This window comes from Pseudomonas fluorescens, from assembly GCF_902497775.2.
GTDB lineage: Bacteria > Pseudomonadota > Gammaproteobacteria > Pseudomonadales > Pseudomonadaceae > Aquipseudomonas > Aquipseudomonas putida_F.
Genome location: NZ_OZ024668.1, coordinates 4,575,116 through 4,631,128, shown reverse-complemented (window position 1 = coordinate 4,631,128; position 56,013 = coordinate 4,575,116). Strand labels below are relative to the sequence as shown.

At 62.7% G+C, this 56,013-nt stretch carries 53 protein-coding genes (2 of these 53 only partly in view); 32 read left to right on the top strand and 21 right to left on the bottom strand.

What is annotated here, in order from left to right; all coding sequences use genetic code 11:
* Together cydB and F8N82_RS21405 are read left to right on the top strand one after the other, a co-directional pair.
* Window positions 1–174, top strand: partial view of a cytochrome d ubiquinol oxidase subunit II gene (cydB, locus tag F8N82_RS21410; protein ID WP_038997258.1) — the 3' portion only. The gene continues 834 nt to the left of window position 1, outside the view; 174 of the gene's 1,008 nt are visible here — the last part of the coding sequence; its start codon lies off the left edge, out of view; it ends in the stop codon at window positions 172–174.
* Window positions 175–186: 12 nt separating this feature from the next.
* Complete coding sequence (locus F8N82_RS21405) at window positions 187–342, top strand: DUF2474 domain-containing protein (RefSeq protein ID WP_038997257.1); 156 nt, start codon at window positions 187–189, stop codon at window positions 340–342.
* Window positions 343–463: 121 nt separating this feature from the next.
* Here the strand turns inward: F8N82_RS21405 and F8N82_RS21400 are convergent, their stop codons facing one another.
* Window positions 464–1,588 (bottom strand): methyltransferase, encoded by a 1,125-nt coding sequence (locus F8N82_RS21400; protein ID WP_038997256.1) that lies wholly within the window; start codon window positions 1,586–1,588, stop codon window positions 464–466.
* Between the two features lie 92 nt (window positions 1,589–1,680).
* Entirely contained in the window at window positions 1,681–2,385 is a 705-nt protein-coding gene (locus F8N82_RS21395; RefSeq protein WP_038997255.1) for an autoinducer binding domain-containing protein, read from the bottom strand.
* A 277-nt stretch (window positions 2,386–2,662) separates the two neighbouring features.
* On the opposite strand from F8N82_RS21395, the gene F8N82_RS21390 reads away from it, so the two are divergent.
* Window positions 2,663–3,439: a ferredoxin--NADP reductase gene (locus F8N82_RS21390; RefSeq protein ID WP_038997254.1), complete on the top strand. Its 777-nt coding sequence runs from the start codon at window positions 2,663–2,665 to the stop codon at window positions 3,437–3,439.
* Window positions 3,440–3,487: 48 nt separating this feature from the next.
* Here the strand turns inward: F8N82_RS21390 and mscL are convergent, their stop codons facing one another.
* Entirely contained in the window at window positions 3,488–3,901 is a 414-nt protein-coding gene (gene mscL, locus F8N82_RS21385) for a large-conductance mechanosensitive channel protein MscL (RefSeq protein ID WP_038997252.1), read from the bottom strand.
* A 174-nt stretch (window positions 3,902–4,075) separates the two neighbouring features.
* Between mscL and radA the strand changes: the two genes are divergently transcribed.
* From radA to F8N82_RS21340, 9 genes are all read left to right on the top strand, one after another.
* Window positions 4,076–5,443: a DNA repair protein RadA gene (gene radA, locus F8N82_RS21380; protein ID WP_038997250.1), complete on the top strand. Its 1,368-nt coding sequence runs from the start codon at window positions 4,076–4,078 to the stop codon at window positions 5,441–5,443.
* A 105-nt stretch (window positions 5,444–5,548) separates the two neighbouring features.
* Window positions 5,549–6,052, top strand: a complete 504-nt coding sequence (locus tag F8N82_RS21375) for an RNA polymerase sigma factor (protein ID WP_038997249.1) — start codon at window positions 5,549–5,551, stop codon at window positions 6,050–6,052.
* A gap of 68 nt (window positions 6,053–6,120) precedes the next feature.
* A complete protein-coding gene (locus tag F8N82_RS21370) occupies window positions 6,121–6,894 on the top strand; it encodes a FecR family protein (protein WP_338918863.1) in 774 nt (257 codons plus the stop codon).
* Between the two features lie 75 nt (window positions 6,895–6,969).
* On the top strand, window positions 6,970–7,428 hold the full coding sequence (locus F8N82_RS21365; RefSeq protein ID WP_038997246.1) for a hypothetical protein: 459 nt from the start codon (window positions 6,970–6,972) through the stop codon (window positions 7,426–7,428).
* Window positions 7,429–7,606: 178 nt separating this feature from the next.
* A complete protein-coding gene (locus F8N82_RS21360) occupies window positions 7,607–10,297 on the top strand; it encodes a TonB-dependent receptor (RefSeq protein WP_080764807.1) in 2,691 nt (896 codons plus the stop codon).
* An 82-nt stretch (window positions 10,298–10,379) separates the two neighbouring features.
* A complete protein-coding gene (locus tag F8N82_RS21355; RefSeq protein ID WP_038997244.1) occupies window positions 10,380–10,997 on the top strand; it encodes a heme acquisition protein HasA in 618 nt (205 codons plus the stop codon).
* Between the two features lie 160 nt (window positions 10,998–11,157).
* Window positions 11,158–12,939 carry a type I secretion system permease/ATPase gene (locus F8N82_RS21350; protein WP_038997243.1) on the top strand — a complete coding sequence of 594 codons (1,782 nt, stop codon included), beginning with the start codon at window positions 11,158–11,160 and terminating at the stop codon, window positions 12,937–12,939.
* Between the two features lie 2 nt (window positions 12,940–12,941).
* A complete protein-coding gene (locus F8N82_RS21345; protein WP_038997241.1) occupies window positions 12,942–14,276 on the top strand; it encodes an HlyD family type I secretion periplasmic adaptor subunit in 1,335 nt (444 codons plus the stop codon).
* 5 nt (window positions 14,277–14,281) lie between these two features.
* Window positions 14,282–15,607 (top strand): TolC family outer membrane protein, encoded by a 1,326-nt coding sequence (locus tag F8N82_RS21340; protein ID WP_038997240.1) that lies wholly within the window; start codon window positions 14,282–14,284, stop codon window positions 15,605–15,607.
* A gap of 53 nt (window positions 15,608–15,660) precedes the next feature.
* Here the strand turns inward: F8N82_RS21340 and F8N82_RS21335 are convergent, their stop codons facing one another.
* Window positions 15,661–17,181, bottom strand: a complete 1,521-nt coding sequence (locus F8N82_RS21335) for a nucleobase:cation symporter-2 family protein (RefSeq protein ID WP_038997238.1) — start codon at window positions 17,179–17,181, stop codon at window positions 15,661–15,663.
* A gap of 263 nt (window positions 17,182–17,444) precedes the next feature.
* Window positions 17,445–17,810 (bottom strand): PilZ domain-containing protein, encoded by a 366-nt coding sequence (locus F8N82_RS21330; RefSeq protein ID WP_038997236.1) that lies wholly within the window; start codon window positions 17,808–17,810, stop codon window positions 17,445–17,447.
* A gap of 183 nt (window positions 17,811–17,993) precedes the next feature.
* Between F8N82_RS21330 and F8N82_RS21325 the strand changes: the two genes are divergently transcribed.
* The 3 genes from F8N82_RS21325 (at window position 17,994) to yjiA (ending at window position 21,332) form a co-directional block, all read left to right on the top strand.
* Window positions 17,994–20,060 carry a carbon starvation CstA family protein gene (locus F8N82_RS21325; RefSeq protein WP_038997235.1) on the top strand — a complete coding sequence of 689 codons (2,067 nt, stop codon included), beginning with the start codon at window positions 17,994–17,996 and terminating at the stop codon, window positions 20,058–20,060.
* An 18-nt stretch (window positions 20,061–20,078) separates the two neighbouring features.
* Window positions 20,079–20,276, top strand: a complete 198-nt coding sequence (locus tag F8N82_RS21320) for a YbdD/YjiX family protein (RefSeq protein WP_010226397.1) — start codon at window positions 20,079–20,081, stop codon at window positions 20,274–20,276.
* A gap of 90 nt (window positions 20,277–20,366) precedes the next feature.
* A complete protein-coding gene (gene yjiA / locus F8N82_RS21315; protein WP_038997234.1) occupies window positions 20,367–21,332 on the top strand; it encodes a GTPase in 966 nt (321 codons plus the stop codon).
* A gap of 37 nt (window positions 21,333–21,369) precedes the next feature.
* Here yjiA and F8N82_RS21310 read toward each other — a convergent pair whose 3' ends face one another.
* The 3 genes from F8N82_RS21310 to F8N82_RS21300 form a co-directional block, all read right to left on the bottom strand.
* The gene (locus F8N82_RS21310; protein ID WP_052251590.1) at window positions 21,370–21,939 is read right to left on the bottom strand and encodes a hypothetical protein; all 570 of its coding nucleotides are present in this window, start codon (window positions 21,937–21,939) and stop codon (window positions 21,370–21,372) included.
* 162 nt (window positions 21,940–22,101) lie between these two features.
* The gene (gene glyA / locus F8N82_RS21305; protein ID WP_038997233.1) at window positions 22,102–23,355 is read right to left on the bottom strand and encodes a serine hydroxymethyltransferase; all 1,254 of its coding nucleotides are present in this window, start codon (window positions 23,353–23,355) and stop codon (window positions 22,102–22,104) included.
* A gap of 190 nt (window positions 23,356–23,545) precedes the next feature.
* Window positions 23,546–27,376 carry a sensor domain-containing protein gene (locus F8N82_RS21300; RefSeq protein WP_038997232.1) on the bottom strand — a complete coding sequence of 1,277 codons (3,831 nt, stop codon included), beginning with the start codon at window positions 27,374–27,376 and terminating at the stop codon, window positions 23,546–23,548.
* A gap of 267 nt (window positions 27,377–27,643) precedes the next feature.
* Between F8N82_RS21300 and ettA the strand changes: the two genes are divergently transcribed.
* The gene (gene ettA / locus F8N82_RS21295) at window positions 27,644–29,308 is read left to right on the top strand and encodes an energy-dependent translational throttle protein EttA (RefSeq protein WP_038997231.1); all 1,665 of its coding nucleotides are present in this window, start codon (window positions 27,644–27,646) and stop codon (window positions 29,306–29,308) included.
* Window positions 29,309–29,540: 232 nt separating this feature from the next.
* The gene (gdhA, locus tag F8N82_RS21290) at window positions 29,541–30,878 is read left to right on the top strand and encodes an NADP-specific glutamate dehydrogenase (protein WP_038997230.1); all 1,338 of its coding nucleotides are present in this window, start codon (window positions 29,541–29,543) and stop codon (window positions 30,876–30,878) included.
* Here gdhA and F8N82_RS21285 read toward each other — a convergent pair.
* The 4 genes from F8N82_RS21285 to F8N82_RS21270 form a co-directional block, all read right to left on the bottom strand.
* A complete protein-coding gene (locus tag F8N82_RS21285) occupies window positions 30,875–31,372 on the bottom strand; it encodes a GreA/GreB family elongation factor (RefSeq protein WP_038997229.1) in 498 nt (165 codons plus the stop codon). The genes gdhA and F8N82_RS21285 overlap by 4 nt on opposite strands.
* Window positions 31,373–31,438: 66 nt before the next feature.
* Window positions 31,439–31,795, bottom strand: coding sequence for a lipoprotein (locus F8N82_RS21280; RefSeq protein ID WP_038997228.1), 357 nt, complete (start codon window positions 31,793–31,795; stop codon window positions 31,439–31,441).
* 153 nt (window positions 31,796–31,948) lie between these two features.
* Window positions 31,949–33,802, bottom strand: coding sequence for a DUF4105 domain-containing protein (locus tag F8N82_RS21275; RefSeq protein WP_038997226.1), 1,854 nt, complete (start codon window positions 33,800–33,802; stop codon window positions 31,949–31,951).
* 77 nt (window positions 33,803–33,879) lie between these two features.
* Window positions 33,880–34,368, bottom strand: coding sequence for a DUF3015 domain-containing protein (locus F8N82_RS21270; RefSeq protein WP_095162334.1), 489 nt, complete (start codon window positions 34,366–34,368; stop codon window positions 33,880–33,882).
* Between the two features lie 277 nt (window positions 34,369–34,645).
* Here F8N82_RS21270 and F8N82_RS21265 point away from each other — a divergent pair, with 277 nt between their 5' ends.
* The 5 genes from F8N82_RS21265 (at window position 34,646) to F8N82_RS21245 (ending at window position 39,331) form a co-directional block, all read left to right on the top strand.
* On the top strand, window positions 34,646–37,084 hold the full coding sequence (locus F8N82_RS21265; protein WP_038997224.1) for a Lon protease family protein: 2,439 nt from the start codon (window positions 34,646–34,648) through the stop codon (window positions 37,082–37,084).
* 174 nt (window positions 37,085–37,258) lie between these two features.
* On the top strand, window positions 37,259–37,600 hold the full coding sequence (locus F8N82_RS21260) for a hypothetical protein (protein WP_010226382.1): 342 nt from the start codon (window positions 37,259–37,261) through the stop codon (window positions 37,598–37,600).
* Between the two features lie 99 nt (window positions 37,601–37,699).
* On the top strand, window positions 37,700–38,188 hold the full coding sequence (locus F8N82_RS21255) for a TIGR00645 family protein (protein WP_038997223.1): 489 nt from the start codon (window positions 37,700–37,702) through the stop codon (window positions 38,186–38,188).
* A 133-nt stretch (window positions 38,189–38,321) separates the two neighbouring features.
* Window positions 38,322–38,627, top strand: a complete 306-nt coding sequence (locus tag F8N82_RS21250; RefSeq protein WP_038997222.1) for a DUF6482 family protein — start codon at window positions 38,322–38,324, stop codon at window positions 38,625–38,627.
* Between the two features lie 86 nt (window positions 38,628–38,713).
* Window positions 38,714–39,331, top strand: a complete 618-nt coding sequence (locus tag F8N82_RS21245; RefSeq protein WP_038997220.1) for an FKBP-type peptidyl-prolyl cis-trans isomerase — start codon at window positions 38,714–38,716, stop codon at window positions 39,329–39,331.
* Between the two features lie 67 nt (window positions 39,332–39,398).
* Here the strand turns inward: F8N82_RS21245 and F8N82_RS21240 are convergent, their stop codons facing one another.
* From F8N82_RS21240 to F8N82_RS21230, 3 genes are all read right to left on the bottom strand, one after another.
* Window positions 39,399–39,647 (bottom strand): hypothetical protein, encoded by a 249-nt coding sequence (locus F8N82_RS21240; protein ID WP_038997219.1) that lies wholly within the window; start codon window positions 39,645–39,647, stop codon window positions 39,399–39,401.
* A gap of 125 nt (window positions 39,648–39,772) precedes the next feature.
* The gene (locus F8N82_RS21235) at window positions 39,773–40,114 is read right to left on the bottom strand and encodes a zinc ribbon domain-containing protein YjdM (protein WP_038997218.1); all 342 of its coding nucleotides are present in this window, start codon (window positions 40,112–40,114) and stop codon (window positions 39,773–39,775) included.
* A 100-nt stretch (window positions 40,115–40,214) separates the two neighbouring features.
* Complete coding sequence (locus F8N82_RS21230) at window positions 40,215–41,183, bottom strand: polyprenyl synthetase family protein (RefSeq protein WP_038997216.1); 969 nt, start codon at window positions 41,181–41,183, stop codon at window positions 40,215–40,217.
* Window positions 41,184–41,435: 252 nt separating this feature from the next.
* Between F8N82_RS21230 and rplU the strand changes: the two genes are divergently transcribed.
* The 5 genes from rplU to F8N82_RS21205 all read left to right on the top strand — a co-directional run bounded on the left by rplU (window position 41,436) and on the right by F8N82_RS21205 (window position 45,116).
* Entirely contained in the window at window positions 41,436–41,747 is a 312-nt protein-coding gene (rplU, locus tag F8N82_RS21225) for a 50S ribosomal protein L21 (protein WP_010225695.1), read from the top strand.
* A gap of 32 nt (window positions 41,748–41,779) precedes the next feature.
* On the top strand, window positions 41,780–42,037 hold the full coding sequence (rpmA, locus tag F8N82_RS21220) for a 50S ribosomal protein L27 (protein ID WP_010225698.1): 258 nt from the start codon (window positions 41,780–41,782) through the stop codon (window positions 42,035–42,037).
* 192 nt (window positions 42,038–42,229) lie between these two features.
* Window positions 42,230–43,453, top strand: a complete 1,224-nt coding sequence (cgtA, locus tag F8N82_RS21215; protein ID WP_038997214.1) for an Obg family GTPase CgtA — start codon at window positions 42,230–42,232, stop codon at window positions 43,451–43,453.
* Between the two features lie 75 nt (window positions 43,454–43,528).
* Entirely contained in the window at window positions 43,529–44,647 is a 1,119-nt protein-coding gene (gene proB / locus F8N82_RS21210; protein ID WP_038997213.1) for a glutamate 5-kinase, read from the top strand.
* Between the two features lie 10 nt (window positions 44,648–44,657).
* A complete protein-coding gene (locus F8N82_RS21205; protein WP_176470439.1) occupies window positions 44,658–45,116 on the top strand; it encodes a CreA family protein in 459 nt (152 codons plus the stop codon).
* A gap of 75 nt (window positions 45,117–45,191) precedes the next feature.
* On the opposite strand, the gene mksF is transcribed toward F8N82_RS21205, so the two are convergent.
* From mksF to mksB, 3 genes are read right to left on the bottom strand one after another with little or no spacing between them, the layout of a single operon-like run.
* Window positions 45,192–48,023 carry an Mks condensin complex protein MksF gene (gene mksF / locus F8N82_RS21200; RefSeq protein WP_038997210.1) on the bottom strand — a complete coding sequence of 944 codons (2,832 nt, stop codon included), beginning with the start codon at window positions 48,021–48,023 and terminating at the stop codon, window positions 45,192–45,194.
* Entirely contained in the window at window positions 48,020–48,721 is a 702-nt protein-coding gene (gene mksE / locus F8N82_RS21195) for an Mks condensin complex protein MksE (RefSeq protein WP_010225708.1), read from the bottom strand. Before mksE ends, mksF begins: the two co-directional genes overlap by 4 nt.
* On the bottom strand, window positions 48,711–49,988 hold the full coding sequence (gene mksB, locus F8N82_RS21190; protein WP_095162340.1) for an Mks condensin complex protein MksB: 1,278 nt from the start codon (window positions 49,986–49,988) through the stop codon (window positions 48,711–48,713). Before mksB ends, mksE begins: the two co-directional genes overlap by 11 nt.
* A gap of 181 nt (window positions 49,989–50,169) precedes the next feature.
* Between mksB and F8N82_RS21185 the strand changes: the two genes are divergently transcribed.
* Together F8N82_RS21185 and rimI are read left to right on the top strand one after the other, a co-directional pair.
* Window positions 50,170–50,964: a hypothetical protein gene (locus F8N82_RS21185; protein WP_038997209.1), complete on the top strand. Its 795-nt coding sequence runs from the start codon at window positions 50,170–50,172 to the stop codon at window positions 50,962–50,964.
* Window positions 50,957–51,409, top strand: a complete 453-nt coding sequence (gene rimI / locus F8N82_RS21180; RefSeq protein WP_038997208.1) for a ribosomal protein S18-alanine N-acetyltransferase — start codon at window positions 50,957–50,959, stop codon at window positions 51,407–51,409. Before F8N82_RS21185 ends, rimI begins: the two co-directional genes overlap by 8 nt.
* Before the next feature lie 4 nt (window positions 51,410–51,413).
* On the opposite strand, the gene F8N82_RS21175 is transcribed toward rimI, so the two are convergent.
* Window positions 51,414–51,737 (bottom strand): hypothetical protein, encoded by a 324-nt coding sequence (locus F8N82_RS21175; protein WP_038997207.1) that lies wholly within the window; start codon window positions 51,735–51,737, stop codon window positions 51,414–51,416.
* Between the two features lie 120 nt (window positions 51,738–51,857).
* Between F8N82_RS21175 and can the strand changes: the two genes are divergently transcribed.
* Window positions 51,858–52,496 carry a carbonate dehydratase gene (gene can, locus F8N82_RS21170; RefSeq protein WP_038997206.1) on the top strand — a complete coding sequence of 213 codons (639 nt, stop codon included), beginning with the start codon at window positions 51,858–51,860 and terminating at the stop codon, window positions 52,494–52,496.
* Between the two features lie 71 nt (window positions 52,497–52,567).
* On the opposite strand, the gene F8N82_RS21165 is transcribed toward can, so the two are convergent.
* Window positions 52,568–53,707, bottom strand: a complete 1,140-nt coding sequence (locus tag F8N82_RS21165) for a hypothetical protein (protein ID WP_038997205.1) — start codon at window positions 53,705–53,707, stop codon at window positions 52,568–52,570.
* 87 nt (window positions 53,708–53,794) lie between these two features.
* On the opposite strand from F8N82_RS21165, the gene F8N82_RS21160 reads away from it, so the two are divergent.
* The gene (locus F8N82_RS21160; protein WP_052251589.1) at window positions 53,795–54,412 is read left to right on the top strand and encodes a D-Ala-D-Ala carboxypeptidase family metallohydrolase; all 618 of its coding nucleotides are present in this window, start codon (window positions 53,795–53,797) and stop codon (window positions 54,410–54,412) included.
* Here F8N82_RS21160 and F8N82_RS21155 read toward each other — a convergent pair.
* Window positions 54,400–55,278: a LysR substrate-binding domain-containing protein gene (locus F8N82_RS21155; RefSeq protein WP_038997204.1), complete on the bottom strand. Its 879-nt coding sequence runs from the start codon at window positions 55,276–55,278 to the stop codon at window positions 54,400–54,402. The genes F8N82_RS21160 and F8N82_RS21155 overlap by 13 nt on opposite strands.
* Before the next feature lie 123 nt (window positions 55,279–55,401).
* Between F8N82_RS21155 and F8N82_RS21150 the strand changes: the two genes are divergently transcribed.
* Window positions 55,402–56,013 carry the 5' portion of a LysE family translocator gene (locus tag F8N82_RS21150; protein ID WP_038997202.1) on the top strand. It continues 3 nt past the right edge of the window, so only the first 612 of its 615 coding nucleotides appear in the window; it begins with the start codon at window positions 55,402–55,404; the stop codon falls past the right edge of the window.

Below are 56,013 nucleotides of genomic sequence, written 5' to 3'. Positions count from 1 at the left end.
TGGCCGAACATCATCCCGCCGTCGATCTCGATCTGGGACGCTGCCGCGCCACCGCAAAGCCAGGGCTTCATGCTGGTCGGGACCTTGTTCATCATCCCGTTCATCCTCGGTTACACCTTCTGGAGCTACTACGTGTTCCGCGGCAAGGTGACCCACGAAGATGGCTACCACTAGGGGAGCATGGCAATGACTGGCAAAGGCACGATTGACGAAGAGAAGAAACCGCTCTGGCAACGCCTGGGCTGGTTGGTGCTGATCTGGGTGGGCAGCGTGGTCAGCCTGGCCCTGGTCGCCTGGCTGATGCGCTTGTTCATGAGTGCGGCTGGACTGAGCACGCACTAAAACGCTATTTCCCATCCCGCCTTGCGGCGGATTTACAGCCCTGCGCAGCGTTAGCTGCGGAGGGTTTTTTTTGCTCTGTGGGAGCGGGCTTGACCCGCGATGCAGGCGACGCGCTACTGGCCTATTTACGCGCCTTGAGCACCACGAACTTCGGCGTCGCCGCCACCTGCTCGACGCCACGGAACAACCGCGCCAGCTTGCTGTGATAACCCAGGTGACGATTGCCGACGATATACAGCGCTCCCCCTACCACCAGCGCCTCACGCGCTTGCTGGAACATCCGCCAGGCGAGAAAGTCACCGACCACCTGCTGCTGGTGGAACGGCGGATTGCACAGCACTACATCCAGCGACTGTGCAGGCTGCCCGGCCAGGCCATCGTCGGCACGTACCGTGACTTCACGCTGGCCCAGCGCTGCCTGCCAGTTCTCCAGCGCCGACTGCACGGCCATGTACGACTCATCGACCAGGGTGTACTGCGCCTGCGGATTGGCCAGGGCACTGGCAATGGCCAGCACGCCATTGCCGCAACCCAGGTCGGCGACCCGAGCGGTGCCGAGGTCTTTGGGCAGGTGCGGCAGGAACGCCCGGGTGCCGATATCCAGGCCTTCACGACAGAACACGTTGGCGTGATTGAGTAGCTCAAGGCGTGGCGCATCGAGCTGATAGCGGGTGGGGTAGGGCGAGAGGAAAACCGGCTTTGCCTCGAAAGAGGCAATCAACAGTCGGGCCTTTTTCTTCGCCAGGGACGCCTGCACCGGGCCAATGTATTTCTCCATCAGATCGCCGGCAGCCCGTGGCAGGTGCTTGATCATGGCGCCGGCAACGACCTGCGCGCCGGGCGCCAGCTGGCCCTGCAGGCGAATCAGCTGCTCTTCGAGCAAGGCCAGGGTCTTGGGCACGCGTATCAGTACGCGGTCGAACGGGCCTTGCCAGGGGGTGCTGGCCGCCACGAACGGCACCGCGTCGAAGGCCAGGCCGTTGCGCACCAGGTTCTTTTCCAGGGCCAGATGGGCCAGGTGCGAATCGCCGCTGCTGAGCACTGAGACATGAGGCGCCAGGCTGATGGCCAGCGCGCCGAAGCTGTCGTTGAGCACCAGCACCCGGGTATTTGCCGCAGGTGCCTGTTCGGCCAGGTGCTCCAGCAAATACTCGTCGGCAGCATCGAAGGCTTGCAGGGGATCGTTGGCTTGCTCGGGCTGGCGAAGCAGGTCGAGTTCGGCGAAGGGGCTGGTCAGCAGGGGCATGGTGTAAGGCTCTGGGGCATTGATGTGCGCGCGCGGCGCGCTCTACAGGGCCGTGATTCTACCGTGCTTTGCAGGGGGGCGGGGGCGTTGGCTCAGATCAGGCCACTCATCGCCGCAATGGCGATTGCGCCGGCTTTATTGCTGGCGTTGGTTTTACTGATAATGCTGCGGATGTGGAAGTTCACTGTGCTCTGCGACAGCGATAGGATGCAGGCGATATCGGCAGCGGTCTTGCCGGCGGCCGACCACTTGAGCACTTCGGTTTCCCGCTCGGACAGGTTATAGGTCGGTGTTGCGTGCCCGGGTTGCCGGTCAATCATCAGCGTATGCAGCAGGTTGCACAGCCAGATGGTCTGGCCGGCCTTGTCGTAGAGTTCTTCGAGGCCAATTGCGCCGTGGCTGCGGGCGACGCTGAGCATGCTTTCGTTGTGACGCATATCATGTGCCGACTGGCTCCAGCCGTGACACAGCCCATGGTACTTGGCTTGCTCACGGAACTCGGGCGTCTCTCGGAACACCTCGTCGCTCCACAGCAATGGCATCAACGAGCGGTGGCAATGGGCGATAGTGGGATCGATGTCCAGGTAGTTGCAGCGTTGGTAGCGTTCGTTCCAGGCGGCGGGATAGTTGTTGAAGAATCTCATGTGAGGGGCGAAGGTCGCGATTTGCACACGCATGCCGAAAGCCAGATATTCCATGTCCAGTTGCTGGGCCAGGGAAACCGCGATGTCAAACATCCGTTGTTCATCGGTTTCGGCAAGCAACTGCTCCAGTTGCTGTTCTTTCCAGTGCGGCATGGGAGCTTTCTCTTGATGGATGGATCCAACAACTCGCAAGGTGCAACGTAGTGTAGGAAATGTCCCACTGTTGTGTTGGGTTTTTTGGCTATAGAAATGTGAAGTTTTCGACAGGGCTGTTCTTTAGAGCACCGTGTCGTAAATGTTTGATATCAGTTCGAAATCATTGAGCTATCAGTGCCCGTCACAGCAACCGCGCGCGATGCCACTACAAACCGACGGTGTTTATCTCTCGGCGTTTGCGCGACACTGGGGCATCTGTTTTTTGGAGCAAGTCATGACTGCCAGTGCTGAAAAGTTCACCCGCCAGACGCTGCTCGACGTCCAGCCGCTGACCCCCAGCCTGTTCAGCCTGCGTACCAGCCGCGACCAGGGCTTTCGTTTCCGCGCCGGGCAGTTCGCCCGCCTGGGGGTGACCAAGGCCGACGGCAGTGTGGTCTGGCGCGCTTATTCGATGGTGTCTTCGCCATTCGACGAGCACCTGGATTTCTTTTCCATCGTGGTGCCGGGCGGCGAATTCACCAGTGAGCTGAGCCGCCTGGGCGAGGGCGACAGCTTGCTGATCGATCGTCAGGCCTTCGGCTACCTGACCCTTGACCGCTTTGTCGACGGCCGCGACCTGTGGCTACTGGCAACCGGCACCGGCATTGCGCCGTTCCTGTCGATCCTCCAGGACTTCGAGGTATGGGAGCGTTTCGAGTCGATCAAGCTGGTCTATTCGGTGCGCGAAGCCCGGGAGCTTGCGTATCTGGACCTGATCGCCGGGCTGGAGCAGCGCGACTACCTGGCGGAATATGCCGGCAAGCTGCAGTTCATTCCGATCGTCACCCGCGAGCAACATCCGGGAGCATTGAATCAACGCATCACCACCCTGATCGAGAATGGCGAGCTGGAGCGTGCGGCAGGCCTGGCTCTGACACCGGAACACTCGCGGGTGATGCTCTGCGGCAACCCGCAGATGATCGATGACACCCGCAAGGTCCTCAAGCAACGCGACATGAACCTCAGCCTCAGCCGGCGACCCGGCCAGGTCGCGGTCGAGACCTACTGGTAAGCAGCAACAAGAACGGCGCCCGCAGGCGCCGTTTTTTTATCCCTGTGTTCAGGGTTGCCGATTCTGCGCCTTGAGCAGGTCGCGGATCTCGGTGAGCAGCTCTTCTTCCTTGGTCGGTACTGGCGGCAGGGTTGGCGCTGCGGCTTCTTCGCGTTTCAGGCGGTTGATGACCTTGATGCCCATGAAGATCGCAAAGGCGACGATGATGAAGTCGAGGATGGTCTGGATGAATTTGCCATACGCCAGCATCACTGCCGGTACGTCACCCTCTGCGGCTTTCAAAGTAACCGCCAGGTCACTGAAATCGACCCCGCCGATCAGCAAGCCAATCGGTGGCATGATCACGTCGCCGACAAAAGATGAAACGATTTTGCCAAAGGCGGCGCCGATAATGATACCGACGGCCATATCGACGACATTGCCTTTGACCGCGAAGGCCTTGAATTCACTGAGCACGCCCATGGTTTATTCCTTGTAACAGATGAGGTTGGTAAACGCAGTGTAAATCAGCTATGCGCTTCATGCTCCGCGCTGCTGCAACAGACTGCGGTTATACCGAATAGTTTTGTCGTTTTCTGTGCCCGCCCAGGTGCCCGAGGTCGGCTATGATGGTGCCTTTTTCCAGAGGACCGTCCCATGGCCAAGGCCAAGCGCATGTACGGCTGCACCGAGTGCGGCGCGACCTTCCCGAAATGGGCCGGGCAATGCGGTGAATGCGGCGCCTGGAACACCCTGGTCGAGACCGTGCTGGAAAGCGGCGCCGCCGCAGCCCCCAGCGGGCGTACCGGCTGGGCCGGGCAGCAGGCGCAGATCAAGACCCTGGCCGAAGTCAGTGTCGAGGAAATCCCGCGCTTCACCACCGCCAGTGCCGAACTCGACCGGGTGCTCGGCGGCGGTCTGGTCGACGGCTCGGTGGTGCTGATCGGTGGCGACCCGGGCATTGGCAAGTCGACCATCCTCCTGCAGACCCTGTGCAACATCGCCACGCGCATGCCGGCACTCTACGTCACCGGCGAGGAATCCCAGCAGCAGGTGGCCATGCGCGCCCGGCGCCTGGGCTTGCCCCAGGACAAGCTGCGGGTGATGACCGAAACCTGCATCGAGACCATCATCGCCACCGCGCGGGTCGAAAAGCCCAAGGTGATGGTCATCGACTCGATCCAGACCATCTTCACCGAGCAACTGCAGTCAGCACCGGGTGGCGTTTCCCAGGTGCGCGAAAGCGCCGCCTTGCTGGTGCGTTATGCCAAGCAGAGCGGCACGGCGATCTTCCTGGTCGGTCACGTGACCAAGGAAGGTGCGCTGGCCGGGCCACGGGTGCTCGAGCACATGGTCGATACCGTGCTGTATTTCGAAGGGGAGTCCGACGGCCGTCTGCGTTTGCTGCGAGCGGTGAAAAACCGTTTCGGCGCGGTCAACGAGCTGGGCGTATTTGGCATGACCGACCGCGGCCTGAAGGAAGTTTCCAACCCTTCTGCGATCTTTCTCACACGAGCCCAGGAAGAAGTTCCGGGCAGTGTGGTCATGGCCACCTGGGAAGGCACCCGGCCGATGCTGGTGGAAGTCCAGGCGCTGGTCGACGACAGTCACCTCTCCAACCCGCGGCGGGTCACCCTGGGCCTGGACCAGAACCGCCTGGCCATGCTGCTGGCGGTGCTGCATCGCCATGGCGGCATCCCGACCCACGACCAGGACGTGTTCCTCAACGTGGTCGGCGGGGTCAAGGTACTGGAAACGGCATCCGACCTGGCGTTGATGGCGGCGATCATGTCCAGCCTGCGCAACCGCCCGCTGGACAACGGCCTGCTGGTGTTTGGCGAGGTAGGCCTGTCCGGTGAGGTGCGGCCTGTGCCCAGCGGTCAGGAGCGCTTGAAGGAAGCGGCCAAGCATGGCTTCAAGCGTGCCATCGTGCCCAAGGGCAATGCGCCGAAAGAGGCGCCACCCGGGTTGCAGGTGATTGCCGTGACCCGTCTTGAGCAGGCGCTGGATGCGTTGTTCGAGTGACCTGAAAGCCCCGGCAAGTGCAAGGCTTGCCGGGTTGAAGTTGCAACTGATTCTCACTAACGAGTAGCATGCCGTCTTCTTTCCGGCCATCCACAGGGAGTTCGCGTGGCGGAGTCCGACTTGAAGCGGCTGTTCCTCAAGCACGCGAAAACCTTGCAGGGGTTGCTGACGCGCAAGGTGCGCGACCCGCAACTGGCCGCCGACCTGGTACAGGAAAGCTTCCTGCGCCTGGCCGAGCAACAGGGCCGTGAACGGATCGACAACACCCCGGCCTACCTCTATCGCACTGCGCACAACCTGATGATCGATCACGTTCGCCAGCAGCAACGGCGCAAGACCGATTCGGTGCCCCATGAAGCACTGGAGTCCATTGTCGAAGACAGCCCCGGCCTGGACGAAAACGCCGCCACCGAACAGCACATGCGCCGCTTGCGCAGGGCTCTGGCCGACTTGCCGCCACGTACCCAGGAAGTGTTCCGTCTCAATCGGCTTGAGGGCATGACCCACGCCGAGGTGGCGCGGGCGCTGGATATTTCCGACAGCTCGGTACAGAAGCATCTGGCCAAGGCCCTGGCCTATGTGATGCAGTGTCTGCAGGAACCAGGATGACGAACGGTTTACTGGGAAATGCGCCTTCAGACGTCAGCACTCACATAACCAGAATTCGAGAGAACCGTGTGACCAGCCAGAACTCGCCAGAGCAAGCCATTCGCGAGCAGGCCGCCGAGTGGGCGGTGCTGCGCAGCGCCGGCCCGTTGAACCCCGAGCAGGAGCAGGCGCCCAGCCTTTCACTGGCATTGCGCGCTGACTACGCCACGGCCAAAGGTGAGGTTCGCCAGGTGTCCTTGCCCGATGGCAGTAAAGTCGACCTCGACAGTCACAGTGGCATCGAACTGGTCTATAGCGACAGCGAACGTCGTGTACGCCTGTTGGCCGGTGAGGCGGTGTTTACCGTTGCGCCGGTCTCCGGCAATGAGCAACGGCCGTTCGTGGTCGAGCGGGCAGGGGGCAGCAGCCGTGCCCTGGGCACGCGTTTCGTGGTGGGCCCCGAGCCTGATGGCGGCACTTGGGTCGGCATGCTTGAACACAGTGTTGCAGTCACCTTGCAGGGCACCCCGCAAGCGGGCAGCGCCGAGCAGGTGCTCAAGGAAGGTCAGAGCCTGCGCTACGACACGACCCACGGGATTCGTCCCTGGCCCGAGCACGATGTACGTCGCGCTACCGCCTGGCAGCGTGGTGTGCTGGTGTTCGAGCGCGAGCCGCTGGGCGAGGTTGCCGCGCAACTCAATCGCTATCGTGGCGGGCACGTGCTGATCACCGACCAGGCCCTGGCCCGGCGTGAAGTCAGCGGCATGTTTCGCCTGGACAACCTTGATGCCGCGCTGGGCATGCTGACCGACGAGCTCAAGGCCAGCCGCCTCGACCTGCCTGGGCTGACCCTGATCTATTGAGTGCCGCATGGCCGATTGTCGGTAGCGCTGTTTTCCACGAAACTGGCGTTTTGACGACGATCTGAAGGCAGGGATATGGCCAGTGGTTTTTTCGCGTGTATTGCTTCATCCATCTCCGGCGCCTTGCTGCTCGGACTGTCCAGCACCCAAGTACTGGCGGCCGACGACCTGGTGCAGTTCAACCCCGCCACGTGCGAGTTCGGCGCAAAGCTTGAGCCGTACTTCGATCAGGCTATCGCCAAACGTCAGGCGCTGCCTGTAGAAGCGCAGGAAGAGGAGGTGAGCTCTCCGGTCAATCAGCCCTTCCATGGCATCAAGGTCACTGGTGTATTCATCGGCTATGAATGGCACGGGATCTATTTTGATGCACCGCCGGATCAGGTGCGTTCGCTGTTTCGCAAGCTGGGCTACCGCGTGGCTGAAGACGGTGACATGTCGGCCAGTGGCGATGAGGTTGCGGTGACGGCATCGATCATCGAAACCAGCGGCAAGGCCCGCGAACAAGGGCAGTCGGCGCTCACCTGCGGCGTCTGATGTTCGCCGGGTAAATTTCTTTTGGATTTTCTTTACTGACTTTCCCCGCGTTGCACGTCTTTTTGTTGAGATTGATTTTCATTACTAGAAAACGCCAACACAGCGAGCAACAGACGTGAGCAATCAACAACAACGACGCACCCGACCGTTCGGTCGGGTAGCCCTTGCCAGCAGCCTGATGCTGGGTGCCTGGACCTTGCCGATGGGGATCGGCAGCGTGCAGGCAGCCGAACCCGCCAACCCGAGCCAGCGCACCGCACTGATCCACTTCGACATTCCCGCCCAGGCCCTGGACAGCGCCGTGCTGGCCTTCGCCGAACAGGCCGGGGTGCAGGTGTTTTTCGACAGCCGCAAGCTGGCTGGCCTGCGCAGTGACGGCTTGCGTGGCGAGCACTCGGCACAGGAAGGGCTCGGCCTGTTGTTGCGCGGCTCGCCCGTGCGCTATCGCTTCAGCGGCACTGACCGGGTCGGCCTGGAGCGCGTGCGGGACGACGGTCAGGCGCTGGAGCTGGGCGCAACTCATGTCGATTCGAACAGCGATGCCGATTGGGTCTATCAGACGCCCCGGTCGGTCAGCGTCATCACCCGCGAGCAGATCGACAAGCGCCCGCCACGCCATGCCGCCGACATGCTCGAAGAAACCGCCGGCGTCTACACCGCCGTCAACCAGCGTGACCCGGGGCTGTCGGTGAACATTCGCGGCGTGCAGGACTATGGCCGGGTCAACATGAATATCGACGGCATGCGCCAGAACTTCAACGTCAACGGCCACCAGCAGCGCAACGGGGTGATGTTCATCGACCCGGAGTTCATCAGCTCCATCGAGATCGAAAAAGGCACCCAGGCGGGCATGGGTGGTGCCGGCGTTATTGGCGGTATCGCCAGCTTCAATACAGTGCAGGCCAGTGATTTTCTCGGCCCCGACAAGGAATACGGTGGCCGCCTGCGCGCAGGCAACGGCATCGGCGAGCTGGGCAATGGCACCAACTTCAACGGCAGTGCATTGTTTGCCTTCGGCAATGAGCTAGGCGATGTACTGCTGGGCGTCAGTGAGCGGCACTTCGGTGATTACCGCGCCGGCACCAACAACGCCGATAACCTCGGCACCCAGATCCGCGGCAAGACCAGCTACCCCGAAGCCTGGAAGGACTGGCTGCACTCCGAAGTCGGCGAGACCGGCAGCGTCACCCGTTCGCAACTGCTCAAGCTGGGCCTGAACCTGCCCAACGACCAGCGCCTGCAGCTCAACTACATGGAAACCGACACCGACAGCAAGGACGCCTGGACCTACTACGACACCCAGACCCGGCAGTTCTATTACAAGCGTACCGGCAGCAGTGATTTCAACGCCAGGAATGCCTCGCTCGATTACAGCTACAGCCCGGACAACGACCTGGTCGATCTGAAGGCCAAGCTGTATTTCGTCTCGACCCGGCAGGATCGCTGGAATGCCGGTAACGATGCCTCCGCCAGCAGCAACAACCGCGTCGAGGCGTACGACGATCGTTTTCAGACCGATACTTGGGGCCTGCAGCTGCAAAACACTTCGCGCTTCTACCTGGGCGATGCCGACAAGATCACCTTCAACTACGGTACCGAGCTGTTCCAGGATAGCTTCACGCCGAACACCGAGCGGGTCCCGGCCCCTAATGAACAGGCATTGCCTTACGTTCAGGGCAGCACGCCTGAAGGCAAGCGCATCATGGCCAGCCTGTTCGGCGATGTGCAGTACGAGCATGGCGACTGGCTGACGGTCGATGCCGGATTACGCTATGACCGTTATCGCCTGACGGGCGAAACCGGTATCACCACCTGGATGTACCCAAGGGGTGTCACTGGTGAGAACCTTCAACGTGTTCAGACCCACCTGATCTTTGACGAAGAACAGGAGCAGGGCCGCTTCTCGCCCACCTTCGGTATTGCAGTAAAGCCGGGGGTCGACTGGATGCAGGTCTATACCCGTTGGGGGCGTGGCTGGCGTCCGCCATCAGTGACTGAAGTATTCATGAGCGGCCGCCCCCATGGTGGAGGCAGCGAGATGCTCTATCCCAACCCCTTCCTCAAGGCCGAGGAGTCGCACAACTGGGAACTGGGGGTGAACCTGTTCAAGGAGTCGCTGTTGCAGGAAGGAGATCGTTTTGGCGCCAAGGTCGCCTATTTCGATACCCGCATCGACAATTTCTCGTTCATGGATGTCAACGCCGATCTCCCCGGGGCAACTGCGCTGGGTACTTCGCTCGGGCGCTCGGCCTACCAGAACAATCTTGAGCAGACGCGTTTTCGCGGGGTTGAGTACAGCCTCGACTACGACGCTGGGCGCTATTACAGCCAGCTCAGTTACACCCACATGATCGGCAGCAATGATTTCTGCTCGAAGCAGTTGTACATGGGGGGCGGACAGCGCCTGGCCAACGCTGGAACGGTGATGCGCCCGGTACGGGTCGGCAGCCGCGTCATCATGTTGCCGGTACGCGTCTCGCGTGCCGAGGACGCCGCCGACCTCGACCAGGCCGTCAGTTGCGGCCACATCATGGGTAACGCCAGCTACATGCCGGCTGACCGTGGCTCGCTGACGGTCGGCATGCGCTTTCTTGATCGTACCCTCGATGTCGGCGCCCGCCTGCGTTACAGCAAGGGCAACGGTGAGAACCTCAACGACCACGGCTACCGCCTGATCGACCAGGCGCAATGGCCCAAATACAAGGTCTACGACCTGTACGCCAGCTACTGGATGACGCCGAGCCTGAACCTGGCGCTGTCGCTGGAGAACGCCACCGACGAAGCCTACTTCGTGGCCATGGGCGACACCGACAACCTGTCGCTGGCCCGCGGCCGGACCTTGAGCGGAATGCTCGAATACAAATTCTGATCCACACCGGGTTTGCCCATGTCGGGCGACACGAAGGCAGGGAATACGCCTTCGCAATCATGCAATGCAACGAGGAACCGTTATGACTCTTTCCGTTACTTACGATGCCGCCTTCTCCAGCTCGTCGATCGATGACTACCTGGCGTTCTGGACCGCGGGTTTCGCCACTGCAGGTCATGGCGAAAGCAATACCGGCGGCTTCAGCAACGGCAGCCTGAGCGGCGACCAGTACGCCACCCATGGTGCTCTGAACTCCGATTACGCATTCATCGCCGACAGCAACACTGCCAATGGTCTGCACTATGTGTTCGACCGCGGCCTGCCAGCCGGTGACAACCTCAACCACTACCTGTGGGGCGAGCTGGACAACGTTTCCCTGGGGCAGGTGCTGGGCGGTGGTAGCGGTAGCGACTTCACCCTGAGCAACTACGTGGTCAGCTTCAACGGCCTGGACCTGGATGCGGCGCTGGGTGCCGGTCGCGTCGGCAACGAAGTGCAGAGCGTGATCTACGGCCTGATGCAGGGCAACACCTCGGCCCTGGAAGGCGTGCTGGACAACCTGCTGGCCGGTTACGGCGTGTCTACCGACGACAGCTTCGACGTGGTCAGCGCCGCGCTGGCTGCCGGTCCGCTGAGCGTGGCTTCGGCCGATGTGGTGGGTGTCCAGGCCCTGGCCGAGGACTTCGCCCTGGCCGCCTGACCCCAGGCAAAAAAAAGCGAATGGAAGATCACTCCTCCATTCGCTGCTTGCTTACCCCGCCGCCTGCGTCTTTGCCGGGCCCAGGCTGCGGTGGTGCGAATTCTGCGAGCCTGCGCCGGCGAGGTCAATCGCCCGTGGGCTTGCCCTGTTGAGGTCCTTCATGAAAGCAACCCGCTCCCGCCCTGCGAACGAGGTGTTGCAGGCGCTCAAGGCCTGCCGCGCCGGCTTTGCCAACATTGGCCTGTTCACCGCGGTGATCAACCTGCTGATGCTGGCGCCGGCGCTGTACATGCTGCAGGTCTATGACCGGGTTCTGTCTTCGGGCAACGAGATGACCCTGCTGATGCTCAGCCTGATGGTCCTCGGCCTGTTCGCCTTCATGGGGGTGCTGGAGTGGGTGCGCAGCCTGGTGGTGATCCGCCTCGGCACGCAGATGGACATGCGCCTGAACCCGCGAGTGTTCGAGGCCGCCTATCAAGTCAGCCTGGCCGGCCACAAGGGCGCGGCGACCCAGGTACTGAGCGACCTGACCACCTTGCGCCAATTCGCTACTGGCCAGGCGTTGTTTGCCTTTTTCGATGCGCCGTGGTTCCCGGTGTACCTGCTGGTGATGTTCCTGTTCAGCCCGTGGCTGGGGCTGATGGCGCTGGTGGGGGCGGTGCTGTTGACGATCCTGGCGTGGGTCAACGAGCGCCTGACCCAGGCGCCGTTCGCCGAAGCCGGTCAGTTGTCGCAGCAGGCTGGGCAGCAGGCGGGCGCCAACCTGCGCAATGCCGAAGTGATGGAAGCGATGGGCATGCTGGCGGCGGTGCGTCAGCGCTGGGCCAGCCTGCACCATGGTTTTCTCCTGCGCCAGAACCTCGGTAGCGAGCGCACGGCGGCGGTAACCGCCGTGTCCAAGAGCCTGCGCCTGGCCTTGCAATCGCTGGTGCTGGGGCTAGGCGCGTGGCTGGCGATCGAGCAATTGATCACGCCGGGGATGATGATCGCCGGCTCCATTCTCATGGCCCGGGTACTGGCGCCGATCGACCAGTTGATTGCCGTGTGGCGCCAGTGGGGTTCGGCACGCCAAGCCTATGAACGCCTGCACACCTTGCTCAGCGAGCAACCGCCACGTGCGGCCGGCATGCCGTTGCCAGCACCGAGCGGGCGCCTGCTGGTGGAACAACTCAGCGCCCTGCAACCGGGTACGCGCAAGCCGTGCCTGGCTAACCTCGGCTTTGAGCTTGCGGCCGGCGACAGCCTGGGGATCATCGGTGCGTCCGGTTCGGGCAAGTCGACCCTGGCACGTCTGCTGGTCGGCGTCGCAACACCGGCAGCCGGCAAGGTGCGCCTGGATGGCGCCGAGCTGCAGCAGTGGGACAAAGGCTTGCTTGGCCACCACATCGGCTATTTGCCTCAGGACGTGCAGCTGTTCGCCGGCAGCATCGCCGAGAACATTGCCCGCCTGGGGCCGGTGGATTCGCCGCAGGTGGTGGCCGCTGCGCAACTGGCTGGCGTGCACGAGATGATCCTGAAACTGCCGAACGGTTATGACACCCAGCTTGGCGAAGGCGGTGCCGGCCTCTCCGGCGGCCAACGCCAGCGAATCGGCCTGGTCCGGGCGTTGTACCGCCTGCCGGCACTGATCGTGCTCGACGAACCCAACTCCAACCTCGATGACTTCGGCGAGCACGCCTTGCTGGAGGCGATAAAGCAGGTAAAGGCGCAGCAGCGCACGCTGATCCTGATCACCCACAAATCCAGCTTGCTGGCGGCTGTGGATAAGTTGCTGGTACTGCAGAACGGCCAGATGCAGGCCTTCGGTCCGACTGCGCGGGTATTGCAGGACCTGCAGCGCAGCCACAAGCCGGCCGGCATTCCTACGCCTGCTTCCACTCCTACCCCGGCGCTGCGCAGCGCGGCCAGCGTCAGCATGAGCTACGGCACCCCGAGATCCTGATCATGACCGCCCCTCAGTCGCTTCACGCTCAAGCCATTCCCGACAACCTGCTGAGCCTCGATGCCCGCCGCCACAGCCGCCTGGGCCGTTGGCTGGTGATTGGCGGCTTTGGTGGTTTCATCCTCTGGGCGGCCATGGCACCGCTGGATAAAGGCGTGCCGGTGTCGGGCAACGTGGTGGTCGCCGGCAGCCGTCAGGCCGTGCAGCATCCCACCGGCGGCACCATCGAACGCCTGCTGGTGCGCGATGGCGACCGCGTCAGTGCCGGCCAGGTGCTGGTGAAGATGGACGCCACCCAGGCCCAGGCCCAACATGATTCGTTAAGGGTGCAATACGTCAACGCCCGGGCCAGCGAGGCGCGCCTGCAAGCCGAGCGTGACGGACTGGCAAGCATCACCTTCCCGGCCGAATTGCAGGCGCTGGCCACTGAACCCTGGGTCGCCACTGCCCTGGAACTGCAGCGCCAGTTGCGCAGCAGCCGGCGCCAGTCGCTGGACATGGAGCTGGCCGGCCTGCGCGAGAACATTGCCGGCGCCGAGGCCATGCTGGCTGGTGTGCAGGGCTCGATGAGCCACAAGCAGGAGCAGCGCGCCGCGCTCGATGAGCAACTGCAGGGCCTGCGTGAACTGGCCCGCGACGGCTATATCCCGCGCAACCGCCTGCTCGACAGCGAGCGCCTGTACGCACAGATCAACGGCGCGATCTCGGAGGACCTGGGCAACATCGGCCGCAGCCGCCGCCAGGTTCTGGAGCTGAAACTACGCATGGCCCAGCGTCAGCAGGAGTACCAGCGTGAAGTCGGCCAGCAGTTGAGCGACATGCAGTCCAGCGCCGAAGACCTCGGCAACCGCCTGCGCAGCGCCGCCTTCGAACTGGCCAACACCCAGTTGCGCGCACCGGCCAGCGGTACGGTGGTGGGCCTGAGCGTGTTCACCAATGGCGGGGTGATTGCCCGGGGGCAGCAACTGATGGAAATCGTCCCTACGGACGCGCCCTTGCTGATCGATGCCCGCGCTCCGGTGGAACTGGTCGACCGCCTGCGTCCCGGCCTGGCGGTGGAAATCATGTTCGTCGCCTTCAACCAGAGCAAGACTCCGCGGGTCGAAGGCGAGCTGACCCTGGTCTCGGCCGATCGCCTGGTCGATGAGAAAACCCAGCAGCCCTATTACCAGGTGCGCGCCAAAGTCAGTGACGCCGGCTTGCAGCAACTGGCCGACCAGGACATCCGCCCCGGCATGCCGGTGGAGGCCTTCGTGCGTACCGGTGAGCGCTCGATGCTCAACTATCTGTTCAAGCCGTTGACCGACCGGGTGCATGTCGCCCTGGCGGAGGAATGATGTCGATGCGTGCGATGTGTTGCCTGCTGTTGTTGGGCACCAGCCTGTCGGCCGCTGCCGTGGACCTGGGCGATGCCTATGCCCTGGCCCTGCGCAACGATCCGACCTTCCATGCCGCCATCGCCGAACGCGATGCCGGTCTTGAAAGCCGCGCCATTGGCCGCGCGGCGCTGCTGCCGAACCTGTCCTACCGCTACAACAATGCCCGCAACGATTCCGAAGTGACCCAGACCAACGTCCGCGGCAACGTCACCAGCCAGCGCGACTACCGCAGCTACTCCTCGACCCTGACCTTGCAACAGCCGCTGTTCGACTACGGCGCCTGGGCCGAATACCGCCAGGGCGTGGCCAAGGCGCTGTTGGCCGACGAGCGCTTTCGCAGCCGTAGCCAGGAGTTGGCGGTACGGGTATTTGCCGCCTACAGTGAAGCGCTGTTCGCCAACGAGCAGATCGCCCTGGCCCAGGCCCAGCGTCGTGCCTATGCCGAGCAGTTGCAGTTGAACCGGCGTTTGCTCAAGGGCGGCGAGGGCACTCGCACCGACCTGCTGGAAACCCAGGCCCGTTACGAATTGGCCCAGGCCCAGGAGATTGAAGCCAGCGACAACCTCGATGCGGCCCTGCGTACCCTGCAGGCGATCATTGGCGAGCCGCTGGAAGTCGCCGACCTGGCACCCTTGAGTGGCGATTTTCGCGTTCAACCCTTGCAGCCGTTGCGCTTCGAAAGCTGGCGCGACCTTGCCGTGGCCCACAACGCCGAGCTGGCCTCCCAGCGCCACGCCCTGGTTGCCGCTGACTATGCCGTCGAGCGTCAGCGCGCCGGCCACCTGCCGACCCTGAGTGCCTACGCCAGCACCGGCAAATCCAGCTCCAGTTCCGAAAGCAGCTACGACCAGCGTTATGACACCGACAGCATCGGTATCCAGGTCAGCCTGCCGTTATTCGCTGGCGGCGGTGTATCGGCGTCCACCCGCCAGGCGGCTGCCGAGCGCGACAGTGCACGCTTGAGCCTCGACGGGCAGATCGCCGATACCGTCAACCAGCTGCGCAAACAGTTCAACCTCTGCGCCAGCAGCACGGCGAAGATCCGTGCCTATGAACTGGCAGTGAAATCGGCCCGCGGTTTGATTACCGCTACGCGCAAAAGCGTCGCCGGCGGCGAGCGGGTCAACCTCGATGTGCTCGATGCCGAGCAGCAGCTATACAGCGCCCGCCGCGACCTGGCCCAGGCGCGCTATGACTACCTGCGCGCCTGGTTGCAGTTGCGTTATCTGGCCGGGGTGCTGGAGCCACAGGATTTACAGCAGCTCAATGGTTACTTTGCTTCGCGCTGAAACAAAAAGGCCGGTGCATATGCACCAGCCCTGTTGAATCAAGCGCAACTCATTCAGTGTTCCGAAACCGCCTCTCGTCGCGCTGGCGGTTCTCCGTGCTCGCCCTCGCTCATCACCGGCACCTCCTTGCCTTCGGCGTTGAACAGCTTGCCGTCTTCGAAGTAGTCACCATCGCGCAGGGCGGAGATATCCGAGTAGTGGATGGTGCGTTCGTAGGCGGCAGCGAACACCGACTGCTGGTCGGAGTTGCCGGTGGTGAAGTGGTTGAACACCAGGTTGAGGACAATGGCCATGATCGCTGCCGAGCTGATGCCGGAGTGGAAGATGGTCTCGAACCAGTTGGGGAACTGCGCGTAGAAGTTCGGTGCAGCGATCGGGATCATGCCGAAGCCCAGGGAAGCGGCGACGATGATCAGGTTGACGTTGTTCTTGTAGCTGACCTTGGACAAGGTACGGATACCGCTGGCGGCAACGGTGCCGAACAGCACGATGCCGGCGCCACCGAGTACCGAGGTCGGCACTGCGGCAATGACCCGGCCCATGATCGGCAGCAGGCCGAGCACCACCAGGATTACCCCGCCGGTCGCCACCACGTAGCGGCTCTTGACCCCGGTCACGGCGACCAGGCCGACGTTCTGGGCGAAGGCGCTCTGGGTGAAGGAGCCGAAGATCGGCGCCAGGATGCTCGAGGCCATGTCGGCGCGCAGGCCGTTGCCCAGGCGTTTGGAGTCTACCTTGGTGTCGATGATTTCACCGACGGCGAGGATGTCCGCCGAGGTTTCCACCAGGGTCACCATGATCACGATGCACATCGACAGGATGGCGGCGATGTGGAAAGTCGGCATGCCGAAGTGGAACGGCGTCGGCATCGCGACCAGCGGGCCGTCGAGGACCTTGCTGAAGTCGGCCATGCCCAGCGACCAGGCGATCAGGGTGCCGATGACCATGGCCAGGAGGATCGACAGCCGCGAGATGGTCGCGCTGCCCAGTTTGCTCAGTACCAGGACGATGACGAAGGTCAGCCCGGCCAGGCCGATGTTGGCCATGCTGCCGAAATCCGGCGCCTTGCTGTTGCCACCCATGACCCAGCGAGCGGCCACTGGCATCAGGGTCAGGCCGATGGTAGTGATGACGATGCCAGTCACCAGCGGCGGGAAGAACTTGGTGATCCGCGAGAACACCGGGGTAATCAGAAAACCGATCAGCGAAGCCGCCATGACCGCGCCCAGCACCCCGGGCAAGCCACCACCGCCTTCACTGCTGAGGATCGCACCCATGGTCGCCACACCGGCGAACGACACACCCTGCACCAGCGGCAACTGGCAGCCGAACCATGGCAGGCCGAGGGTTTGCAGCAGGGTTGCCAGGCCACCGGCAAACAGCGAAGCGGCGATCAGCAGGCCGATATCGGCAGGGCCCAGGCCGGCCGCCTGGCCGAGGATCAGTGGCACGGCGACGATACCGCCGTACATGGTCAGAACATGCTGCAGGCCATAAGCCAGGTTGGCGCCAAGGCCCAGGTTCTCGTCTTCGGGACGCTGGGCTGAAGACGTGCTAGGGGAGGACGTATTCATGGGGCAAGTTCTCAGTTTTATTGTTGTGGCGCTACTGTAGACAAGTCCTACACGTGAATGCCAGAACAATTGTATACAATTTTTAGATTGGCATAGGAACAGTCCTACCCATGGTTTGGCTTCAGGGCTGGATGCAGGTTCTGTTCCAACAGCCACAGGCCAGCGCCACAGGGCCTCGTGCGGGCACCGTGGAACTGGCTGTAAAGCTGTCCAAGTGGACAGGAAAGGTGTTTGCGGAGAGGTAGGTAGGAAGCTAAGAGTTTCTAAACTTCGATCAGTTCGTGGAACTCGCGCTCCAGTTCGGTGCGATCGGCCAGATTAAGCTCGATCAGGCGGCACAGATGCTCCAGCGAATGCAGGTCGATGTGCAGGCAGATAAAGCCGAGCTGGCGTTCATCGATATGACGCAGTTGCACCTGCATCTCTACCTGCGCACCTTCACCCAGGTGGATTACCGCGTCGAACAGCTCTTCGAGATCAGCGTCCCAGGGTTCGGGGTATTCGATCAATATGCCCTTGAGGGAGATGTCCAGCAGGTTGACCTGCCAGCGGTGTTCGCCCTGTACCAGTTCGGTGGGCGCGTCGAAGGCAATGCGTTTGAAACGTCGACGTTCTTGGTGGTCGCTCATGTTCAGGCACTCCGGGGTTCTTCCTGACTATAGCTCAGCACTTGCCAAGGCCCGCGCAAGGGCGCATAACGAGATTTGCTCAACCCACGCTGGAGGGCTCTAGACCAACGTGGGGGCTGGCCTTTCCTGCCAGTATCGCTAGACTCGAAAGGCTGTCTTTTATCCACTAGCTGGAAGCAAACCATGAACAACAATAATAGCCTGCTACGCCACATTCCGTGGCTGGCGCTGGCAGTCATAGGAGCCTGTGCGCTGGGTGTGGTCGCCCTGCGTCGTGGCGAGGCCATCAACGCCTTGTGGATCGTCGTCGCTTCGGTGGCCATCTACCTGGTTGCCTATCGCTACTACAGCCTGTTCATCGCCACCAAGGTGATGCAGCTGGACCCACGTCGGGCCACCCCGGCGGTGCTTAACAACGACGGTCTGGACTACGTACCGACCAACAAACACATTCTTTTCGGTCACCACTTCGCCGCGATTGCCGGGGCCGGCCCCTTGGTCGGTCCGGTGCTGGCGGCGCAGATGGGCTACCTGCCGGGTACGCTCTGGCTGATTGCCGGGGTGGTACTGGCCGGTGCGGTGCAGGACTTCATGATCCTGTTCCTTTCCACCCGCCGCAACGGCCGTTCGCTGGGCGACATGGTCCGTGAAGAGATGGGCCGGATCCCGGGCACCATTGCCCTGTTCGGCTGTTTCCTGATCATGATCATCATCCTCGCGGTGCTGGCGCTGATCGTGGTCAAGGCCCTGGCCGAGAGCCCATGGGGCATGTTCACGGTGATGGCGACCATCCCGATTGCGATGTTCATGGGCATCTACATGCGCTACATCCGCCCGGGCCATATCGGCGAGATCTCGCTGATCGGCGTGGTGCTGCTGTTGCTGTCGATCTGGCTGGGGGGCCAGGTTGCCGCCGATCCGGTCTGGGGCCCGGCGTTTACCTTCACCGGCGTGCAGATCACCTGGATGCTGGTGGGCTACGGCTTCGTCGCTGCCGTGCTGCCGGTATGGCTGGTGCTGGCACCGCGTGACTACCTGTCGACCTTCCTCAAGATCGGCACCATCGTTGGCCTGGCCATCGGTATCCTGATCATCGCCCCGGAGCTTAAAATGCCGGCGCTGACCCAGTTCACCGACGGTACCGGCCCGGTGTGGAAGGGCACCCTGTTTCCGTTCCTGTTCATCACCATCGCCTGTGGCGCGGTATCGGGCTTCCATGCGCTGATCTCCTCGGGGACCACGCCCAAGCTGCTGGATAACGAAGTCAACGCCCGTTACATCGGTTACGGCGGCATGCTCATGGAGTCGTTCGTGGCGATCATGGCCATGGTTGCCGCTTCGGTGATCGAGCCAGGCGTGTACTTCGCCATGAACAGCCCGGCCGCAGTGGTCGGCTCTGATGTTGTCTCGGTTGCGCAGACCGTCAGTAGCTGGGGCTTTGCCATTACCCCGGATGCCCTCGAGGCGGTCGCCAAGGACATCGGCGAGCACACCATCCTGGCCCGTGCCGGCGGTGCGCCGACCCTGGCGGTGGGTATCGCGCAGATCCTTCACCAGGTGCTGCCGGGTGAAAACACCATGGCCTTCTGGTACCACTTCGCGATCCTGTTCGAGGCGCTGTTCATCCTCACCGCGGTGGACGCCGGTACCCGTGCCGGGCGCTTCATGCTCCAGGACCTGCTGGGTAGCTTCGTGCCGGCGCTCAAACGCACCGAATCGTGGGGCGCCAACCTGCTCGCTACTGCCGGTTGCGTGGCGCTCTGGGGCTACCTGCTGTACCAGGGCGTGATCGATCCGCTGGGCGGCATCAATACCTTGTGGCCGCTGTTCGGTATCTCCAACCAGATGCTCGCCGGTATCGCCCTGATGCTCGGCACCGTGGTCCTGATCAAGATGAAGCGCCAGCGCTACATGTGGGTCACCCTGGTGCCTGCGGTATGGCTGCTGATCTGCACCACCACTGCCGGCTTCATCAAGCTGTTCGACCCGAACCCGGCGGTCGGCTTCCTGGCCCTGGCCAACAAGTACAGCGCGGCGCTCGACGCCGGCCAGGTACTGGCCCCGGCCAAGGACATCGGCCAGATGCAGCACGTGATCTTCAACGCCTACACCAACGCGGCCCTGACCGGACTGTTCCTGTTCGTGGTCTTCAGCATTCTGTTCTTTGCCCTCAAGGTCGGTATCGCCGCCCTGAACAAAAAAGAGCGGACTGACAAAGAGTCCCCGTTCCAGGCCCTGCCGGATGCGTAACCCAAGAGGAATGCAGTGATGTTCAACGATCTCGGTCGACTGGGTAAGTACCTGGGGCAGGCAGCCCGCCTGATGGTCGGCATGCCCGACTACGACAACTACGTCGAGCATATGCAGACCAAGCACCCGGACAAGCCGGTGATGACCTACGAGGAGTTCTTCCGCGAACGCCAGGAGGCTCGTTACGGCGGCAAGGGTGGGCCCAAGTGCTGTTGAAGTGCAGCACGCAAGGCCTGTGACAAAGCTGTGGGAGCCCGGTTCGCGCCGGGCTCCCACAGTCATTTTCAGCGTTCAGGAGTATTCGGTTTGTTATCTCCCATTCCCGTCACCGTGCTCAGCGGCTTTCTCGGCGCCGGCAAGACCACCTTGCTGCGCCACCTGCTCAAGGCCGAGCACGGCCTGAAGATCGCCGTTATCGAAAACGAATTCAGCGATGCCGGTATCGATACCCAACTGCTCGGTGATGAACCGGTGCAGGTCATGACCCTGGCCAATGGCTGTGTGTGCTGCAGCATCCACACCGACCTGACCAAGGCGCTGTTCCTGCTGCTTGAGCGCCTGGACAGCGGCGAGATCGCCTTCGACCGCCTGGTGATCGAGTGCACGGGCCTCGCCGACCCGGCGCCGGTGGCGCAAACCTTCTTCATCGATGAAGAGCTGCGCGAGCGCTATATCCTCGACGGCATCATCACCCTGGTCGATGCCGCGCACGCCGACCTGCACCTGACCCAGACCATTGCCCAGGCACAGGTCGGTTTTGCCGACCGCCTGCTGGTGAGCAAGACCGACCTGGTCGACGCTGCCAGCTTGCAGGCACTGAGCGAGCGTCTGGGGCGGATCAACCGCCGCGCACCGATTCGGGTAGTGGACAACGGCAAGATCGATCTGGCCGAGCTGCTCGATGTGCGCGGCTTCAACCTCAATGCCGACCTGGGCGGCGGTTTGCGCCTGCGCCCGGCCGGGCAGACGGCGACGCCGGATCGCATCTCCAGCCTGGTGCTGCGCACGGATACGCCGCTGGATATCGATCGGCTCAGCGACTTCATGAACCAGTTGCTGGAAGAGCATGGCAAGCAGCTGTTGCGCTACAAGGGCGTGCTGAACATTGCCGGGGAGGATCGGCGCCTGGTGTTCCAGGGGGTGCTCAAGCTCTATGGCTTTGATTGGGATAGCGAGTGGGCAGAGGGGGAGGCGCGCGAGAGTGTGATGGTGTTTATTGCGGATGATTTGCCGGAGGCGAAGATTCGCGCCGGATTCGCTGCGCTGACTTGAGCTCCCCCTACCGCGTTTCGGCGATAGAGGGAATGTCTCAGATCTCGTTCGGCTCGCTAAGGTAAGGCGCATTCAACTCAAGGATATTGAGGGTGATTTCCAGTGGTGCTCCCCCTTTGGTTCCCAGATAGATCTGTTTGGAGTCGTGAATGGTGCGGCGGTGCGTCAAGCTGCCATTGTTCAACTTCAGGCGAATGGGAAGGCGCAGGTTGTTCAGGTGCTCGTGGCTGATTGGCCGGCCATTCGGGTTGAGCAGGCTGAAAGTGCTGGGTGGACAGCTCTCTACCGGAAAGGCACCGAGCAGACCCGTTTGATTCACACCAAGGCGTTTGCCATGCTGGGGACCGGGGGACCGGACGTACAGCTTGTAGCCTTCCGGCGTGTGGCGAAAGTACAGGGTCAGCGGCACCATGGCCTGGTTGTCAGGTGCCTGATGGCCAAGAAAATGCGAGTCATCGCGGTACTGGATTGCACCGCTGAAGGCGCCGCCGCCTGAGCGGACCAGCGCTACTTTCACTGGCGAGCCCACCAGCTCACCGAGAAAGTTGATTGGGTGGCTGGCGGTTTCCAGTTGGGCAATGAAGGATTGTTGACGATGGGTTGGCATGGATTCACCTGAGGTGTGAGTGTCAGAAGCACAGCGGCGCTGCACCTCTTCACGGTAAGGGCGAAGGTGAGTCCTCAAGTGTTAGATAATTAGGGCAGCACAGGGGCAGATACAAAAAAGCCCGGCTCAAGAGCCGGGCTTTTTCACATCATGCCGCTGTGCTTACTTGCCGTACACCGGCAGCTTGGCGCAGATGGCCTTGACCTTCTCGCGAACGGCGTCGATCACCGCTTCGTTGTTCAGGTCGGCGAGGATGTCGCAGATCCAGCCAGCCAGTTCTTTACATTCGGCCTCTTTGAAGCCACGAGTGGTCACAGCCGGGGTGCCGAAGCGCAGGCCGGAGGTGACGAACGGCGAACGTGGGTCGTTCGGTACCGAGTTCTTGTTGACGGTGATGAAGGCGCGACCCAGGGCGGCGTCGGCGTCTTTACCGGAGATTTCCTGCTTGATCAGCGACAGCAGGAACAGGTGGTTCTCGGTACCGCCGGAAACCACGTCGAAACCGCGCTCGATGAACACGCCGGCCATGGCCTGGGCGTTTTTCACCACTTGCTGCTGGTAGGCCTTGAACTCAGGCTGCAGCGCTTCCTTGAAGCAGATGGCCTTGGCGGCGATCACGTGCTCCAGCGGGCCGCCCTGGGCGCCCGGGAATACTGCGGAGTTCAGCTTCTTCTCGATCTCGGCGTTGGCGCGAGCGAGGATCAGGCCGCCACGTGGACCGCGCAGGGTCTTGTGGGTAGTGGTGGTGACCACGTCGGCGAACGGCACCGGGTTCGGATACACGCCTGCAGCGACCAGACCGGCTACGTGAGCCATGTCGACGAACAGGTAGGCACCGACCTTGTCGGCGATTTCGCGGAAACGCGGGAAGTCGAGGATCTGCGAGTAGGCCGAGAAACCGGCAACGATCATCTTCGGCTTGTGCTCGACCGCCAGGCGCTCGACTTCGTCGTAGTCGATCAGGCCGTTGGCGTCGATGCCGTACTGGATGGCGTTGTACAGTTTGCCCGAGGAGCTGACGTTGGCGCCGTGGGTCAGGTGACCGCCGTGGGCCAGGCTCATGCCCAGGATGGTGTCACCGGCCGACAGCAGGGCCAGGTAGACGGCGCTGTTGGCTTGGGAGCCGGCGTGCGGCTGGACGTTGGCGTAATCGGCGCCGAACAGTTCCTTGGCACGGTCGATGGCCAGTTGCTCGACCACGTCGACGTACTCGCAACCGCCGTAGTAGCGCTTGCCCGGGTAGCCTTCGGCGTACTTGTTGGTCAGCACCGAGCCCTGGGCTTCCATGACAGCGGGGCTAGTGTAGTTTTCCGAGGCGATCAGCTCGATATGTTCTTCCTGGCGCTGAGCTTCTTGCTCCATGGCGGCAAAGAGATCGGCGTCGTACTTGGCAATGGTCAAATCACGGCTGAACATGGCGGTCCTCAAGGATCGTGCTGAAATAGGCGGGCATTCTACCTCATCAGCTTTTGTCTGGCATATGAAAGGGCATCATGTCGCAGACAAGTGGGCTTCATTCTGAGATAGGTGGTGAATTCATCGCGGGTCAAGCCCGCTCCCACAGAAACCTCTTACCCTGTGGGAGCGGGCTTGACCCGCGATGGGGCTACTCGAACATGAACAGCGTTTCGTTGCTGAACTGCGCCTCGAACTGATGCGCCGGCATCGGCCGCCCGAACAGGTAACCCTGTACCTCGTCACAGCCGTGCTCACGCAAGAACTCCAGTTGCTCATGGGTTTCCACGCCCTCGGCGATCACCGCCAGGTTCAGGCTGTGGGCCATGGCGATGATCGCCCGGGCGATCTGCGCATCCTGTTCGCCCTCGGGCAGGCCGTCGACGAAGGTACGGTCGATCTTCAGCACGTCGATGGGGAACTGCTTGAGGTAGTTGAGCGACGAATAGCCGGTGCCGAAGTCGTCGACGGCGATGCTCAAGCCCAGGTTCTTCAGGCTGTCGAGGATCACCATGGCCTCGTTGACCTCGCGCATCAGGATACTTTCGGTCAGCTCCAGCTCCAGGCACGCCGGCGGCAGGCCGGTTTCCTTGAGGATGGTGGCGATGCGTTCGCCTAGCTGGCCGTCGGAGAACTGCCGCGCCGAGATGTTCACCGAAACCTTCGGCACCCGCACCTTGGCCTGGTGCCAGGCCTTGAGCTGACGGCTGGCCTCCTTGAGCACCCAGTCGCCAACATCGACCACCAGGCCGAGTTCCTCGATCACCGGGATGAAATCCCCTGGCGGCACCAGCCCGCGCTGTGGATGACGCCAGCGCAGCAGCGCCTCGGCACCGGTCAGGCGCTTGCCGTCGCCACTGAACTGCGGCTGGTAATAGAGGATGAATTCGTTCTGCTCCAGGGCATGGCGCAGGTCGCTTTCCAGCTCCAGACGCTCCAGGGCACTGGCGTTCATGTCGGCCTGGTAGAACTGGAAGTTGTTCTTGCCGCGTTCCTTGGCGTGGTACATGGCGGTGTCGGCGTTCTTCATCAGCTGGCTGAGTTCGCTGCCATCCTGCGGGCTCAGGGCGATGCCGATACTGGCGGTGACGAAGAACTCGCGGTTCTCCAGCACGAACGGCCGCACCAGGCTGCCGAGAATCTGTTCGGCCACGTGAATGGCACGGTTCAAGGCCATTTCGCGGGTGGCGCGCGGTTGCAGCAGCAGGGTGAACTCGTCGCCGCCCATACGCGCCACGGTATCGTCCTCATCGACGCAGTCGAGCAGGCGCTCGGCCATGTCCTTGAGCATGCGATCGCCCGCGGCATGGCCGAGGGAGTCGTTGATCGGCTTGAAGCGGTCGAGGTCGAGGAACATCAGCACCACCCAGGCCTTCTGCCGCTCGGCCTGCTGCAGGGCGGTGTGCAGGCGGTCCTGGAACAGGGTGCGGTTGGGCAGGTGGGTCAGGGCGTCGTAATAGGCCAGGCGATGGATGCGCTGTTCGCTGGCCTTGCGCTCGCTGATGTCGGTAAAGAAGCACACGTAGCTGGCCAGGTCGCCCTCGTCATCGAGCACTGCTGTGATGCCGACCCAGGCCGGGTAATGCTCGCCGCTGCGGCGCTTGAGCCACACTTCGCCTTCCCAGGTGCCGCGCTGGTGCAACTGCTTGAGCACGTAGCGCAGGTGGGCGTCCTGATGCTCATCGACGGTCAGCAGGCTCGGCAACTGGTCCAGTACGTCGGCCACCGCATAACCGCTGACGCGGCTGAAGGCCTCGTTGGCCTGGACAATGTAGCCGGCCGGGTCGGTGATGAGGATTGCCGAGGTCGAGTGCTCGAATACTGTCGCGGCCATGCGCAGGTCTTTCTCGGCGCGGCGTTGCTGGCTGATATCGCGGCCGACGCCAAGGATGCCTTCAAAACGCTCCTGGTCATCCCAGACCAGCACCAGGCGCAGTTCGATCGGGATCTTGCGGCCATCGGCGCGCAGGCAGTCGAACAAGAACAGCTGGGTCGGCAACTGGGTGCGCAGCAGCTCCAGCTGCTCGGGGTCGCCCAGGGCCTTGTTGACCCGCTCGACCAGGCTATAGATGCCGGTGAGCTGGGCCGGGTTGGCGATGGTCGAGTGCCAGCCGTTTTCGAAGATCCACTCCACTTCAAAGCCCAGCACCGCCTGGATCGACGGGCTGACGTAGTTCAGTTGCAGCTGACTGTCGGTGGAGAAGATCACGTCGCTGATGCTTTCGGCGAGCATGCGGTAGCGCTGCTCGCTGTCGCGCAGGGATTCGCTGGCTTCGATCTGTTCGGTAACGTCCTTGCCGACGCCGATGATCCGCGTTACGCAACCGGTGTTATCGCGGGTCAGGGCCTGCTCGCGGATGTCAAAACGCAGCCAGCGCTGATCGTGGTGACGCAAGCGCAGTTGGCAATGCAACTGCTCGACGTAGCCTGAATCGCGTTGCTGCTGGCGCAGTTGGTGGTACAGCTGGGCATCGTCCGGGTGCAGCAGCAACTCCCAGAAGTGCTCGCCCATCTGCGCAAGTTCGCTGCGACTGTAGCCCAGGGTCTGGCCGAGGTTGCGGTTGCTGAAGATCATCAACTGGCTGTGCACGTCCTGCACGTACAGCTGGTCGGGCACGGTGCGCACCACATCCGACCAGAAGCTTTCGCGTTCGAGCAGCGACAACTCGACCTGCTTGCGGCTGGTGATGTCGCTGATGCTGAGGATCACCGCCTGGTAGTCACGGCGCTGCTGCGGGAAGCGCACCATCAGCCACAGGTGCAGGTCCTCGCCAGCGGCCACCGGCAGGCGCACTTCCAGTTCCAGCTGTTGCTGGTTGTCGAGGATCGCCCCCAGCAACTGGATGCCGATGCCTTCGTTACCGGATGGCGAGCCTTCGACCAGGCGCTGCCAGGCACTGTCGCAGCAGTTGACGCCGAGCAACTGCAGGGCCACCTGGTTGACTTCAGTGACCTTCAGCTCCTGCAGCAGCTCCCGGCGCAACAGCGGGTCAAAGGCCAGGCGCTGCTCCAGGGCCGGGCGGCTGCGCAGGCGGTAGCGCTCGAGCTGGCCAGGCAGGCCGGAGAGGTCGAGCACGCACAGGGCCACACCAGTGCCTTCGAAGATGTCGTGGTAACGCCGGCGGCTTTCCTGCAGCAGGCGATGCCGGCGGCGCATGTTGATCAGCGCCAGCAGCGGGATCAGCGCGCAGAACAAGCCGAGCATGCATTTGCCGATCAGGGCCGGCAGCAGTTGCTGGCGGGCAAGGCCAGCATCGAACAGGCCGCGCAGTTGCCAGGTGCTGTTGTCGAGGAACGCCAGCATCACGCTTTGCAGCGGTTCGTCGCTGCCGGGAGTTGGCTGGTGGCGGTTGATGATGTCGCCGGTGCGGCTGTTTTCCAGCAGCCACAACGGGTGGTTGGGGCGGTCCAGATGATTGGTCAGGTCGCTGTAGTAACTCGCCGCCAGGCGCAGGAACCAATAGCCGCTGGGCGCTTCGCCGGGCTGGCGCAGCAACAGGTAGACCTGCTGGTTGTCGGCACTGTTGCTGTAATAGAAGTCGCGCCCTTGGTTAAGCCGCAGCAGCTCGTCGAGGGCCTGGTGATCGGGGGTACCCTTCAAACTGTCGGCCTGCAGGCTGCCATCGGCACCCAACCAGGCGAGGCTGAGCAGCTTCGGTTGCTGCTGGCGCAGTTGGGCGATGACCTTCGGCAGTTGCTCAGGGGCAGGCGACGAGCGGTATTGCTGGATCTGGTTGAGCGCTACCTGGGCCTTGAGCGCCATGTTCAGGCTCATATGGTCGGCAAGTTCAGCGCTGGCATCCAGGCTGTGCTGGTACTGGTCAACCTGGGTATGGCGGAACTGGGCGATCAGCTGCCACAGCAGCAGGCCGAGCAGCAACAGCACCAACACGGCCAGCGCGCCTTTCAACGAGCCGCGCAATGGCGAGCCTGGCGCAGTGGCCGGCTTGCGCAGGGATGACGGCTGAGTGAGATTGGTCAAACGTTGGTCCTGCGGTATGGCTGAATGGCAGGTTTAGAGCTGCTGGTTGGCAAGTGCCGCGTTCCTGGCGACGGCTCCGGTTGCGCACTATAAGCCGGACGCCCGAAGGGCGGCTAGCATGCCCGCAAACATGGCAAAGTGCCAGCCCTGTTCGTCGGCGGTTTGCCCAAGCCGGCGCATTACGGTAGCTTTGGCCCTTTCCTGGGTGCCACGGCGCCCTTCATCTGTTTCGCTGCTATTTTTTCGTCTCTGACGCTAGGTTTTTCCATGGCTCAATACGTCTATACCATGCATCGGCTGGGCAAAGTTGTCCCGCCGAAGCGGGAAATCTTGAAGAATATCTCCCTGTCGTTTTTCCCCGGCGCCAAGATCGGCGTGCTCGGCCTCAACGGCTCGGGCAAATCCACCCTGCTGAAAATCATGGCCGGCGTCGACACCGAGTTCGACGGCGAAGCGCGCCCGATGCCTGAGCTGAACATCGGCTACCTGCCGCAAGAGCCGCAACTGGACCCATCCAAGACCGTGCGTGAAGTGGTCGAGGAAGCGGTCAGCGTGATCAAAGACGCCCAGGCCCGCCTGGACGAGGTCTACGCCGCCTACGCCGAGCCGGATGCCGACTTCGACAAGCTGGCCGCCGAACAGGCCAAGCTCGAAGCCATCCTCCAGGCCAGCGACGGCCACAACCTCGAGCGCCAGCTGGAAGTGGCCGCCGACGCCCTGCGCCTGCCAGCCTGGGAAGCCAAGGTCGAGCACCTGTCCGGTGGTGAGAAGCGCCGCGTGGCCCTGTGCCGCCTGTTGCTGTCGGCCCCCGACATGCTCCTGCTCGACGAACCGACCAACCACCTGGATGCCGACTCCGTCGCCTGGCTGGAACACTTCCTCCACGACTTCCCGGGCACTGTGGTAGCGATTACCCACGACCGTTACTTCCTCGACAACGTCGCCGGCTGGATCCTCGAGCTCGACCGCGGCGCCGGTATTCCGTACGAAGGCAACTATTCGGGCTGGCTGGAAGCCAAGTCCGATCGTCTGGCCCAGGAATCCAAACAGCAGTCGGCCCACGAAAAGGCCATGAAGGAAGAACTGGAGTGGGTGCGCAAAGGCGCCAAGGCTCGTCAGTCCAAGTCCAAGGCCCGCCTGCAACGCTTCGAAGAAATGCAATCGCAGGAATTCCAGAAGCGCAGCGAGACCAACGAGATCTACATCCCGGCCGGTCCGCGCCTGGGTGACAAGGTCATCGAATTCAAGAACGTCAGCAAGGGCTACGGCGATCGCGTGCTGATCGACAACCTGTCGTTCTCCATGCCCAAAGGCGCCATCGTCGGCGTGATCGGCGGTAACGGGGCCGGTAAGTCGACCCTGTTCCGCATGCTGATGGGCAAGGAACAACCGGACTCGGGCAGCATCGAGATCGGTGAAACCGTGCAACTGGCCTGTGTCGACCAGAGCCGCGAAGACCTCGACGGCAACAAGACCGTGTTCCAGCAGATTTCCGACGGTTCCGACCAGTTGCGGATCGGCACTTACGAGATCCCGTCGCGCACCTATGTTGGCCGTTTCAACTTCAAGGGCGGCGACCAGCAGAAGTTCGTCAAGGACCTCTCCGGTGGTGAGCGCGGTCGTCTGCACCTGGCCCTGACCCTCAAAGAGGGCGCCAACGTCCTGCTGCTCGACGAACCGTCCAACGACCTGGACGTCGAAACCCTGCGTTCGCTGGAGGAAGCCCTGCTGGACTTCCCGGGCGCCGCTATCGTGATCTCTCACGATCGCTGGTTCCTTGACCGCGTGGCTACCCACATCCTGGCCTACGAAGACGATTCGCAGGCAGTGTTCTTCGAAGGCAACTACACCGAGTACGAAGCCGACCGCAAGAAACGCCTGGGTGAAGCGGCTGCCCAGCCGCACCGCGTACGGCACAAAAAACTGGCATAACCCTCAGGGTTTTGCACTGGAACGGGGCCTTTGGGTCCCGTTTTTTTTGCCCGAAATTTACCGCAGCCTTGTAGGAGCGGGCTTGCCCCGCGGCGCGGTACAACATGTATACACTTATACATATGCACCATTTAATTTCATAAAAACGACATTTCGCCCTGTTGCGGTGCGGTTGCTTCTTGGTAAAGTCGAGGAAAAAACATAAGTCCAACTCTATCTGGTGAATGTCTAAATGATCGAATCCGTCGAAGACTTCCTCGCGCGCCTCAAGCAACGCGATCCGGCCCAGCCTGAATTCCATCAGGCGGTCGAAGAGGTGCTGCGCAGCCTCTGGCCGTTCCTCGAAGCCAATCCTCACTACCTGCAGGCCGGTATCCTCGAGCGTATGGTCGAGCCTGAGCGGGCGATCCTGTTTCGCGTGTCGTGGGTCGATGACCAGGGCAAGGTCCAGGTCAACCGCGGTTACCGCATCCAGATGAGCAGTGCCATCGGCCCGTACAAGGGCGGCCTGCGTTTTCACCGCTCGGTAAACCTCGGCGTGCTGAAGTTCCTGGCCTTCGAGCAGGTGTTCAAGAACTCCCTGACCTCGCTGCCCATGGGCGGCGGCAAGGGCGGCTCGGACTTCGATCCGAAGGGCAAGAGCGATGCCGAAGTCATGCGCTTCTGCCAGGCATTCATGAGCGAGCTGTACCGCCACATCGGCGCCGACCTCGACGTGCCGGCCGGTGACATCGGCGTCGGCGCCCGCGAGATCGGCTTCATGTTCGGCCAGTACAAGCGCCTGGCCAACCAGTTCACCTCGGTGCTGACCGGCAAGGGCATGACCTACGGCGGCAGCCTGATCCGCCCGGAAGCCACCGGCTACGGCTGCGTGTACTTCGCCGAAGAAATGCTCAAGCGCCAGGACCTGCGCATCGACGGGCGCCGGGTGGCCATCTCCGGTTCCGGCAACGTTGCCCAGTATGCCGCGCGCAAGGTCATGGACCTGGGCGGCAAGGTCATCTCGCTGTCCGACTCCGAAGGCACCCTGTACTGCGAAGCCGGCATGAGCGACGAGCAGTGGGATGCGCTGATGGAGCTGAAAAACGTCAAGCGTGGCCGTATCAGCGAACTGGCCGAACGTTTTGGCCTGGAATTCCGCAAGGGCCAACGCCCCTGGAGCCTGGCCTGCGACATCGCCCTGCCTTGCGCGACCCAGAACGAACTGGACGCCGAAGACGCCCGCACCCTGCTGCGCAACGGTTGCATCTGCGTGGCCGAAGGCGCCAACATGCCAACCACCCTTGAGGCTGTGGATATCTTCATCGAGGCCGGCATCCTCTTTGCCCCGGGCAAGGCGTCTAACGCCGGCGGCGTGGCCGTCAGTGGCCTGGAGATGTCGCAGAACGCCATGCGCCTGCTGTGGACCGCTGGTGAGGTGGACAGCAAGCTGCACAACATCATGCAGTCGATCCACCACGCCTGCGTACACTACGGCGAAGAAAACGGCCGGATCAACTACGTCAAAGGTGCCAACATCGCCGGCTTCGTCAAGGTTGCCGACGCCATGCTCGCCCAGGGCGTGGTCTAAGCCTCGGGCTCGATGGCGACGACCTCGATCGACAGATCTCCTGCCGGTCGTCGCCACAGCACCTGGTCACCGGGCGCAGCTCCCAGCAGCGCCCGGCCCAAGGGTGAACCCCAGTTGATCAGGCCGCTGGCGGCAGAGGCCTGGTCTTCACCGACCAGTTGCACCTGATGCTGCTGGCCCTGCTCATCGACGAACAGTACCCGGCTGCCGATCTGCACCTTGTCATGGGATGTGGCCGGGGCGACGACCTGTGCGCTTTGCACCCGGGCGCTGAAGTAGCGCAGGTCGCGTTCGGTTTCGGCCAGGCGCTGCTTGTCGGCCTGGTCACCCTGGTTCAGGAGTTCGCTGCGCAGGCTGTTCAGTTCGGCAACCCGTTGCTGCAACAGGGTCAGGCCGAGGGCGGTGACATGGTTGGGTTGCTCGCTGACCCGGCGTTCCACCGGTTGGCTGGCTTGGGCGGCGGCCTGGTCTTCGTTGACGAATGCTCGGCTCATGAGGGCCTCCTTTCATGGGAGACCATGCTGACAGCCCGGCAGTTGCATCGGATGTCCGATTGCGACCTATTTGCGTCGATAGGCGCGGGCGGCATCGCGGTCCTTTTCTTCCTGCCACTGCTCATCGCGCTCCTCCCAGTGTCGGGCACGGTATTCCTGCAGGTCCTGGTTCTCCTGCATGGCGTGGCACTGGCGAAAACCATCGTCCCAACCGGACTCGTACTGGCGATTGTGCAAATAGCGCGGCACGTCCTTGCGAAAGTCTCCGGCCATCACCCCGGCGGCCTGGCGACCGCTGCTGCAACCGTCCTGGAAACCATCGGCGTAGGCCGGTGGATAACCTTGGTTGATCAATTGCTCATGGGTCGTCTGGCAACCTGTGAGCACACCCATTATCACCATTACCAACCAGTACCGCCGCATGTTCAGACTCTCCGCTTGCCAGGGAAAGTTTAGGTGGCGGATTGTCGGTGGCGTGTCAAAACCGTGTGAAACAGTTGAAGTGCTTCGCGGGGCAAGCCCGCTCCTACAGGATTGCGCGTTTTGTAGGAGCGGGCTTGCCCCGCAAAGAGGTCCTCAGTAGTGATACCACTTGAGCTCCAGCATCACCTCGTTCTGCGCCGACGCCAACTTGCTGAAGTCGCGGCTGGCACTGAGGCGCAGGCCCAGGTCGCGGGAGAGCTCCCATTGCTGGTTCAAACTCAGGCTGCGGCGCACCTCGCCGTTGGTGAAATAGTCGGCCTTGGCCTCGACACTCAGGTTGCCCAGCGGGTTGCGCCACAGCAGCCCGGTATTGAAGCCCGCAGCCGGAGCAATGAAGCCGGCAAAGTCGTTGTTGTGTTCGACCCGCACCGTGCCCAGGGCAAAGCCCAGCAGGTCATCGGCCAGTTGCCAGGTACCGCCGGCGCCGCCATTTACGTGGCTGACCAGCACCTCGTCACCATGCTTGCCCAGCACTCGCTCAAGGCCCCCGGCAACCTGCCATGACCAGGGTTGCAGCAGGGCATTGCGCGGGGTCAGCGAGCGGATGGTGGCCAGGTCCAGGCGCTGCACCTGCCAGTCGTTGCCTTCGTACTGGCGCAGCTTGAGCTGGAGGATCTCGATCTGCGCGCCGAGGGGGAAGCCGTAGGCGTTGTCGTTGAGGTCGTGATAGGCCATGCGCAAGCCATATTCGGCATAGGCGCGGTCATCGCGGCTGCCCAGGCCCAGTTGCCAGGTGCGCGACTGATGACCGTCTTCAGGCAGCCCTGGGCGCTCGATATCCAGCTCCGGCGGCGGGTTGCGGTTGATCGCCCGCAGCAGCTCGAAGCTGCGTTTGGTGCGCGCCGGGTCACGCTCCTGGCCATTGGCGCGGTAGCGTTCCAGGCGATAGGCGGCGTCCTGCACCAGGGCCTGGCGCTCGCGGGGCAGGGCGGTGAACGCGGGGCTTTGCAATTGTGCAGTGTCGGCACTGACCGCCAGTACCTGTTGCTGCTCCTGCGCATCCAGCGGCTTGGCCCGCTCCAGCAGTTCACGTTCGCGTGACGGCCGGTAGTCGATGCGCTCGACCAGGCCCGACTGCTTGACCGCCTTGACCGTGTCGGTGGGGATCGCAGTCAGCGGGAATTGCGAGGTCAGGTCCAGGCTCGGGCGCGCCACTTGCAGCAGTTCGAGCAGGCGGTAGGAGCAGTTTTCATCGAAGAAGAAGTAGTCGAACTGGATCTGCTTGAGTTCCCAGATGTGCTCGACCATGCGCCCGGTTTCTTCCGGGGTCAGGTTCAGCCGGTATTCCCACAGGTCGCGGTTTTCCAGGCTGCGGTATTCGGAGAGCTTTTCCTGGTAGGGCACCAGGGCGAACAGGCCTGGATAGCCGCCCATCAGACCCTTCCAGGCGTAGAGGATGCTGTTGTCGTTGCCTTCGATATAGGCGCCGAAGTTGATCGCGTAGCTGAGCAGGGCGGTTTCGTTGCTCTGCACGTCGGCCTGGTCGATGCGCAGCAGGGTATGGCCGAACATCGACGAGGGGCTGTTCAGATACGCGGCCGGGAAGATCATCACCGCACTGTGCGGCGACACGTCCTTGAACCACTGGGTGTATTCCTCGCAGTCCGGGCTCGGCAGGTCGGCCAGCTGCAACTGTTCGCGCAGCCAGCGGGTACGCGCCGGGAACACACACTGGGCGTGTTTGTCGCCCAGGCTCGCCGGTGCGTACAGCGCCTTGACGGTGGCGCGCAGTTCCTGGTCCGGGTGATGGGCGCCGTCTTCGGCGAGAAAGAAGCGCTGGTCATCGACGTAGCTGCGCCAGCCGCCGAGCTTGGCCGTCTCGTAGTGACCGAGGGCGATCCAGTAGCGGTCGGCCGCCAGTTGCTTTAGACGTGCGTCATCGAATGAAGGGGCAGCATGCAGCGGGGCGCAGGCACAGAGCGCCAGGTAGGCAAGGCGTTTGAGCATGTCGGGCAACTAAGTCTGAATGATGCCGATAGAGGCGGACAACAACCCGCCCCGGTGAGGGGGCGGGTGGGCCGAGCTTAAGCCTGGGTGGCGTATTTGGCCAGGCGCGGATCGCTTTTCAGCACTGCGATGGTGTTGCTGTGCACGTCTTCAGCTGTGACATCGGCGGTCTTGAAGATGTCCTGGAAGTGTTGATGGGTAACTGCGGCGAAGTGCGCGCGATCTTCCGGTGCAACACCAAGCACCACGGCATAGGTGGTCAGTGCTTCACCTTGACCCTTGGCCATGTCTTCGGAGAGTTCGTTCATCATGCCGTTCATGGCGAACCACGATTTACCGCCATAGGTCAGCGCAGCGTTGGTCGAGCAGCCGTTGGTGCCCGAAGTCATGCCGAACGTGGCGTTGCCGGAGGTGCCGTTGGTGGTGGATGCAAGGAAGTGGGCCGGTGTGCCGCGTTGGCCCTCGAACAGCATGTTGCCCCAGCCGCAGTCCGGTCCGCCAGGCGCCTGGGCCATGGCATTGAGGGAAACCGCGGTGAACAGAGTACCCAGAAGAATCCGTTTCATAGCATTGTTCTCTTTCTAGAAATACATACCAAAGGTCAGGGTTGTCTGGCATATCTGCAGGACCAGTTGCCAGGGCGGGTCGGTTATTTACCCAGCCGCGCAGTTTGGAGTTTAGGCACGATCTAACGGTTCCGTGATTTATTGCGAAAGATTGCCTGAAAATATTGACGTGGATCGGCTTTTCGCCCCTGCGACAATAAGCAGCGATGAGCCTTGCAAGGCGCACGCGCACGGCGCCAGAATGCTGACATCCGCCCCGCCGAAGTAAGGAAGCCCGATGCCCGATCCTGTCGCTGCGAGCCTGCGTCTTGCGCCCGAAGCCCTGACCCGGCCGTTTTCCGCTGAACAGTTCGCTTTTTCCACCACCAATGATCTGGAGCCTTTTCGCGGTGTGCTTGGCCAGGAACGTGCAGTTGAAGCCTTGCAGTTCGGCGTCGCCATGCCCCGTCCTGGTTACAACGTATTTGTCATGGGCGAGCCCGGCACTGGCCGTTTCTCGTTCGTCAAACGCTACCTCAAGGCCGAAGGCAAGCGCCTGCATACGCCGTCGGACTGGGTCTATGTCAACAACTACGACGAGCCACGCGAGCCGCGCGCGCTGGAGTTGCCACCGGGCAGCGCCGGGGCGTTCATCAGTGATATCGGTGGTCTGATCGACAACCTGCTGGCAACCTTTCCGGCGGTCTTCGAACACCCGTCCTACCAGCAGAAGAAGAGCGCCATCGACCGTGCCTTCAACCAGCGTTACGACCGCGCCCTGGATGTGATCGAGCGCGCCTCGCTGGAAAAAGACGTGGCCCTGTACCGCGACAGCAGCAACGTCGCCTTCACCCCGATGGCCGACGGCAAGGCGCTGGATGAAGCCGAGTTCGCCCAGTTGCCGGAAGCCGAGCGTGAGCGTTTCCATGACGATATCGCCGTGCTGGAAGAGCGCCTGAACGAAGAGCTGGCGAGCCTGCCGCAATGGAAGCGCGAATCGAGCAACCAGTTGCGTCACCTCAACGAAGAAACCATCACCCTGGCCTTGCAGCCATTGCTGGCACCGCTGTCCGAAAAGTACGCAGAGAACGCTGCCGTCTGTGCCTACCTGCAGGCCATGCAGGTCTACTTGCTGCGCACCGTGGTCGAGCAACTGGTCGATGACAGCAAGACCGACGCCCAGGCGCGCAAGCTGCTCGAAGAGCAGTACGCCCCCAGCCTGGTGGTTGGCCATCACGCCAGCGGCGGCGCGCCGGTGGTATTCGAGCCGCACCCGACCTACGACAACCTGTTCGGCCGTATCGAATACAGCACCGATCAGGGCGCGCTGTACACCACCTACCGGCAACTGCGCCCGGGTGCCCTGCACCGGGCCAACGGCGGTTTCCTGATTCTTGAAGCCGAGAAGATGCTCAGCGAGCCGTTTGTCTGGGATGCGCTCAAGCGCGCCCTGCAGTCACGCAAGCTGAAGATGGAATCGCCCCTGGGCGAATTCGGCCGCCTGGCCACCGTGACCCTCAACCCGCAGATGCTCCCGCTGAACATCAAGGTGGTGATCATCGGCGCGCGGCAGCTGTACTACGCCCTGCAGGATCACGATCCGGACTTCCAGGAGATGTTCCGGGTGCTGGTTGACTTCGATGAAGACATCCCCATGGTCGACGAGAGCCTGGAGCAGTTCGCCCAGTTGCTCAAGACCCGTACCAGCGAGGAGGGCATGGCGCCGCTGAGCGCCGATGCGGTGGCGCGCCTGGCGACTTACAGTGCGCGCCTGGCCGAGCACCAGGGGCGCTTGTCGGCGCGTATCGGCGACCTGTTCCAGCTGGTCAGCGAGGCGGACTTCATCCGCCATCTGGCCAGCGATGAAATGACCGACGCCGGGCACATCGAGCGAGCCCTCAAGGCCAAGGCCACCCGTACCGGTCGGGTGTCGGCGCGGATTCTCGACGACATGCTGGCCGGCATCATCCTGATCGATACCGACGGTGCTGCGGTGGGCAAGTGCAACGGCCTGACCGTGCTGGAAGTCGGCGATTCGGCCTTCGGTATACCGGCGCGGATTTCCGCCACTGTCTATCCCGGCGGCAGCGGTATCGTCGACATCGAGCGTGAGGTCAACCTCGGCCAGCCGATCCACTCCAAGGGGGTGATGATCCTTACCGGTTACCTGGGCAGCCGTTATGCCCAGGAATTCCCCCTGGCGATCTCGGCGAGTATCGCCCTGGAGCAGTCCTACGGTTACGTCGACGGTGACAGCGCCTCCCTGGGCGAGGCCTGCACGCTGATCTCGGCCTTGTCGAAAACCCCGCTCAAGCAGTGCTTCGCCATCACCGGTTCGATCAACCAGTTCGGTGAAGTGCAGGCCGTGGGTGGGGTCAACGAGAAGATCGAGGGCTTCTTCCGCCTCTGTGAAGCCCGTGGCCTGACCGGCGAGCAGGGCGCGATCATCCCGCGTGCCAACGTTGCCACGCTGATGCTCGACGAGCGCGTGCTGCAGGCGGTGCGGGCCGGCATGTTCCATGTCTACGCAGTGAGCCAGGCCGACGAAGCCTTGAGCCTGCTGGTCGGTGAACCTGCCGGTGAGCCGGATGAAGAAGGCCAGTTCCCTGAAGGCAGCGTCAATGCCCGGGTGGTGGAGCGCCTGCGGGTAATCGCCGAGATGATCAGCGAAGAAGACCTTAAGGAGGCAGAAAAGGAGCAGGCCGAACAGGCTCTGGCCCAGGTCAAACCGTCCTGATCTGAGTGGTACGAGTCAAAAAAACGGCGCTAAATGGAATATGACCATTCGGCGCCGGTTTTTCCACGCATGGGTGGAATTCTTCTATTCTTCAGTTCAGGGACAGTCGTAGGTACAGGAATGAGACAGCCTTCACCTGAGGGCTGAACAAGGCTATAACCGAGGACCTCCGCCATGCCGCGCAGCCTCAGCCTCACCCGTCAATGCCTGGGCCTGGTGACCCGCATTGAATGCAGTATCCGCCCACTGGCCGGTGACAACGGCATGTGGACCCTGCTGTTTGCCGCCGGCATGGCTGGCGAGCAGCCTTCTGCGATCAAGGCTCAGGGGCCGTTTCACGGGCCGTTTGTGGCCGAGTCGGTGCTCAACGCCATTGTCGACAGCCTGACCCTGCACGGTTATCAGCTGGCCGACGATCCGCAGATCTGGTGCGTGCACCTGCAAGCCCAGTTGCGCCGGATCAACGGCGAACGTGTCCATCACGTCGGCGACTTCCAGTTCCATCCGGAAACCTGAGGTGCCTGCGTCTGCCTGTGGCAGCTTGCCACGGGCTTTTTCTGTCATGGGTGGCTGTTATACTCGCGCTCGCTTTTTTGCCAACCTGACGAGTTTTCAATGGAACGTATTATCGAAAATGCGATGTATGCCTCGCGCTGGCTGCTCGCGCCGATCTATTTTGGTCTGTCGTTGGGCCTGCTGGCGCTGGCACTGAAGTTCTTCCAGGAGATCTTCCACGTCCTGCCCAACGTCTTCGCCCTGGCTGAAGCCGATCTGATCCTGGTGCTGCTGTCGCTGATCGACATGGCCCTGGTCGGCGGCCTGCTGGTGATGGTGATGATTTCCGGTTACGAGAACTTCGTCTCGCAGCTGGACATCGACGAAGACAAAGAAAAACTCAGCTGGCTGGGCAAGATGGACTCGTCTTCGCTGAAGATGAAGGTCGCGGCCTCGATCGTGGCGATTTCCTCTATCCACCTGCTGCGGGTGTTTATGGACGCGCGCAACATCGAGACTCAGTACCTGATGTGGTACGTGATCATTCACATGACCTTCGTGGTCTCGGCTTTCGCCATGGGTTACCTGGACAAGGTCACCAAGCACTGATCAGGCGTTTTGCCAGTCAAACACCGCCCGTCCGTTGCAAAACGGACGGGCGGTTGCGTTTTTGCCTTGTGCTTTGTGCGCGGCTGTACAAAAAATGAACGGTCACTCGAAGTTCCAGTAACGAGGTATCGCAATGAACCTTCAACAACTGAACACCGAGGCCAGGGCCGGTCATGTCGATGAACTCAACCTGATCGCCATCGAGGGCGGGGATTTCATTATCGAGGCCCGGGTAAAAGGCCACGCCCATCCGCTGTCGGATGCCCGTGGGCAGCGCCTGAAAGTGCATTCGGTCGTCGATGCGCAACGCCTGCTCGGCGGTTTGCCGGCAGTGCCGCTGCACCTGGTGCACTGGTCGATGGATGATGAGATGTGCGGCGGCGGCGATGCCGGTGACAGCGACCTGAAAATACCGATGCCACGCCGTTCTGCCTGGTAGCTGATCTGCGTCAGCGCAGTGTGCTAGGCTGCTCGCCCTTTTCATAAAGGGCGCGGCTGTCATGCGCCCTGCAGCGGAGCAAGCAAATGTCCGAACTCAACCTGTCTACCGACGAAACTCGCGTCAGCTACGGCATCGGCCGTCAGCTGGGTGGCCAACTGCGTGACAACCCGCCACCGGGCGTGAACCTGGATGCCATCCTGGCTGGCCTGACCGACGCCTTCAATGGCCTGGACAGCCGCGTCAGCGAAGCCGACCTGTCGGCCAGCTTCAAGGTCATCCGTGAAATCATGCAAGCCGAAGCGGCTGCCAAGGCCGAAGCTGCCGCTGGTGAAGGCAAGGCCTTCCTGGCTGAAAACGCCAAGCGTGACGGCATCACCACCCTGGCTTCGGGCCTGCAGTTCGAAGTACTGACCGCTGGCGAAGGCGCCAAGCCAAGCCGCGACGACAGCGTGCGTACCCACTACCACGGCACCCTGATCGACGGCACCGTGTTCGACAGCTCCTACGAGCGCGGCCAGCCAGCAGAGTTCCCGGTCAGCGGCGTGATCGCCGGCTGGACCGAAGCCCTGCAACTGATGAACGCCGGTAGCAAATGGCGCCTGTACGTTCCGAGCGAGCTGGCTTACGGCGCTCAGGGCGTTGGCAGCATCCCGCCGCACAGCGTGCTGGTGTTCGACGTCGAGCTGCTGGACGTTCTGTAAGACCGATCGCGGGGCAAGCCCGCTCCTACACAATTCGGGTAGGAGCGGGCTTGCCCCGCGATGCTGTTCAGTTCCAATCGGTCCCGCCGCCAGGGCGCAACGCCCGCGCATAGCAGAACAGGAACAGGTTCCTCACCAGTTCCTTGAGCACACTCGGCTCACTCGAATTCAGGCCATTGAGATCCAGGTCACCCTGGTCGCGCAGTTCGTCCAGTGCTTCTTCTTCAAGCACGGCACAGACCTCGCCGGTTTCCCGGTGCAGGATGCGCAGGTATGGATGGGGGCGGTCAAGCCAGGCGTCTATCAGATAAGTCATGGCTATTCTCCTTGAAAGCGTTCAATGAGAATAATTCTTATTATCAAAATAGCAAGTACCTATTGGCGGTTTTTTCCCGCCTGTGGGCTGTCGAGGCCGCAGGGCGACCCCGAAACCCGGCAGAATCAGACCTTGCGGACGAATTCCGATTTCAGCTTCATTGGGCCGATGCCGTCGATCTTGCAGTCGATGTCGTGGTCGCCATCGCACAGGCGGATGTTCTTGACCTTGGTGCCGACCTTGACCACCAGCGAAGTGCCCTTGACCTTGAGGTCTTTGATTACGGTGATGGTGTCGCCGTCCTGCAGGACGTTGCCCACTGCATCCTTTTTCACCGCGTCGTCGCTGACCGCTTCGGCTTCACCGGCAGCCGACCACTCGTGGGCGCACTCGGGGCAGATCAGCTGGGCGCCGTCTTCGTAGGTGTATTCGGAGTTGCATTTGGGGCAGGGTGGCAAAGTGCTCACTAAGGTTCCTCAAGACGTACAGGTACAAAACCTACATTGTATAGGGTTTTGACCGTCTGAGGCTAATCGGGCCCATCGAGCGATGGGCCGGAGCAGGGGATCAGTGCGTGCGGGCGACGGCGAATTCGCTGAGTTCGACCAGCGCATCGCGGTATTCGCTGGCGGGCAGCACGTCCAGGCAGGCAATGGCGCGGGCCACGTAGTCGCGGGCCAGCTTGGCGGTGTAGTCCAGCGAGCCGGAGGCTTCGACGGCCGCGCGGATGCTCTCGAGGTCTTCGATGCCGCCTTTCTGGATCGCCTGGCGGACCAGCGCGGCCTGTTCAGCGGTACCTTCGCGCATGGTGTAGATCAGTGGCAGGGTCGGCTTGCCTTCGGCCAGGTCGTCACCGACGTTCTTGCCCAGGGTTTGCGCATCGCCCTTGTAGTCGAGCAGGTCGTCGACCAGCTGGAAGGCCACGCCCAGGTGATCACCGAAGGTGCGCAGGGCTTCGCTCTGCTCCTCGGTCGCCTGGGCCAGGGCTGCGGCGCTGTGGGTCGAGGCCTCGAACAGCATCGCGGTCTTGCCGCGGATGACGTCCATGTAGACTTCTTCGGTGGTGCTGGCGTCGCGTACCTTGGACAGCTGCAGGACTTCGCCTTCGGCGATGACCCGGGTGGCCTTGGAGAGGATCTGCATGACCGGCATCGAGCCCAGTTCGACCATCATCTCGAACGAGCGCGAGTACAGGAAGTCACCGACCAGCACGCTCGGCGCGTTGCCCCACAGGGCGTTGGCGGTCGAGCGGCCACGGCGCATGCCGGACATGTCGACGACGTCGTCATGCAGCAGGGTGGCGGTGTGCAGGAACTCGATGGTGGCGGCCAGCAGGCGCAGGTCGTCGCCTTCGCGGCCCAGGGCCTTGCCGCACAGCAGCACCAGCAGCGGGCGCAGGCGCTTGCCGCCGGCCGAGGTAATGTAGTCGCCGATTTTCGATACCAGCGGTACACGCGAAGTCAGCTGTTTCTTGATAATCTCGTCAACGGCGCTGAAGTCATCCGCTACCGCACGGTAGAAAGCTTGGGGTTGCATCGGCCACAGGTGCTCCATAAAGGTTGCGCGGCATGCTAGGTCGCGGGTCCCGGCGTGTCAAGGCGCGCTGCCCGTGGGCCGGGGGTGGGACTTGCAAGCAAAGCGGGGCTTGCGTACAATCGCGCACCCTGAACTTCCTGGGCAGCACCTGCCTTACGCAATTGCACTGGGCCGTTCCAGCCCTATGCAGCCATGCCAGCCAATACTCTTCCTATAAAGAGCTGGGTGAGCAGGATTATCGGAGAAATACCCATGTACGCAGTAATTGTTACCGGTGGCAAGCAGTACAAAGTCGCCGAAGGTGAATACCTGAAAATCGAAAAACTGGAAATCGCCACTGGCGAATCCGTGACTTTCGACCGCGTTCTGTTGGTTGCCAATGGCGACGACGTGAACATCGGCGCTCCAGTCGTTGCTGGTGCCAAGGTTGTTGCTGAAGTGATCTCCCAAGGTCGTCACGACAAAGTGCGCATCATCAAGTTCCGCCGCCGTAAGCACCACATGAAGCGTATGGGCCACCGCCAGTGGTTCACCGAAATCAAGATCACCGGTATTTCGGCTTAATCGCCTGAATCCATTTCTGGAGAATTTGAACCATGGCACACAAAAAAGCTGGTGGTAGTACCCGTAACGGTCGCGACTCAGAAGCCAAACGCCTTGGCGTGAAGATGTATGGCGGCCAGGCTATCATTCCTGGCAACATCATCGTGCGTCAGCGCGGCACCCAATTCCACGCTGGCTATGGCGTTGGCATGGGTAAAGATCACACCCTGTTCGCCAAGATCGCGGGTAAGATCAAGTTCGAAGTAAAAGGCGCCTTCGGTCGTCGTTACGTGAGCGTTGTCGCCGAGTAATCGCGCGAACGCTGGAAAAGCCCTGTCTCGCGACGGGGCTTTTTCGTTTGTGGGGTGAGTCTCTTGCAAAGCTGTTTGTATGGGCTGCCGGCGTGGGTTGTTACTGTCGTGACGGGGCCGCCGCGCTCACTTTTGCAAGAGCCTTATGTCTTTGTGTCACTCAGCTCGTCCAGCTGACGAGAGGCGGTTTTTATGAAGTTTGTTGACGAAGTATCGATCCGGGTCAAAGCCGGTGACGGCGGTAACGGTTGCATGAGCTTCCGCCGCGAAAAGTTCATCGAGAACGGTGGTCCCAACGGCGGTGATGGTGGCGACGGCGGCTCGGTATACATGGTTGCCGACGATAACCTCAACACCCTGGTCGACTACCGCTACACCCGTCACTTCGAGGCCCAGCGCGGCTCCAACGGCGGCAGCACCGACTGCACCGGCAAGAAGGGCGACGACCTGATCCTGCGCGTGCCGGTCGGCACCACGGTAATCGACTCCGCCACCCAGGAAGTCATCGGCGACCTGGTCAAGCCAGGCCAGAAACTGATGGTGGTCCAGGGCGGCTGGCACGGCCTGGGCAACACCCGCTTCAAATCCAGTACCAACCGTGCGCCACGCCAGACCACGCCGGGTAAACCGGGTGAGCAGCGTGACCTGAAACTGGAAATGAAAGTATTGGCCGACGTCGGCCTGCTGGGCTTGCCAAACGCCGGCAAGAGTACCTTTATCCGCTCGGTATCGGCCGCCAAGCCGAAAGTCGCCGACTATCCGTTCACCACCCTGGTGCCAAACCTGGGCGTGGTCAGCGTCGACCGCTGGAAGAGCTTCGTCATCGCCGACATTCCCGGCCTGATCGAGGGTGCCTCCGACGGTGCCGGCCTGGGTATCCGTTTCCTCAAGCACCTGGCGCGTACCCGCCTGCTGTTGCACCTCGTCGATCTCGCGCCGCTGGATGAAAGCAGCAGCGCCGATGCCGCCGAAGTCATCGTCAACGAGCTGACCCAGTTCAGCCCGTCGCTGGCCGAGCGTGACCGCTGGCTGGTGCTGAACAAGACCGACATGCTGATGGACGACGAGCGCGACGAGCGGGTCAAGGAAGTGGTCGAGCGTCTGCAGTGGGAAGGTCCGGTCTATGTGATCTCGGCCATCTCCAAGCAGGGCACCGAGCAGCTCAGCCGCGACATCATGCGCTACCTCGAAGACCGCGCTGACCGCCTGGCCAACGACCCGGCGTACGCCCAAGAGCTGGCTGACCTGGATCAGCGTATCGAAGACGAAGCCCGTGCCCAGCTGCAGGCCCTGGACGACGCCCGTGCCCTGCGCCGCAGCGGCGTCAAGAGCGTGCACGACATCGGCGACGACGATGACGATGATTGGGACGAAGACGACGAAGACGGCCCGGAAATCATTTACGTGCGCGACTGATTCGTTGCAGTACACTAAACGCCGCTCTCAGGAGCGGCGTTTTGGTATCTAAAGATCTGAATAGGTTGGAAGAAGATGCGGAGCAAGGTGACGGGTGCGCAGCGCTGGGTCGTGAAAATCGGCAGTGCCCTGCTGACAGCAGATGGCAAGGGTCTGGATCGCGCGGCCATGGGTGTCTGGGTCGAGCAGATGGTGGCGTTGCATGAGGCGGGTGTCGAGTTGGTGCTGGTGTCGTCCGGGGCGGTTGCCGCCGGGATGAGCCGTTTGGGCTGGGCCAAGCGACCGAGTGCGATGAACGAGCTGCAGGCGGCGGCCTCGATCGGCCAGATGGGCCTGGTGCAGGCCTGGGAGTCGAGCTTTGCCGAGCATGGCCGGCACACCGCGCAGATCCTCCTGACCCACGACGACCTGTCTGACCGCAAGCGTTACCTCAATGCCCGCAGCACCCTGCGCACCCTGGTGGAACTGGGCGTGGTGCCGGTGATCAACGAGAACGACACGGTGGTCACCGACGAGATCCGCTTCGGCGACAACGACACCCTGGCGGCGCTGGTGGCCAACCTGGTGGAAGCCGACCTGCTGGTGATCCTCACCGACCGCGACGGCATGTTCGATGCCGACCCGCGCAACAATCCTGATGCGCAACTCATCTACGAAGCCCGTGCCGACGATCCGAGCCTCGACGCTGTAGCCGGTGGTACCGGCGGCGCCCTGGGCCGCGGCGGCATGCAGACCAAGCTGCGGGCGGCGCGCCTGGCGGCGCGTTCCGGTGCTCACACGATCATCGTCGGTGGTCGCCTGGAGCGTGTGCTCGACCGGCTCAAGGCGGGCGAGCGCCTGGGTACCCTGCTGTCACCCGAACGCGGCATGATCGCCGCGCGCAAGCAGTGGCTGGCCGGGCACCTGCAGACCCGTGGCACCCTGGTGCTCGACGAGGGCGCGGTCAAGGCTCTGCGCAAGGACAACAAAAGCCTGTTGCCGGTCGGTGTGAAGACTGTGCAGGGCAGCTTCCGCCGTGGTGAGATGGTGGTCTGCGTTGGCCCGGATGGCCTTGAGGTCGCCCGCGGCCTTGCCAACTACAGCGCCCTGGAAGCACAGAAAATCATTGGCCAGCCGTCCGACGCGATCGAGGGCCTGCTGGGCTACATCGCCGAGCCGGAGCTGGTGCACCGCGACAACCTGATTCTGGTCTGAGGAAATACGTGTGTTCAAAGGGATAATTGCAGCGGCGCTGCTGGCGTTGCCGGTATTGGCGTCGGCCGAGGAGATTGGCCAGGTATCGACGGTATTCAAGATCGTCGGGCCGAATGACCGCATCGTTGTCGAGGCGTTTGACGACCCGAAAGTCGAGGGCGTGACCTGCTATCTGTCGCGGGCCAAGACGGGCGGTTTGAAAGGCGGCCTGGGCCTGGCTGAGGATCGCGCCGAAGCTTCGATCGCCTGCCGTCAGGTCGGGCCGATCCGCTTCAAGGAACAGCTCAAGGACGGTGACGAGGTGTTCAAAGAGCGCACCTCGCTGGTGTTCAAGACCATGCAGGTGGTGCGTTTCCTCGACAAGAAGCGCAACACCCTGGTCTATCTGGTGTACTCCGACCGGATCATCGAAGGCAGTCCGCAAAATGCTGTGACGGCGATTCCGATCTTGCCGTGGGCGCAGCAGTAACACCGGGTTGAGTTCATCGCGGGGCAAGCCCGCTCCCACTGGACCGGTGGGAGCGGGCTTGCCCCGCGATTAGCTTCAGGCTGAAGCTTCTTCCTCTTCTGCCCGCACCACTGCCTTCTCCACATCCCGGCGGCTGATGTACTTCCAGTCCGCCTCGTCGATGTAGATCCCGTTCGGCCCGCTGCCGCCTTCCAGGTCGATGGCGACATGCGCCGAGACCTGCGGCTTGACGCTCGCCAGAATCGGTACGAACCCCAGTTGCAAGCTGGTTTCCAGCAGCGCTGCCTGGTTGCGTTCGTCAATGTCGGCCGCTTCGTCCAGGTAGTAAGGCAGGCGCACGCGACCGGCCAGGTCGCGGTCCATCAGGTGCAGCAACAAGTACATGTTGGTCAGCGCCTTGATGGTCATGGTGGTGCCGTTGGACGCCGCACCGTCGATGTCGGTGTGGATTACCGGCTGGCCACCGACCTTGGTGATCTCGAAGGCCAGTTCGAACAGGTCCTTCAGGCCCAGCTGGTTGTGGTTGGCCGCCACCAGCCGTGCCAGGTATTCCTTGGCCTCTTCGTTCTTGTTGTCCTGCTCGGCACTGGCGCTGAGGTCGAACACCGAGAGGGTCTCGCCTTCCTCGTACTGGCCGGCGCTGTGGATGATCTGGTCGATGTGCTTGAGCGCTTCCTTGTTCGGCGCCAGGACGATGCGAAAGCTCTGCAGGTTGGACACCTGACGCTTGTTGATCTCGCGGTTGAACAGCGCCAGCTGGTGCTCGAGGCTGTCGTAGTCGCTGCGGATGTTGCGCAGGGTCCGGGCGATGTCGGTCACCGCGGCGCGGCGCGCCTTGCCCAGGGTCAGGGCTTCTTCGGTGCGGTGCGAGTAGGCGTTGATCAGCAGTTGCAGGCGGCGCTCCATGTCGTCTTCGCTGTCGAACTTGGCCACGCCCTTGAGGCGTACCTGGGCGTACAGCGCTTCGATCTGGCCATCGACCCGCAGCAGGCCCTGCCAACTGTCCTGGTAGTCGTTGAGCAGTGGCAGCAGGTTGTCCATGCTGTCGTCGACCGGCTCCATGAACGGCGTGCCGAACGGCAGGTCGGCAGGCAGCAGCTGACGGCGGCGCAGGGCGTCGTCGAGGGTGCGCTGCTTGGCTTCCATGTCGGCGATCTGGCGGCCTACCAGTTGCAGCTTGGCCGACAGTTGCTGGACGCGTTCGGTGAAGGCGTCGCTGGAGCGCTTGAGTTCGTCCTGGGCGGCTTCCATCTGCGCCAGTTGCTCAAGCTTGTCGCCTTCTTCGGCAGACAGGGTCTGGGTGCGGCGGAAGTCTTCCAGGGCTTTTTGCGCATCCAGTACCTGCTGGTACAGGGCCTCGGTCTGGGTTTTGCTCGCGGCGCGGTCGGCGGCGACGGCCTGCTGGGTCTTGAGCTGCTTGAGCTCTTTGTCCAGGCGTTCCTTCTGGTCGCGCAGGGCGGCGCGGTCGGCCAGGGCCTGCAGGGCAGGGGGCTCGATGTGCGAGAGGTCGATGGACAGGCCCGGGGCTTCGAAGCGCTCGCCCTTGAAGCCGTCGAGTACCGCCTCCAGGGATTTGACCCAGACATCGCTGTCGTCAAGCTCAATGCCGCGCTCGCCCAGCGGCAGGCTGAACAGCGCACCGTTGAACAGGCGCATCAGGCGCTCGACGTCCTGCTGCGAGAACTCTTCACGCAGGCGGGCATAGCTGTTGTTGTCGGCGTGGTCGAGCTGCTGCTTGACCGATTTCAGGCGTTTTTCCAGCTCGCGCAGACGCTCTTCGAGGTCTTCGGCGCTGAACTGGCGCGACTGCGCCAGGGCACCGGCCAGTTCGTCGTGGGCGTCCTTGGCGGCCAGCAGTTGCTGTTCCAGGACCTTGACGTCGTCGACCAGAGCGAAGCGGTGCTTGAGCACCGACAGCTCGCCAAGCCAGCGCTGCACGCCAGTGATCTCGCGTTCCAGGCGCATCAGCTCCTGGGTGCCGCCGCGCTGGTCGTTCTGCAGGCTGTCCTGTTCGTTCTTGTAGTGCTCGACCTGGATCACCAGCTCTTCTTTGCGTGCGCTGGCGTAGTCCTGCCAGGTGCCGAGCAGCGAGTCGAGCAGTGGCGACAGGCGATGCAGCTTGCCGCGCAGGATGTCGCGCTGGGCTACACCGTTGGCCAGGGCCTCGACCAGCGGGCCGGCGGCGACCAGCGAGTTGTAGTCCTGCTCCATGCGTCGCACGTCGCGGAAGGCTTCTTCGCAGGCGGCGATGTAGTCGACGCTGCCCGAACGCAGGCTGTGCTCGAAGGCATCGAGGAACAGCTGCTTGAGCTTGGCCGCGGTGATCTCGCGCATGTGCAGCAGGTTGATGAACAGCGCGCGGAAGGTCTTCAGGCTCTGCTCGCTGGTGGAACGCAGCGGGATCAGGGTCAGGTCCAGCGGGATCGAGGTGTGACCGCCGACCAGCAGGCGGCGCAGCTCGTCAGGCTTGAGCTCGTAGGCTTTCAGGCCGTTGCGCTCGAGGTTGCTGAACAGCTCTTTCTGGCGCAGGCAGGTGTCGTTCTTCTGGTAGTGGGCCAGGTCCAGTTCGCCGGCATAGGCGAAGAACTGGTGACCGAAACCGCCACCCGGGCCGCGGCCGACCACGCCGATCACGTGCGGGCCGTGGGGCAGGTTGACCTCGCAGAGGATGTAGCTGGTGTCGGTGGCAAAGTAGAAGCGCCGCGACTGTTCCAGGCTGTACTTGCCGAAGCTCATGTCGGACATGCGCGCCAGGATCGGGAATTGCAGGGCGTTGATCGAGGCACTCTTGCCCAGGTTGTTGGCACCGTAGACCGACAGCGGGTGTTCCAGGGGGAACAGGCCCAGGCTGTAGCCGGCGGTGTTGAGCAGTGCGAAGCGGCGAATGCCGTAGCGTTCCTGGCTCATGCGTCAATCTCCTGTTGCTCTTGCGCAATGGCTCGGGCCAAGGCGTCTTCTTCGCTTTCTTCGAACGGGCTGAGGTCCAGCGGGTCGTCGGTACGGTTGAGCTCTTCCGGGCTCTCTTCCTCGACCAGTACCGGCGTTGGCAGCGGCAGGGCGCTGTGCAGGCTGGCAGCCAGGTCGCGGTCCTGCTGGACCGACAGGCAGACGTCGAGGAAGCGGTGCATCGGCGGCAGGAAGCGGTAGATGCCGTTCTCTTCGTGGGCAAAGCCGAGCTGGGTCATGCGGCGCATGATCTTCTCTTCCAGTTCGTCCGGGGTCTGCACCTCGGCCTGGATGAACAGGTCGCGGTACTTTTCCAGCAGCGATGGCAGCTCGTCGCGCCCCAGGCTGCCACCGTCGAGCACCGACATCGGGTCGCGGCCCTGGTCGGCCAGGTGCTCGACCAGGATGAAGGTGAACAGCGACAGGCGCTGGGCGGTCTTGTTGACCTGGGCGGCGGCAAGATCCGGGACGAAGTAGTAAAAGCCGCGGGTGTCGCACACCAGTTCAAAGCCCAGGGCCTTGAACAGGCCACGGTACTGGTCCTGGAAGTTCGACAGTTGGGCGTACAGCTCCGGGTCGCGGCGGCTGATGTGAAAGCCCTTGAACAGCTCGCGGAAGATCGGTGCGAGCTGGGACAGTTCGGAAAGATCAAGATGCATGGGCAGGGCTCGCAGTGGGCTCAGGCGATGGTTCGCGGCTCGATGTCAGAGCGAAGGAACGCAGGCTGACCAGGTGTTCGCGGGTAATGTATTCGCGGCGCTCGAGGCGCTCGCGGGCAAAGCGCTTTTCCCGCGACAGGCGCGAGAACCAGTACAGCAGCTCGTCGGTGGCGCCTTCGGGCTCCTGGTCGAGCAGCCAGACCATCAGGTCCGGCAGCGGCAGGGCGTCTTCGCAGCGTTCGAGCATTTCTTTGACCGTGCGCGGCGCGCGCGGGGCGTCGCCCCTGTGGCTCTTGTGGGCCTTGGGAAACTGCGCAGGCTTGGGCTCGAAACGGGCCAGGGCATAGACGTAGGCTTCAACCTGGCTGGCGCTGCCGAGGAAGGTGCTCTGCGGACGGGTGAACAGCGGCATGGCCGCTTGCGGCACGGCGTCCAGGCCTTTGCGGCGGATCACCGACAGGGCCAGGGCCGCGCCCCGGGTCACGGCGTTGTGCCGGCGTGCTTCTTCACGCAGCGGCAGCAGCAGTTCGCGGGCATGGCGCAGGGTCAGCTGGGCGCTGGTCTGCATTTCGAGGATGCGCGCGTGGGTGCGCAGGAGCATGTCGTCGTCGACCAGGTGGCCGAGGCGGGCCTGCTCGCCGAGCAAACGCAGCAGCACGGTCTCGACCTTGCGCACGCCTTGCTCGAAGGCGCCATCGGCGTTGACCAGCTGGATCATCGGTTCGACGTATTCGTCCCAGGTCGCCAGGACTTCAGCGTAACGCTGGCGCAGCGGGATCTGCCGGTCGTGGGTCTTAGCCCGTTCGGCCACGGCGACCAGCGCCTGTTCGTCGTTGTCGAGCTTCTTCAGGACATCGCGCACGCGCATGTCGAGCAGGCGCAACTGGCGCGCCAGGTCGTTGCCGTCGCGAATCTCGAAGGCATCCTGGATATGCCCGGCCAGGCGCTCGAGGTGGCGCAGGTAGGCTTCGATCTCCAGGCACAGGCCCAGGCGGTGCTCGCGGCGCAGATAGGCCAGAAAGTCATGGATCTGGGCGTTGAGCTCGAAACGGTTCGGGCTTTTTGCCACTGGCACCAGGATGTCCAGGCGAATCCAGACGTCGAGCAGGCTGGTGATGTCCTGGGGCGTGCTCTCCAGCTGCTGGGTGGCCAGTTGCTGGCGCAGTTCGGCCAGGCTCAGGGTGCCCCCGTCGAAGCGCTCGCACAACGGCTCGAGCAGGGCCCAGTGTTCGGCTAGGGCGCGCAGGACGCGCTTGGGTTCGATCATTGGCGGGTCGACTCGTTGCCAAATAAAAGCGCCGATTGTACTGCATCAGACGCCTGTCGATTCACCCCCTTGATCGCTTCAAGCTGCTGTCGGGCGGTTTTCTGCCGATCAACAGCGGCGCGCAGCGGCGAACAACGTTAGAATATCGCCCCCTGACTTATCCACAGATGGCCGATCTTTCTTGTTAATCGAGTCCCGCCGCCGCGCTTACCTCAACGCCATGCAAGTGGTGCACTGGCTGCCGCGCGCCGAACTGCCGTTCGCCGCGCCGTCGCGCCCGGAGCTGTTGCTGCCGGTGGCGGCGCTCGAGGAGCCGGCGTTCGAGCCGCAGGAGCAGGCGCCTGCGGCCGCAACCGTAGCGCCGAGTGCGCCGCAGGTGCGCTCCGGCGAGCGCCCGAAGATCGAGATCCCGCGCCCCGGCAGCCTGCCGAAAGTGGCGGCCAAGCCGGTGGATGAGGCCGAAAAGCCAGTCGTCGCCAGGCCCGCCCCGGTGCCGCCGCCACGCTTTGCCCTGCAACTGCTGCGCGCCGGCAATTGCCTGCTGCTGGTGGAGTTGGCCACGGGCGAGCCGTTCCAGAGCCGCGATCCTTCCTATCTGCTGCTCAAGGACATGCTGCGCGCCGCCGGCCTGCCGGACAGCCCGCAGATCATCGGCGAGCCGGTGCGCTGGCCGTTGCTGGTGCGCGGCAACCTTGACCAGGGCCCGCAGGCCGCGACCGATTTCGTCCAGGGCTTCATCCAGGCCCGTCTTGAAGACGCGCCATGTGTCTGCCTGTGGCTGATCGGCCTGCCTGCCGTGCGTTTTGCCGGTGAGGCCGACGCCGAGGCGTATTATCGCGAGTTGCCGGTTGAGGGGCTGGGCGCTGCCTGGGCCTTGCCGGGGCTCGAACTGTTGATGGACGAGCCGCAACGCAAGGCGGACGTCTGGCAAGCCATGCGCCGGCTGATGGCGCGCTGGAAACCAAGCAATGAGTGACACGATCAGCTTCCGCCGGATGACCGAGGCGGATCTGGATGCCGTACTGAAGATCGAATACGCCGCCTTCAGTCACCCCTGGACCCGCGGGATTTTCCTCGACGGGCTCAAGTCCTATGAAATCTGGCTGATGTTCGAAGGCGAGCAGCAGGTCGGCCACGGCGTGATCAACGTGATCATCGACGAGGCGCACCTGCTCAACATTACCGTCAAGCCTGAAAGCCAGGGGCGCGGCCTGGGCCTGGCCCTGCTGGAAGAGCTGATGAAGCGCGCCTATGCCAACAACGGTCGCGAATGCTTCCTGGAAGTGCGCGCCAGTAACCAGTCGGCCTATCGCCTGTATGAGCGCTACGGCTTCAATGAAATCGGCCGCCGGCGTGATTACTACCCGGTTGCTGGCGGTCGCGAAGACGCCCTGGTTATGGCCTGCACCCTGTTCGAGTAAGGGGTCAGCGCTCGCGCTTGCCATCCAGCGGGTCGCGGCGGGCCAGCTCTGCTTCATCCAGGCCTTTGCCGCCGCCGATGTCACCTTGGTCGACTACGCTCAAGTCCCAGTCCGCAGGGTGATTTGCTCCCGGTTCGTTGGCGGAGCGGGCGCCGTCTTCGGGGATCAGGGTTTCCGGCTCAAGGTCGTCGTCGGTTGGGTCGAAACCGACATCGACGTTGGGAGTATCCTCATCAAAGTGCAATTCTTCAACCGAGCCCATGGGGTCTTCGTCTTCATCGCTCGGGGCAGGCTGCGGGGTGTGAAGCGGGCGGGGTTTCTGGCTCATGGTCGATCCTCCTGCAGAAGGGCTTAAACGGTTGACCTGCTGCTTGGCCGAAGATTCAAAGGCGTGACCTGAACGGCTCGGCGCCTGTCACAAGATGCGCATCAACCATGAGGCTTGAACATGCACGATCTACAAGAACTGATTGATAACAACGCGCGCTGGGCCGATGCGATCAAGCAGGAAGATCCGGATTTCTTCGCCAAGCTTGCGCGTCAGCAGACCCCGGAGTTCCTCTGGATCGGTTGCTCGGATGCCCGGGTACCGGCCAACGAGATCGTCGGCATGCTGCCGGGCGATCTGTTCGTTCACCGCAATGTCGCCAACGTGGTGCTGCACACCGACCTGAACTGCCTGTCGGTGATCCAGTACGCGGTGGACGTGCTCAAGGTCAAACATATCCTGGTGACCGGTCACTACGGTTGCGGCGGGGTACGAGCGTCGATGCAGGATCGCCAGTTGGGCCTGATCGATGGCTGGCTGCGTTCGATTCGCGACCTGTACTACGAAAACCGCGTGGAGCTGGCCAAGCTGCCGACAGAAGAAGAACGGGTTGACCGCCTGTGCGAGCTGAACGTGATCCAGCAGGTGGCCAATGTCGGCCATACCACCATCGTCCAGAATGCCTGGCACCGTGGGCAGAGCCTGTCGGTGCATGGCTGCATCTATGGCATCAAGGATGGCCGCTGGAAGAGCCTGAATGCGACCATCAGCGGCATCGACCAGCTGCCGCCACAGTATCGGTTGCGTCCGCAGGATTGAGGCCATCGCGGGGCAAGCCCGCTCCCACAGGTCCACTGTAGGAGCGGGCTTGACCCGCGATAGGCTTCACCTCAAGTCTTCTGCAAATCGCGCAACGTCCGCGTCACCGCCCCGGTATTGCACTTGGCACTGGCCTGCTCCGGGGTCATGTTGCGAATCGTGCGGAAATACAGCTCGCACGTCTGCTTCTTCGCCGTCACCTGCCACTTCTGGGTGCAGGCTCCCAGCGTTGCCTTGGCATCCGCCGTCGGGTTACGGCCCATGCCCGCCTGCCAGCAGGCGGCGCTCAGATCCTGGCCCATCATTTTCAGCCCGGCCTGATCGGCTTTGTCCTGGTCGCCGCCATAGTTGGTTTTATCCGCCGCATACCAGATCGCGCTCGGGTGGTTGGCGCCCAGCACCGGGACCTTTTGCCCGGGCGTCGGGCTGATGGTGGCCAGGCCCAGCACGTAAAGCTTGGGCCCATACTGCTGCTCGATCCAGCTGCGCACCGGCGAGCCGAAGGCAACCATCGGCAAGGAGGCGCCGTTGCCGGTTCGGGTCATCTGCTTGACCATCTGCACCTGATAGTCCTTGAAATAGCCATACACGCCTTCAAGGTCTTTGCCAGCGCTGGCCGGGGCGGCGATCGGAGCGATGTCGACGATGGTCTGGTAGGCCGGGGTCTGTTCGGCGGGGATGCCGTTGAACGTCAGCAGTGTGGCCCAGCGATCGGTAGTGTTGGAGCGCAGGTAGTCCTGGGCCTGGGTCAGCGAGTAGTCCGGTGGAAAATGCAGCAGTTCGATGCTGCGGCGCTTTTCCTGGGCCATGCCCAGGGGCAGGAACAGGTTCCAGCTGTAGGCCCATTTGCCTTCGCGATTGAGCTGGGTGGCGCCCTGGTAGGCCAGCTCGCCAGTGTCGAGCAGCGCTTGCAGGGGTTTGCTGTAGGTGCTCGGTACGCCCTGGATGTCAGCGTGCAGTTTGTCGTTGTCGCGATTGACCTTCACCGTCGCCGCGGCGTAACCGTCGCGCTTCACGCTCTGGGTCAGGTAATGCTCCACGGTTTGCTCAAGAGTCCAGTCGCGAAAGCAGATGACGTTGCAGTTGTTGGGGTATGCAAACAGCCGGGTCACGCGTTCCTGGCTGCCCAGGTCGATTCGGGCGTCGGCCTGGATGGCGCCGCTGAAGGCCAGCGTGGCCAGGGCGAAGGTCAGGGGAGCAGTCTTGTGCATGCTTAACTCCTTGTCAGTTTCTCCCCGCAGTCGGGAGGCTTGCCATACTGGGGGAATTTCCCGGGGGTTGGGAAGGGGAGAGGGCTGATGAAACAGTGGTGCCGGGCTGGTATTCATGCAGGACTTTTACTTGGCGTATTCGCCGCAGGGCAGGTGCGCGCCGACCTGCGCGATGTGTACATGTTTGCCCAGTGGGCCGGGGATCATCAGACCCGGCCCTTTCGCGAGATGCTGGTGGATGCGCGCCTGTATGGCGTGGTGCCGATCCATCAGCTGTTACGCACGGCCAGTGACTGGCGCTTGTGCAAGGCCGAGCCGTTTGCCGTGGCGCCCGCTGCGCAATGGCCATCGGTACGCTCGACCCTGTTCCTGCTCAAGACCTTGAGTGATCAGGGCGTGCTCAAGCACTATGAGGTGGTCTCGGCCTATCGCAACCCGGTGCTCAACCGCTGCGCGGGAGGTGCCGTGGCCAGCGCCCATACCCGCGCCTTCGCGGTCGACCTGCTGCTGCCGGACTGGGCCGATCCGACCCCGCTGTGCAGCTTCTGGCAGGCCCATGGCAAGGATTGGAACATGGGCCTGGGGCGGTATCCGTCGGGGCGCATTCACATCGATACGGCGGGCTATCGCACCTGGGGTGGTGACTTCAATGCTGGCTCCTCGTTCTGCGCCCCGGCGATGGCCGACAAGGCTCAAGCCAGGTGAGCCAGACAGGTTTGTGATTGCTCGATCACCCATTCGGCGAAGCAGCGGCTTTTGTCGTCGTCGAGTATCGCCTGGGGGCTGAGCAGGTAGTAGGCCGACTGGTCCTGGATAAACCCGCGCGGCGCTTGCAACTGGCCGCTGTCGATTTCATCCTGGACCATCAGGCGCGAGGCCATGGCCACCCCCAGCCCGGCTGCCGCCGCCTGGATGCACAGGTAGAAGTGCTCGTAATCGGCGCGGCTGCTGCCCTTGGCCGACTCACCACTCTGGCGCAACCAGGTGGCCCAGGCGTTGGGGCGTGATGCGCTGTGCAGCAGGCGTTGGCCGGCCAGGCCTTGTGCGGGCAGGGCATGACCGGTACTGCACACCGGGCCGACCCATTCGTCGCAGATCTTCAGCGCATGCAGGTTGGCGTCCCAGTGAAAATCATCGCGGCGCAGGGCCAGGTCGACACCGCTGCGGGCAAAGTCGATCGGCCCGCCGGCCGCCACCAGGTGCAGGTGAATACCCGGGTGTGCGGCATGAAAGGCCGGCAGCCGGGGAATCAGCCAGCGCATGGCGATGGTCGGCTCGCACGACAGCACCAGCACGTTCTCCCGCGCCTGTTGCTGCAGGCGGTACACCGCGCCCTCCAGTTGCTCGAACACCGACAGGGTGGTGCCGTGCAGGGCGCGGCCGGCGGCGGTGAGAAAGATCGCCCGGTTGCGGCGCTCGAACAGTTGCACCCCCAGCGACTCCTCCAGCAGGCGCACCTGACGGCTCACCGCGCCGTGGGTGACATTGAGCAGCTCGGCGGCGCGCACGAAACTCTGGGTTTGCGCGGCAACGTCGAAATAGCGAAAGGCGGACAGCGCAGGCAGTTTCATATCTGTGAGAAAAACTAGCGGATTTGCCTCACTATAAATCGCTTTTGGCCCTACCCGAAGCTTTCGATAATGGTTGTGCGCAGACCTATCTGTGCATTGGCCTAGCAGATCGAGGAGCTTTACGTGAATGAATTGATAGCCGTTGCCCTGTTTACCGTGCTGGCGGTGGTCAGTCCGGGCGCCGACTTTGCCATGGTCACCCGCAGCAGCTATGCCTTTGGCCGGCGTGCGGGCCTGGCTGCGGCCCTGGGTATCGCCCTGGGTGTGCAGGTGCATGTGCTGTACACGGTGCTGGGTATTGCGGTGATCATCAGCCAGAGCCCGGCGCTGTTCCTGGCCATGAAGGTGCTGGGGGCGGGCTACCTGATTTATCTCGGCTACAAGTCGCTGACCAACACCACGCGGATTTCCCTGGAGGGCGGCAGCGGCAGTCAGCTTGGCGTGCTGGCGGCGTTTCGCTCGGGCTTTCTGACCAACGCCCTGAACCCCAAGACCATGCTCTTTGTGGTCAGTGCCTACACCCAGGTGGTGCAGCCGGGCAGTTCGCTGGCGGTCAACTTCGGCTATGGCGCGTTCATGTCGTTCGCCCATTGGCTGTGGTTCAGCCTGGTGGCGGTGTTTTTCTCAAGCGCGGTGTTGCGCCGGGCCATGCTCGAACGCCAGCGTCTGGTTGACCGGGTGATTGGCGTGGCTTTAATCGGCCTGGGGCTGGCGGTGGTGTTCGCCAATGTGCGC

Coding starts and splice junctions, on each gene's coding strand:
- F8N82_RS21405 (WP_038997257.1), top strand. CDS start 187: ATGACTGGCAAAGGCACGATTGACGAAGAGAAGAAACCGCTCTGGCAA.
- F8N82_RS21400 (WP_038997256.1), bottom strand. CDS start 1,588: ATGCCCCTGCTGACCAGCCCCTTCGCCGAACTCGACCTGCTTCGCCAG.
- F8N82_RS21395 (WP_038997255.1), bottom strand. CDS start 2,385: ATGCCGCACTGGAAAGAACAGCAACTGGAGCAGTTGCTTGCCGAAACC.
- F8N82_RS21390 (WP_038997254.1), top strand. CDS start 2,663: ATGACTGCCAGTGCTGAAAAGTTCACCCGCCAGACGCTGCTCGACGTC.
- mscL (WP_038997252.1), bottom strand. CDS start 3,901: ATGGGCGTGCTCAGTGAATTCAAGGCCTTCGCGGTCAAAGGCAATGTC.
- radA (WP_038997250.1), top strand. CDS start 4,076: ATGGCCAAGGCCAAGCGCATGTACGGCTGCACCGAGTGCGGCGCGACC.
- F8N82_RS21365 (WP_038997246.1), top strand. CDS start 6,970: ATGGCCAGTGGTTTTTTCGCGTGTATTGCTTCATCCATCTCCGGCGCC.
- F8N82_RS21360 (WP_080764807.1), top strand. CDS start 7,607: ATGCTGGGTGCCTGGACCTTGCCGATGGGGATCGGCAGCGTGCAGGCA.
- F8N82_RS21355 (WP_038997244.1), top strand. CDS start 10,380: ATGACTCTTTCCGTTACTTACGATGCCGCCTTCTCCAGCTCGTCGATC.
- F8N82_RS21350 (WP_038997243.1), top strand. CDS start 11,158: ATGAAAGCAACCCGCTCCCGCCCTGCGAACGAGGTGTTGCAGGCGCTC.
- F8N82_RS21345 (WP_038997241.1), top strand. CDS start 12,942: ATGACCGCCCCTCAGTCGCTTCACGCTCAAGCCATTCCCGACAACCTG.
- F8N82_RS21340 (WP_038997240.1), top strand. CDS start 14,282: ATGCGTGCGATGTGTTGCCTGCTGTTGTTGGGCACCAGCCTGTCGGCC.
- F8N82_RS21335 (WP_038997238.1), bottom strand. CDS start 17,181: ATGAATACGTCCTCCCCTAGCACGTCTTCAGCCCAGCGTCCCGAAGAC.
- F8N82_RS21330 (WP_038997236.1), bottom strand. CDS start 17,810: ATGAGCGACCACCAAGAACGTCGACGTTTCAAACGCATTGCCTTCGAC.
- F8N82_RS21325 (WP_038997235.1), top strand. CDS start 17,994: ATGAACAACAATAATAGCCTGCTACGCCACATTCCGTGGCTGGCGCTG.
- F8N82_RS21320 (WP_010226397.1), top strand. CDS start 20,079: ATGTTCAACGATCTCGGTCGACTGGGTAAGTACCTGGGGCAGGCAGCC.
- F8N82_RS21310 (WP_052251590.1), bottom strand. CDS start 21,939: ATGCCAACCCATCGTCAACAATCCTTCATTGCCCAACTGGAAACCGCC.
- glyA (WP_038997233.1), bottom strand. CDS start 23,355: ATGTTCAGCCGTGATTTGACCATTGCCAAGTACGACGCCGATCTCTTT.
- ettA (WP_038997231.1), top strand. CDS start 27,644: ATGGCTCAATACGTCTATACCATGCATCGGCTGGGCAAAGTTGTCCCG.
- gdhA (WP_038997230.1), top strand. CDS start 29,541: ATGATCGAATCCGTCGAAGACTTCCTCGCGCGCCTCAAGCAACGCGAT.
- F8N82_RS21285 (WP_038997229.1), bottom strand. CDS start 31,372: ATGAGCCGAGCATTCGTCAACGAAGACCAGGCCGCCGCCCAAGCCAGC.
- F8N82_RS21280 (WP_038997228.1), bottom strand. CDS start 31,795: ATGCGGCGGTACTGGTTGGTAATGGTGATAATGGGTGTGCTCACAGGT.
- F8N82_RS21275 (WP_038997226.1), bottom strand. CDS start 33,802: ATGCTCAAACGCCTTGCCTACCTGGCGCTCTGTGCCTGCGCCCCGCTG.
- F8N82_RS21270 (WP_095162334.1), bottom strand. CDS start 34,368: ATGAAACGGATTCTTCTGGGTACTCTGTTCACCGCGGTTTCCCTCAAT.
- F8N82_RS21265 (WP_038997224.1), top strand. CDS start 34,646: ATGCCCGATCCTGTCGCTGCGAGCCTGCGTCTTGCGCCCGAAGCCCTG.
- F8N82_RS21260 (WP_010226382.1), top strand. CDS start 37,259: ATGCCGCGCAGCCTCAGCCTCACCCGTCAATGCCTGGGCCTGGTGACC.
- F8N82_RS21255 (WP_038997223.1), top strand. CDS start 37,700: ATGGAACGTATTATCGAAAATGCGATGTATGCCTCGCGCTGGCTGCTC.
- F8N82_RS21250 (WP_038997222.1), top strand. CDS start 38,322: ATGAACCTTCAACAACTGAACACCGAGGCCAGGGCCGGTCATGTCGAT.
- F8N82_RS21245 (WP_038997220.1), top strand. CDS start 38,714: ATGTCCGAACTCAACCTGTCTACCGACGAAACTCGCGTCAGCTACGGC.
- F8N82_RS21240 (WP_038997219.1), bottom strand. CDS start 39,647: ATGACTTATCTGATAGACGCCTGGCTTGACCGCCCCCATCCATACCTG.
- F8N82_RS21230 (WP_038997216.1), bottom strand. CDS start 41,183: ATGCAACCCCAAGCTTTCTACCGTGCGGTAGCGGATGACTTCAGCGCC.
- rplU (WP_010225695.1), top strand. CDS start 41,436: ATGTACGCAGTAATTGTTACCGGTGGCAAGCAGTACAAAGTCGCCGAA.
- rpmA (WP_010225698.1), top strand. CDS start 41,780: ATGGCACACAAAAAAGCTGGTGGTAGTACCCGTAACGGTCGCGACTCA.
- cgtA (WP_038997214.1), top strand. CDS start 42,230: ATGAAGTTTGTTGACGAAGTATCGATCCGGGTCAAAGCCGGTGACGGC.
- proB (WP_038997213.1), top strand. CDS start 43,529: ATGCGGAGCAAGGTGACGGGTGCGCAGCGCTGGGTCGTGAAAATCGGC.
- mksF (WP_038997210.1), bottom strand. CDS start 48,023: ATGAGCCAGGAACGCTACGGCATTCGCCGCTTCGCACTGCTCAACACC.
- mksE (WP_010225708.1), bottom strand. CDS start 48,721: ATGCATCTTGATCTTTCCGAACTGTCCCAGCTCGCACCGATCTTCCGC.
- mksB (WP_095162340.1), bottom strand. CDS start 49,988: ATGATCGAACCCAAGCGCGTCCTGCGCGCCCTAGCCGAACACTGGGCC.
- rimI (WP_038997208.1), top strand. CDS start 50,957: ATGAGTGACACGATCAGCTTCCGCCGGATGACCGAGGCGGATCTGGAT.
- F8N82_RS21175 (WP_038997207.1), bottom strand. CDS start 51,737: ATGAGCCAGAAACCCCGCCCGCTTCACACCCCGCAGCCTGCCCCGAGC.
- can (WP_038997206.1), top strand. CDS start 51,858: ATGCACGATCTACAAGAACTGATTGATAACAACGCGCGCTGGGCCGAT.
- F8N82_RS21165 (WP_038997205.1), bottom strand. CDS start 53,707: ATGCACAAGACTGCTCCCCTGACCTTCGCCCTGGCCACGCTGGCCTTC.
- F8N82_RS21160 (WP_052251589.1), top strand. CDS start 53,795: ATGAAACAGTGGTGCCGGGCTGGTATTCATGCAGGACTTTTACTTGGC.
- F8N82_RS21155 (WP_038997204.1), bottom strand. CDS start 55,278: ATGAAACTGCCTGCGCTGTCCGCCTTTCGCTATTTCGACGTTGCCGCG.